The sequence below is a fragment of the Flavobacterium sp. GW823-FHT04A11 genome, from assembly GCF_058796535.1.
Genome location: NZ_CM179503.1, coordinates 2,249,187 through 2,306,857, shown reverse-complemented (window position 1 = coordinate 2,306,857; position 57,671 = coordinate 2,249,187). Strand labels below are relative to the sequence as shown.

41 protein-coding genes (1 of these 41 only partly in view) are annotated in these 57,671 nt (G+C 34.3%); 29 read left to right on the top strand and 12 right to left on the bottom strand.

What is annotated here, in order from left to right:
- Positions 1–976: the 5' portion of a polysaccharide deacetylase family protein gene (locus AC3QL1_RS09945; RefSeq protein WP_492497215.1), read on the bottom strand. It extends 221 nt beyond the left edge of the window; the window shows 976 of its 1,197 coding nt (coding positions 1–976); it begins with the start codon at positions 974–976; its stop codon lies beyond the left edge, outside the window.
- 248 nt (positions 977–1,224) lie between these two features.
- Here AC3QL1_RS09945 and AC3QL1_RS09940 point away from each other — a divergent pair, with 248 nt between their 5' ends.
- The 3 genes from AC3QL1_RS09940 to AC3QL1_RS09930 are packed head-to-tail and all read left to right on the top strand — an operon-like array spanning position 1,225 to position 4,087.
- Positions 1,225–2,238, top strand: coding sequence for an alpha/beta fold hydrolase (locus AC3QL1_RS09940; protein WP_492497213.1), 1,014 nt, complete (start codon positions 1,225–1,227; stop codon positions 2,236–2,238).
- Positions 2,239–2,268: 30 nt separating this feature from the next.
- The gene (locus AC3QL1_RS09935) at positions 2,269–3,282 is read left to right on the top strand and encodes an MBL fold metallo-hydrolase (protein WP_492497211.1); all 1,014 of its coding nucleotides are present in this window, start codon (positions 2,269–2,271) and stop codon (positions 3,280–3,282) included.
- A gap of 19 nt (positions 3,283–3,301) precedes the next feature.
- The gene (locus tag AC3QL1_RS09930) at positions 3,302–4,087 is read left to right on the top strand and encodes an alpha/beta hydrolase (RefSeq protein ID WP_492497209.1); all 786 of its coding nucleotides are present in this window, start codon (positions 3,302–3,304) and stop codon (positions 4,085–4,087) included.
- Between the two features lie 122 nt (positions 4,088–4,209).
- On the opposite strand, the gene AC3QL1_RS09925 is transcribed toward AC3QL1_RS09930, so the two are convergent.
- Positions 4,210–6,192: a sigma 54-interacting transcriptional regulator gene (locus AC3QL1_RS09925; protein WP_492497207.1), complete on the bottom strand. Its 1,983-nt coding sequence runs from the start codon at positions 6,190–6,192 to the stop codon at positions 4,210–4,212.
- A 207-nt stretch (positions 6,193–6,399) separates the two neighbouring features.
- On the opposite strand from AC3QL1_RS09925, the gene AC3QL1_RS09920 reads away from it, so the two are divergent.
- From AC3QL1_RS09920 to AC3QL1_RS09870, 11 genes are all read left to right on the top strand, one after another.
- Positions 6,400–8,841, top strand: coding sequence for a tetratricopeptide repeat-containing sensor histidine kinase (locus AC3QL1_RS09920; protein ID WP_492497205.1), 2,442 nt, complete (start codon positions 6,400–6,402; stop codon positions 8,839–8,841).
- Positions 8,842–8,892: 51 nt separating this feature from the next.
- Positions 8,893–10,236 (top strand): sigma-54-dependent transcriptional regulator, encoded by a 1,344-nt coding sequence (locus tag AC3QL1_RS09915; RefSeq protein WP_492497203.1) that lies wholly within the window; start codon positions 8,893–8,895, stop codon positions 10,234–10,236.
- Between the two features lie 248 nt (positions 10,237–10,484).
- On the top strand, positions 10,485–10,766 hold the full coding sequence (locus AC3QL1_RS09910; protein WP_492497201.1) for a DUF7674 family protein: 282 nt from the start codon (positions 10,485–10,487) through the stop codon (positions 10,764–10,766).
- Positions 10,767–10,925: 159 nt separating this feature from the next.
- On the top strand, positions 10,926–11,003 hold the full coding sequence (gene kdpF / locus AC3QL1_RS09905; protein ID WP_073075461.1) for a K(+)-transporting ATPase subunit F: 78 nt from the start codon (positions 10,926–10,928) through the stop codon (positions 11,001–11,003).
- 74 nt (positions 11,004–11,077) lie between these two features.
- Entirely contained in the window at positions 11,078–12,799 is a 1,722-nt protein-coding gene (gene kdpA, locus AC3QL1_RS09900) for a potassium-transporting ATPase subunit KdpA (RefSeq protein ID WP_492497199.1), read from the top strand.
- Between the two features lie 188 nt (positions 12,800–12,987).
- On the top strand, positions 12,988–15,021 hold the full coding sequence (kdpB, locus tag AC3QL1_RS09895) for a potassium-transporting ATPase subunit KdpB (RefSeq protein WP_492497197.1): 2,034 nt from the start codon (positions 12,988–12,990) through the stop codon (positions 15,019–15,021).
- 123 nt (positions 15,022–15,144) lie between these two features.
- Positions 15,145–15,696, top strand: coding sequence for a K(+)-transporting ATPase subunit C (locus AC3QL1_RS09890; protein ID WP_492497195.1), 552 nt, complete (start codon positions 15,145–15,147; stop codon positions 15,694–15,696).
- Positions 15,697–16,059: 363 nt separating this feature from the next.
- Positions 16,060–17,136 (top strand): porin, encoded by a 1,077-nt coding sequence (locus AC3QL1_RS09885; protein WP_492497193.1) that lies wholly within the window; start codon positions 16,060–16,062, stop codon positions 17,134–17,136.
- A 155-nt stretch (positions 17,137–17,291) separates the two neighbouring features.
- Positions 17,292–18,419 (top strand): universal stress protein, encoded by a 1,128-nt coding sequence (locus AC3QL1_RS09880; protein ID WP_492497191.1) that lies wholly within the window; start codon positions 17,292–17,294, stop codon positions 18,417–18,419.
- 229 nt (positions 18,420–18,648) lie between these two features.
- Complete coding sequence (locus tag AC3QL1_RS09875; protein ID WP_492497189.1) at positions 18,649–20,370, top strand: HAMP domain-containing sensor histidine kinase; 1,722 nt, start codon at positions 18,649–18,651, stop codon at positions 20,368–20,370.
- A 370-nt stretch (positions 20,371–20,740) separates the two neighbouring features.
- Positions 20,741–21,502, top strand: a complete 762-nt coding sequence (locus tag AC3QL1_RS09870; RefSeq protein ID WP_492497187.1) for a phosphatase PAP2 family protein — start codon at positions 20,741–20,743, stop codon at positions 21,500–21,502.
- A gap of 82 nt (positions 21,503–21,584) precedes the next feature.
- Here the strand turns inward: AC3QL1_RS09870 and AC3QL1_RS09865 are convergent, their stop codons facing one another.
- A complete protein-coding gene (locus AC3QL1_RS09865; protein WP_492497185.1) occupies positions 21,585–22,358 on the bottom strand; it encodes an XRE family transcriptional regulator in 774 nt (257 codons plus the stop codon).
- A gap of 85 nt (positions 22,359–22,443) precedes the next feature.
- On the opposite strand from AC3QL1_RS09865, the gene dinB reads away from it, so the two are divergent.
- From dinB to AC3QL1_RS09835, 6 genes are all read left to right on the top strand, one after another.
- Complete coding sequence (gene dinB, locus AC3QL1_RS09860) at positions 22,444–23,625, top strand: DNA polymerase IV (RefSeq protein ID WP_492497183.1); 1,182 nt, start codon at positions 22,444–22,446, stop codon at positions 23,623–23,625.
- A gap of 4 nt (positions 23,626–23,629) precedes the next feature.
- Positions 23,630–26,689: a DNA polymerase III subunit alpha gene (locus AC3QL1_RS09855; protein WP_492497181.1), complete on the top strand. Its 3,060-nt coding sequence runs from the start codon at positions 23,630–23,632 to the stop codon at positions 26,687–26,689.
- 52 nt (positions 26,690–26,741) lie between these two features.
- Positions 26,742–28,118, top strand: a complete 1,377-nt coding sequence (locus AC3QL1_RS09850) for an exonuclease domain-containing protein (protein WP_492497179.1) — start codon at positions 26,742–26,744, stop codon at positions 28,116–28,118.
- Positions 28,119–28,155: 37 nt separating this feature from the next.
- Positions 28,156–28,839, top strand: a complete 684-nt coding sequence (locus AC3QL1_RS09845; protein WP_492497177.1) for an alpha-ketoglutarate-dependent dioxygenase AlkB family protein — start codon at positions 28,156–28,158, stop codon at positions 28,837–28,839.
- An 87-nt stretch (positions 28,840–28,926) separates the two neighbouring features.
- Positions 28,927–29,388 carry a DUF1810 domain-containing protein gene (locus AC3QL1_RS09840; RefSeq protein WP_492497175.1) on the top strand — a complete coding sequence of 154 codons (462 nt, stop codon included), beginning with the start codon at positions 28,927–28,929 and terminating at the stop codon, positions 29,386–29,388.
- 229 nt (positions 29,389–29,617) lie between these two features.
- Complete coding sequence (locus AC3QL1_RS09835; protein ID WP_492497173.1) at positions 29,618–30,022, top strand: MFS transporter; 405 nt, start codon at positions 29,618–29,620, stop codon at positions 30,020–30,022.
- Between the two features lie 112 nt (positions 30,023–30,134).
- Here the strand turns inward: AC3QL1_RS09835 and AC3QL1_RS09830 are convergent, their stop codons facing one another.
- Positions 30,135–31,547, bottom strand: coding sequence for an APC family permease (locus AC3QL1_RS09830; RefSeq protein ID WP_492497171.1), 1,413 nt, complete (start codon positions 31,545–31,547; stop codon positions 30,135–30,137).
- Between the two features lie 274 nt (positions 31,548–31,821).
- On the opposite strand from AC3QL1_RS09830, the gene AC3QL1_RS09825 reads away from it, so the two are divergent.
- The 7 genes from AC3QL1_RS09825 (at position 31,822) to AC3QL1_RS09795 (ending at position 38,524) form a co-directional block, all read left to right on the top strand.
- Entirely contained in the window at positions 31,822–32,274 is a 453-nt protein-coding gene (locus AC3QL1_RS09825; protein WP_492497169.1) for a hypothetical protein, read from the top strand.
- Between the two features lie 21 nt (positions 32,275–32,295).
- Entirely contained in the window at positions 32,296–33,996 is a 1,701-nt protein-coding gene (locus tag AC3QL1_RS09820; protein ID WP_492497167.1) for a hypothetical protein, read from the top strand.
- 19 nt (positions 33,997–34,015) lie between these two features.
- Complete coding sequence (locus AC3QL1_RS09815) at positions 34,016–34,207, top strand: hypothetical protein (RefSeq protein WP_492497165.1); 192 nt, start codon at positions 34,016–34,018, stop codon at positions 34,205–34,207.
- Positions 34,207–34,725 carry a hypothetical protein gene (locus AC3QL1_RS09810; RefSeq protein WP_492497163.1) on the top strand — a complete coding sequence of 173 codons (519 nt, stop codon included), beginning with the start codon at positions 34,207–34,209 and terminating at the stop codon, positions 34,723–34,725. Before AC3QL1_RS09815 ends, AC3QL1_RS09810 begins: the two co-directional genes overlap by 1 nt.
- Position 34,726: 1 nt before the next feature.
- A complete protein-coding gene (locus tag AC3QL1_RS09805; RefSeq protein WP_492497161.1) occupies positions 34,727–36,280 on the top strand; it encodes an ATP-binding protein in 1,554 nt (517 codons plus the stop codon).
- Positions 36,281–36,837: 557 nt separating this feature from the next.
- Positions 36,838–38,145: a sensor histidine kinase gene (locus AC3QL1_RS09800; RefSeq protein WP_492497159.1), complete on the top strand. Its 1,308-nt coding sequence runs from the start codon at positions 36,838–36,840 to the stop codon at positions 38,143–38,145.
- The gene (locus AC3QL1_RS09795; RefSeq protein ID WP_492497157.1) at positions 38,135–38,524 is read left to right on the top strand and encodes a response regulator; all 390 of its coding nucleotides are present in this window, start codon (positions 38,135–38,137) and stop codon (positions 38,522–38,524) included. The genes AC3QL1_RS09800 and AC3QL1_RS09795 overlap by 11 nt, the downstream gene beginning before the upstream one ends.
- A gap of 9 nt (positions 38,525–38,533) precedes the next feature.
- Here AC3QL1_RS09795 and AC3QL1_RS09790 read toward each other — a convergent pair whose 3' ends face one another.
- The 5 genes from AC3QL1_RS09790 to AC3QL1_RS09770 all read right to left on the bottom strand — a co-directional run bounded on the left by AC3QL1_RS09790 (position 38,534) and on the right by AC3QL1_RS09770 (position 48,115).
- A complete protein-coding gene (locus AC3QL1_RS09790; protein WP_492497155.1) occupies positions 38,534–39,670 on the bottom strand; it encodes a C40 family peptidase in 1,137 nt (378 codons plus the stop codon).
- 382 nt (positions 39,671–40,052) lie between these two features.
- Positions 40,053–42,317: an aconitate hydratase gene (locus AC3QL1_RS09785; protein ID WP_492497153.1), complete on the bottom strand. Its 2,265-nt coding sequence runs from the start codon at positions 42,315–42,317 to the stop codon at positions 40,053–40,055.
- 131 nt (positions 42,318–42,448) lie between these two features.
- Positions 42,449–45,220, bottom strand: a complete 2,772-nt coding sequence (locus AC3QL1_RS09780) for a bifunctional aconitate hydratase 2/2-methylisocitrate dehydratase (protein ID WP_492497151.1) — start codon at positions 45,218–45,220, stop codon at positions 42,449–42,451.
- A 432-nt stretch (positions 45,221–45,652) separates the two neighbouring features.
- Positions 45,653–46,606 (bottom strand): AAA family ATPase, encoded by a 954-nt coding sequence (locus AC3QL1_RS09775; protein ID WP_492497149.1) that lies wholly within the window; start codon positions 46,604–46,606, stop codon positions 45,653–45,655.
- 78 nt (positions 46,607–46,684) lie between these two features.
- Complete coding sequence (locus AC3QL1_RS09770; RefSeq protein ID WP_492497147.1) at positions 46,685–48,115, bottom strand: peptidylprolyl isomerase; 1,431 nt, start codon at positions 48,113–48,115, stop codon at positions 46,685–46,687.
- 503 nt (positions 48,116–48,618) lie between these two features.
- On the opposite strand from AC3QL1_RS09770, the gene AC3QL1_RS09765 reads away from it, so the two are divergent.
- Both AC3QL1_RS09765 and AC3QL1_RS09760 read left to right on the top strand, forming a co-directional pair.
- On the top strand, positions 48,619–50,055 hold the full coding sequence (locus tag AC3QL1_RS09765; protein ID WP_492497145.1) for an alpha-amylase: 1,437 nt from the start codon (positions 48,619–48,621) through the stop codon (positions 50,053–50,055).
- A 156-nt stretch (positions 50,056–50,211) separates the two neighbouring features.
- Entirely contained in the window at positions 50,212–51,804 is a 1,593-nt protein-coding gene (locus tag AC3QL1_RS09760; RefSeq protein WP_492497143.1) for a peptide chain release factor 3, read from the top strand.
- Positions 51,805–51,892: 88 nt separating this feature from the next.
- Here the strand turns inward: AC3QL1_RS09760 and AC3QL1_RS09755 are convergent, their stop codons facing one another.
- From AC3QL1_RS09755 to rpoC, 3 genes are all read right to left on the bottom strand, one after another.
- Positions 51,893–52,648 carry a hypothetical protein gene (locus AC3QL1_RS09755; RefSeq protein ID WP_492497141.1) on the bottom strand — a complete coding sequence of 252 codons (756 nt, stop codon included), beginning with the start codon at positions 52,646–52,648 and terminating at the stop codon, positions 51,893–51,895.
- 352 nt (positions 52,649–53,000) lie between these two features.
- Positions 53,001–53,312, bottom strand: coding sequence for a DUF3467 domain-containing protein (locus tag AC3QL1_RS09750; RefSeq protein ID WP_492497139.1), 312 nt, complete (start codon positions 53,310–53,312; stop codon positions 53,001–53,003).
- Positions 53,313–53,323: 11 nt separating this feature from the next.
- Complete coding sequence (gene rpoC, locus AC3QL1_RS09745) at positions 53,324–57,634, bottom strand: DNA-directed RNA polymerase subunit beta' (protein WP_492497137.1); 4,311 nt, start codon at positions 57,632–57,634, stop codon at positions 53,324–53,326.
- Positions 57,635–57,671 lie beyond the last annotated feature (37 nt).

The following is a 57,671-nucleotide window of genomic DNA, read 5'->3' as shown; positions in this document are numbered from 1 at the left end:
TATATTCGTAAACTTCCTGCCACGGCGCCATCCAGATAGAATCATTTCCCTTTGAACCATATTTATTGGCAATCGCTGTCATATAATATTTGAAATCAGGAAAACGCATACTCAAATTCCAAAGATTTCCGTTCCCTACTCCGTGCGTAAATTCGTTATACCAAACTGGATTTGGCAATTTTGCAACTGAATCAATAGTGGTTAAAAACCGATCCATTGTTTTAAAACCTATTGTATCTTTTGAACTTTGGACAAATGTTCTCGCATAAATCATCTTATCGAGATTTACTTTTTCTTTTACATTAATTGCGGGTCCGGAACCAACGTAAGATGCTACCGAAAAAGAGCCATTTGCTAATGCATCTTTTTCGTATTCTAAATGATAACCGGGATCACTCTCTCCACCGGGAACTACAAAATGCGACATTGTAAATCCTATATTTTGTTGTATCGAAGTGGTATTTTCGGTTACTTCTGTCAGGAAATTAGTGCCGTGTTTCGTGGCGTGATGAAAACCATGATTCAAAACATCCCAGCCTGCATTGTACATTTCTTTTACTTCTGCCCATGAAAGATGTCCTCGGTTCGCTGGTAAATTGCCAATTGCTCCGCCATTTATTGCCAAACCAAGTTTAAACGGAATTTTATTTCCTAATCCATCCGAATAAAAAAGACCTTTTGAGATTGTTCCGTCTCCGCCCTGATCATTTTTCCATTCATTAATCATTGGTCCGCTTATATTTCCTCCATTAAATAATGGAAAAGCTGTTAAATAAGCAGATCGGTAGCCGTCATCAACGGTAAAACTGTACGCTAAATGTTTATTGAATTTTAAAGCAGCGGCCTTAATTACTGTTTTATCTGCCGACTTTAATTTTAATTTAAATGAAATAGTTCTGGTTTTTGAAGAATCTGTCTGGAGATTATTTGCAAAACAAACAGAAACCGAATTGACAATAAGAACTATTGTGAGCAAAAATATTTTGATTCGGGATTGTGGCATTTTCATTTGACGTATCTGATTTGAATTTCTAAAGATACATTTCTTTAAAATTAAATCGATTTCAAAAATGATATTTCAATATTGTTAATTGTTTTTTAACGAAATAAGAATAATTACTATTCAAACAAAACCTGTAACTAATTACAAATCAACAATATAAAATAAAGGTCTGTAATTTGGTTAGTAGAAATTGAATTCAATTAACATCTAATATTTAAATTATGAAATCAACTACCCTTCAAAATGTTTGGTCAAAAACAACAAGAATTATTTTTGGCCTGTTAACAATCAGTTTTTTTATGCTTACGAGCTGTAATAAAAAAGAAGACACGGCAACAGTTTCTCCTCAGGAAACTAAAGATACAACTGCTATATTAGAAGTAAAACCGGCAAATCCGCCTGCAAATTTTAAGCATGAAACTGCTTTGGTTAATGGCGTTAAAATTCACTATGTAATTGGCGGAAAAGGAGATCCATTGGTTTTGGTTCATGGTTTTGGACAAAACTGGTATATGTGGAATCGCCTTCTTCCTGAACTTTCAAAACATTTTACTGTCATCGCTCCGGATTTAAGAGGTGTTGGAGAATCTGACAAACCAGAAACAGGTTATGATAAAAAAACAATGGCTACGGATATTCATGAACTGGTAAAAAAACTCGGTTATAACAATATCAATCTTGCCGGACATGATATTGGTCTTATGGTGGCTTACGCTTACGCCGCTCAATATGGCAGTGAGGTTAAAAAAATTGCTTTAATGGATGCGCTTCTTCCTGGTGTTGAACCGGTTTGGTCAAAAGTTTCGGCTTCGGCATGGTGGTTTGGATTTTTTGCATGGCCAGCTTCCGGAGATATTGTAAGAGGAAAAGAAAAAGAGTTTTTAGTGAATTTCTGGCCAATGGTTGGACATGTAAAAGATCCTTTTACGGCTGAAGAAACGGCTGAATTTGTGAGAGCTTATGCTGTAAAAGATGCCGCAAAATCAAGTTTTAAATGGTTTGGAAATTTCCCTCAGGACGGAAAAGACAATCTGATTTTTATGAAAACGAAACTAAAAATGCCTTTATTGGCTATGGGCGGCGAATATTTTGCAGCCGCTTTTCTAAAAGATCACTCAGAATTAGTTGCCGAAAATGTAACGGAGTCAAAAATTGCCGGTTCAGGACATTGGCTGGTTCAGGAAAATACCGCTCAGGTTCAAAAAGATTTACTTGCTTTTTTCCTTGCAAAGTAAAAATCAGTCCAAATTAATCTAAATCAGATCATGAAAATTCAAAAATTAATTTCAGGACTTGCTGTATTATTATGGTGTTTGTTTCACACAAATGCTTATGCACAGTTTCCCATGCCAAGCCACGTTCCTATTTGGGATGCCAATACGGTCACTCTAAAACTGCATAAAATAACAGCAAATGTATATGTGGTTTCTCCGGCAACTGTTGAAAATGAAACTACAAAAGGAATTCCGCAGGCAACTTCGGCAGGTTTTATTGTGGGCGATAAAGGCGTTCTGCTTATTGAAACTATGCTGAGCAAAAGGCTTTATGATCAGCTTTATAAATTGATACGATCCGTAACGGACAAGCCCATTGTATATGCCATAAATACAAGCGATCACGGCGATCATTGTTTTGGAAATTATCTGCTTCCCAAAGAAACTATCATAATACAGAATGAATTTTGCAAAGAGAATCTTTCTAAAAATTATGACAATATCAAACAGTTTATGATTATGCTTTTTGGTAAAGGAAGAGGAATCGAAGAGAGTGTTTATCGTCCTGCTGATATTACCATATCAAAAAATCAAAACCTGAAAATTGATATGGGAAAAGAAAACATTGTTGAATTGATTAATGTTGGCACGGCACAATCTCCGGCAGATCTTTTTGTCTATTTAAAATCTCCTTCGGGAAATGTTCTTTGGGCGGGAAATCCTTTTATTGCGGAGAGTCCGGCGATTCCGTGGTTATTTGATGGTTATTTTTTAGAACCTGTTAATAATCTGAACAAAATTTACAACATGATTTCAGATAAAGATATTGTAGTTCCAGGTCATGGCCGAATAACAAACAAAGCCGGAATAAAATACACGATTGATTATGTAGAAGCTTTGAAAACCAATGTAGAAAATGCAGTGAAAAAAGGTCTCACTTTAGAGGAAACAAAAACTGCTGTTACCATGAAAGAATTTGATAAAGGCTATGAACTTTTTAACTGGCTGCATTTTAATTTCAACATTCCAAATGCCTACAAAGACATTAAGCAAAATGAGAAATAAATAATTTAAATACTGCGCTATGAATCTATCAAATACTAAAACTATTGTGTTTATTACAGGAGCATTTGTTAGCCATTCCTGCTGGGATGAATGGGTTGTTTTTTTTGAAAATAAAGGATATAAAACCGTTGCACCGCCTTGGCTGCATAAAAATGAGTCGGCGGAAGTGCTTAGAAGCAGACATCCTGATGAAAAAGTAGCATCAATAAGGTTGCAGAATTTGATTGATTATTATACCGAAATTATCGAAAAATTACCAAATAAGCCAATCCTGATTGGTCATTCTTACGGTGGACTTTTAACACAATTGCTGCTTCAAAAAGATCTGGCTGTTGCAGGAGTTGCTATACATTCTGTCGCGCCGCAAGGATTAATAACTTTTAAATATTCATTTTATAAAGGAACCTGGGGAGCTCTGGGTTTCTTTACTTCTTTGAAAAAAACATTTTTAATGCCTTTTAAACAATGGCAATATGCTTTTACAAACGGAATGTTATTTGAAGAACAAAAAGAAGCGTATGAAAAACTGGTGATTCCGGAATCTAAATCAGCGCTGAGAGACGGTCTGACCAAAACGGCTAAAATTGACTTTAAAAAACCTCATCCTCCGCTTTTGCTGATTGCCGGTTCTGAAGATCATATTGTGCCGTCATCTTTAAATTATTCTAATTTTAAAAAATATAAAAACTTTAATTCCATAACGACTTTCAAAGAATTCAGAGGCCGAAATCATTTTGTTTTAGGACAATCTAACTGGATGGAAGTTGCCAATTTTACCGCAAACTGGTTAGAAAAAATAAGCTGATTAATTTTTAAACACGAATTTCACGAATTTGCACTAATTTCAAAGGTTAATTTAGTTTGATAAATTATTTTACAAACTACTTAATTAGTGGCAAATCGTGAAATTTGTGTTTGCTTTTTATGCTAATTCATTTCTCTTTTTATTTCTAACTTTTTAATTTTTGAATTTAATGTCGATGGATGAATATCGAGAATTTCAGCAGCTCCGCCGATTCCTGATATTTTTCCATTGCATTTTTTCAGAATATATAAAATGTAATCGCGTTCGTTTTCCAGAATTGTTTTGATTGAAAAGGACTCACTTACTTGTTCTCCATGCATTTTTGATGATGGCGAAATGTCTATTTCCTTAATCGTATTTCCGTCAGTCAGCAAAATGGCGCGTTGTATACAATGCTCTAATTCCCTGATATTTCCCGGCCAGTTGTAATTCATTATTTGCTGCAAGGCATGATCTGAAAGAACTGGTGTTTTTCTTCCCATTTTTTCACTGTAAACATTTATAAAGTGATTGGCTAATTGCGGAACATCTTCTTTTCGCTTTTTTAAAGAAGGAACCATAATCGGGAAAACATGCAGTCGATAATACAAATCCATTCTGAATCTTCCGGCTGCCACTTCTTCTTCTAAATTTTTATTGGTGGCTGCGATAATTCGAACATCTACTTTTAAAGGAGATTTTCCGCCTATGCGTTCAATTTCTCTTTCCTGCAAAACACGTAATAATTTTACCTGAAGTTCCAGAGGCATCTCTCCTATTTCATCCAGAAAAATTGTTCCTCCATCGGCGAGTTCAAATTTACCAATTCGTTTATCGAGTGCGCCGGTAAAGGCTCCTTTTTCGTGTCCAAAAAGCAATGATTCCGCCAGATTTTCAGGAATAGCACCACAATTTATAATCACCAAAGGCTTGTCTTTTCGAGGCGATAAAGCGTGAATACTTTGTGCGATTTTTTCTTTTCCTGTTCCGCTTTCTCCCAAAACTAAAACAGAAGTATCTGATGGAGCCACTTTTCTGATATAATCAAAAACAGTCATCATTTGCGAACTGTTTCCAACAATACCTTCAAAACCAATACTCTCTTTTTCTGGTTTTGTCTTTTTAATTATAGCTTCTTTATAATCTGTTTTATCTGATTTTAAATCTTCTAATGCATATATTTTATTGATGAACCGAATAAGATTTACTTCTAAATTCGATAATAATTTTAGATGATCATCTGAATATACTTTGAAACTGCGGCTGTAAAATGTAAAGTGAAATTTTTGAATTATGGCTACAGAAAGAGGAAAAACCAAATAGGATTTAATTCCAAAATTATGAGAAATCAAACTTTTAATTGGTGCCACCTGAAAATTATCAATCAGAGATTCTTCACTATATATAATAGGTTTTTGATCAATTTTTGATTTTTTATACGTTTGATCTAATTCTGCCAAATCAATATCTGTTATTTTAGAAAGTTTCTCGGGAGTTATAATTTGATAGTTATCGATATTTTTTCTGATTATACCTAAATTATCATAATGTGTCGTATTTACAAAACCAATTTCTAAATAATCAAATGAGATAAAAGTCTGCATCATTCTACTGAATTCAATCAAAATATCTTCTTTCTTCAAATGTGAATTTATAATTGCTTCAAAATCATTTTTTAGTTGTAATTGTTGCCTTAATTGCGACTCTAAACTATATTCCTGACGGTAAAAAGCAATTTCGAGCGTCGTTAAAACATCTTGTTCTCTAAAAGGTTTTACAATAAATCCGTAAGGCTGGGTTGTTTTTGCCTGATCTAAAATGCTTTTGCTTGAATTTGCCGAAATGTAGATAAAACCAATATGTCTTTCTTTTAAAATTTTCGCCAGATCAATTCCGTTTTGACTTCCTTTTAATATAATATCTACAAAAACTAAGTCCGGTTTTTCTGTTTGAATCTGATCCAAAGCCTGATCAACAGAACGTGCAATTCCTATTACATCATAATTTGCTTTTTCGAGTATTAATTGCAAATCATGGGCTTCAATAAATTGATCTTCAACAATTAAAATTCGTTTTTTAAAAGTAGTTTCAGCCAAATTATTTGCATCATAAGAAGCAGTTTTCATATTGTGGTATTTTTAGTGTTATAGAATGGGTAATATACTGGTATAAAATTACTTAATTATTATAATTAAAATAACAATTTAGCCAAATATAAACCAATAAAAATAACTTTAATGTGAATTTTCTTTATCTTTTTTCAAAAAAACAGCGCGGTTTATATTTACATTTGTATACCTCAAAACATCTTAAATCCTAATTATAAACCTTTTATGAAACAAGCTTATTTTCTCTATTATTTTTTACTTTTTATTGTTTTTCAATCCATTGCTCAGGCACCTTCTGTACAAAAATATGATCTAAAGAAAAAAAGACTTTTAATTCAGGCTTGTTCGATATATTTATACAATTCTAATCAAGGTTCAATAGATGCAGACAGTTCTGTAGTTTTGGCCTGCAAAGCATATAAATTGCCTGTTTCATTAGCTTATGATGAAGGTTTTAATGATGGTTCGTATCTTATAGGAAATGAATTAATCGAAAAAGAAAATATAAATTCAGCCAAAAAACTGCTGACAAAATCAAAAAATGAAGATCAGGTTAAATTATTGCTTCAGTTAGGGAATTTTTATCTTTTTAAACCCGGCACAAAACCCCAGGATCTTCAAAATGCTTATTTCTATATAAAGAAAGCAGTTGATGTTAGCCATCAGCTCAAAATAAAAAAATGGCAACATCAGAGTTTGCTGTTACTAGGTAAATATTATGCTCAGGCCAATAATCCATCTGAAAGTAAAAATTGTTTTGAAAAAGTTATAAGCGAGTGTCGTAAACAAAATGACAAACGCGGTCTTGCCGATGCTCTTGACGCTCAGGGAACTTTTTTATCTAATTTAGATCCCGAAAAAGAAAAAATTCTCACAGAAGCCGTTTCTCTTTACGCTTCATTAGACTTGGAAGAAAAAAGAATGGAACCTTACATGAAGATTACATCCATTTATTTTTGGACGGGAAGAGTCAATGAAGCCAAAAAAAGACTGTACCAAAATATGGCTGATCTGCGTAAAATTGGTTTTAAGCACGAACAATTTGATGAAACCACCATTTCTTATATAGAACTTGCTCAGTATAATATAAAAAGTGCTTTGTATTATGCCTTAAAAAGTGTAAAACGAATGGAAACAGAAAAAGATTATACACTGGCTGATGTTTTTTACATTCGCTTGGGCGACGTTTACAATCTTATTGGGCATAATGAAGCGGCATTGGATTTTTATAAAAAAAGTATTGAGTTTGGACAAAAGGGTGTAAACAGCGGCCATTGGTATAGAAGTTTTTTAAGTGCTGTTTCTGCTTTATCTCTGGCAGGCAAAAACAAAGAAGCCATTAATTATATTAATTCGATGACGATCAATTATCCGCCAACGAATATTCTTGACAAAATGATGCTTGCCTATAACAAGGCCAATTGCTACGCTGTCCTAAAAAATTATGATTTAGCCGAGAAAAACTTTAGTGAAATCGATCAATATACTGAGCAATTAACGGTTCCGGAAACTGTTCGGGAAGTTATCGTTTGTTATACCTCTGCAGCTTTGTTTTATGCCTCAATACATCAGGCTAAAAAAGCCAAGTCCTATGCAGACAAAGCAATGGCATTATCAAAAAAGTACAAAACACATAGTAATAAAGACAATCTTCAGGCAGCTTTATTTTTAATTGATTCTCTTAATGGTAATTACCGTTCTTCTTTAGCACATTTTCAGATCTTTAAAAAAATAAAGGACTCGATTAACAGCAGTGACAAAAACAAGCAAATTGAAGAACTCAAAATTGAATATGAAACTAAGAATAAAGAACAGAAAATTAAACTCTTAAATAATCAATCCAGGTTACAGCAAAGTGAATTGCAAAAATCAAAACTGCTAAACAATTTATCGATTGGTTTTTTAATATTGCTTCTTATCACGATTGGTTTACTCTATAATCGTTATCGTTTAAAGCAGCGAAATCATGCCAAACTTGAGCTTAAAGAAAAAGAAATCAACCAGAAAAATATTAATCTGAGGCATTTATTAGACGAAAAGGAATGGCTATTGAAAGAAATTCATCATCGTGTAAAAAACAATCTTCAAACGGTTATTAGTCTGCTGAATTCCCAATCAGCTTATCTGGATAATGATATGGCGCTTTCTGCCATAAAAAATAGTCAGCACAGAATTCATTCGATGTCCCTAATTCATCAAAAATTATATGGTTCAGAGAATATTTCGACGATTAATATGCCCAATTACATCAAAGAATTAGTCGAATATTTGAAAGAATCTTTTAATCTGGGGCAAAGAATCAGGTTTGAATTAAAAATAGATTCACTTGAATTAGATGTTGCGCAGGCGGTTCCGCTAGGACTTATTTTGAATGAAACGATCACTAATTCAATCAAATATGCCTTTCCGGATGACAGAACCGGAATCATTTCTGTAATGCTTGAAGCAACGACTGAAAACCATTATTTATTGACGATTGCCGATAATGGAATTGGAATTGATACCGATTTTAGCACCAAGAAACAGAACTCATTTGGGATGAGTCTGATAAAAGGTTTGAGTGATGATTTAGAAGCAAAATTTACAATGGAAAATAAAAACGGAACTTTATTAAAAATTGAATTTTCGCAAGAATTTACAATGAATCAAAAAAGAGAAGTAATTTAAAACCTAAATTTGTCTTTCAAAAATACAGTACGTTTTTAGCCCTTTCCTCAAATGACACACAAAATTTTAATTATAGACGACGAAGAAAAACTGAGAAGTCTGTTGGCACGCATTATAAAATCAGAAGGATTTGAAGTTTTTGAAGCCAAAGATTTAAAATCAGGTTTCAAAAAATTAGAACAAACTGAAATTGATGTTGTTTTATGTGATGTGAAATTACCTGACGGAAATGGAGTTGATTTTCTTCAAAATATAAAAGGAAGTTTTCCTTTGATCGAAGTTATTTTATTAACTGCTTTCGGGAATATTCCGGATGGCGTTCAGGCGATGAAAAATGGTGCTTTTGATTATATTGTAAAAGGCGATGATAACGACAAAATTATTCCGCTTTTATACAAAGCCGTTGAAAAAGCACATTTGCAAAAAAAAGTACAACAGCTGGAAAAACGTATTGGCGATAAATATTCTTTTAATACCATTATAGGAAAATCAAAAGGAATTGAACAAGTTATTGATCTTGCCAAAAAAGTCGCCAAAACTGATTCGACGGTCTTGCTTACCGGCGAAACCGGAACCGGAAAAGAAGTTTTTGCGCAGGCGATTCATGAAAACAGCAATCGCGTTGGTAAGTCTTTTGTGGCTTTAAACTGCAGTACTTTCAGTAAAGAAATTCTCGAAAGTGAATTATTCGGACATAAACAAGGCGCTTTTACCGGAGCTTTAAAAGATAAAAAAGGTTTTATTGAAGAAGCGAATGGCGGAACTCTGTTTCTGGATGAAATTGGTGAAATGCCAATTGAATTGCAAGCCAAATTATTACGCGTTTTAGAAACCAGCGAATATATTCCGATCGGAGACACAACTCCCAAAAAATCAAATTTCAGGCTAATTGCGGCAACCAACAGAGATTTAAAAACAGAAAGCGATGAACACCGTTTTCGTTCTGATTTGTATTTTCGTTTGAATATTTTCGAAATAAAACTGCCGCCTTTAAGAGAAAGAATTAAAGATATTGCGCCAATTACGCAATTTTTTGTCAAACAATTTTCTGAGAAAACAAATAAAAAAACATTAGATATTGCTGATGATTTTCTTCAGAAACTAGAAAGTTATTCGTGGCCGGGAAATATTCGGGAACTTAAAAATGTTATAGAACGTTCTGTTATTTTAAGCAACGGAACTATTTTAACTGCAGATGTTTTGCCTTATGAAATGCAACATCAACCTGAAAAAGCTACCAAATCAATGTCGGCCTTTTCGATGCAAAGTATTGAGAAATTGCATATCCAGAAGGTTTTAAATTATACCAAAGGCAATAAGGCTGAAACCGCAAGATTGTTAGAAATTGGGATTGCGACTTTATATCGAAAACTGGAAGAGTATAGTATTCAGTAATAAAAATAAAATTCAATTTAAAAATTCCAAATTCCAATAGCAGTGGCTGGAATTTTTAATTTTTAATTCCTGATTTTTAATTAAACAAACCTATCATTTCAATAAAAGCTTATCATTTTGATAGGCTTTTTTTATGCCTGAATTTTGGCACGCAAGGGCAATCTCTTTATTGACAACACCTTAGCTATTACTCCGCTTTTTCGGTCTAAATTTTGGCATAAGTGGGAAGAACATAAAAATTCATTCTCATGAAAAATCAAGTCACTTCAATCTACAAACAAGCGGAACGTTTTGCAGAGATTACCAAAAAATCTATTATTTCAGGTAATATCGTTCGTGCAAAAAAATGTCTGGCGCTTGCTGAACGTCTATTCATAAACGGAAGTTTTGAAACTAAAAATGCCATTTCCAATGTCTACATTTTCTCGGTTTCTTCTTTTATGGAAATGCGTCACTGCAATATTTCACATCTTTTTCCGCAAACCCTTAGAGCGGAATATATCAAACAAGTAAATACTTCGGGCGTGTAAAAATGTTTAATCGGTTAACTGTTTAATGTTTAATCGTCCTTAAAAATCTGAACTCTAAAATCTAAAATAATTATGATCACTTTTCTTTTACTCGCATTGGCCGTTTTGCTTTTTGCCATTTGTTTTAAATCAGTTGAATTTTTTGAAAAAATCTAAATCATGACTGCACTATTTATTGTTTCCATCGCCGTTTTTGGGTATTTGGTTTATGTATTAATTAAACCCGAAAAATTTTAAAAAAAAGAATTTTAGAATTTAAGATCGTCTCAAAGAAATCTAAAATCTAAAATCAACAATCTAAAATTAAATATATGAACACAGAATTACTAGGCGTCATCAGTATCTTTATCGTTTCGATAGTTTTAGCCATTCCGTTAGGAAAATATATTGCTAAAGTTTATTTGGGAGATAAAACATTGCTTGACCCGATTTTCAATCCAATTGAAAAATTAATATTTAAAATCAGCGGTATCAATTCCTCTGAAGAAATGAACTGGAAACAACACTTAAAAGCACTTTTAAGTATTAACATGGTTTGGTTCTTTCTTTGTTTTTTCGTTTTATTGTTTCAGGGATCACTGTTTTTAAATCCCGATAATAACCCAAACATGACGCCTGATTTGGCCTTTAACACCGCCATTTCTTTTATTGTAAATTGTAATTTACAGCATTATTCAGGTGAAAGTGGGGTTTCTTACCTGTCACAAATGTTCCTGATGTTCCTGCAATTTGTTTCTGCCGGTGTTGGTATGGCTTCTGCAGCAATCATTTTTAATGCAATGAAAGAAAGAACAACTGAGAAACTGGGTAATTTTTACGATTATTTCATCAAAAGCTGTACTCGTATTTTATTACCACTTTCGGTTATTGTAGCTACTATTTTAGCATTCAGCGGAACTCCAATGGATTTTGACAGTAAAGATTCTATTACCACTTTACAAGGCGATCACGTTGATGTTTCACGCGGGCCTGCTGCTGCATTTATCGCTATCAAACATTTAGGTACAAACGGTGGTGGATTTTTTGGAGCCAACTCAGCGCATCCTTTAGAAAATCCAACTTATTTTACCAATGCCGTTGAACTTTGGTCACAATTAATTGTTCCGTTTGCCATGATTTTTGCTTTAGGTTTTTATCTAAAGAAAAAGAAATTATCCTACGTAATCTTCGGAGTGATGACAATTGGGTTCTTATTACTCGTTATCCCAACAATGATAACAGAAATGAACGGAAATCCAGCCATCGAAAAAATGGGAATTGCCCAAGCAACTGGTGCAATGGAAGGAAAAGAAGTTCGGTTAGGACCAGCTGTTTCAGGTTTTTGGAGCATTGCCACAACCGTAATTTCTACAGGTTCTGTAAATAGTATGCACGATAGTTCAATGCCCGTTTCAGGTGCTATGGAATTGCTTGCCATGATGGTTAATGCGTTTTATGGAGGTTGCGGTGTTGGTATTCTGAACTTCTACATTTTCATTATTCTGGCGGTATTTATTTCCGGATTAATGGTAGGTCGAACACCTGAATTTTTAGGAAAGAAAATCGAAGCGCGGGAAGTTAAAATTGCTGCTTTTATCGCCATTCTACACCCTTTATTAATACTAGCCGGAACAGCTTTAGCATCTTATTTTGCTGCAAATGATACCGCAATGGGTTACTGGTTTAGCGGAAACGCAACAGGCTGGTTAAACAATCCCGGACATCACGGATTCTCTGAAATGTTATACGAATATACTTCGAGTGCTGCCAACAACGGTTCTGGTTTTGAAGGCTTAGGAGATAACAATCCGTTCTGGAATATCACTACAGGAATTGTGTTGTTATTAAGCCGTTTCATTCCTATCGTTGGACCATTGGCAATTGCAGGATTATTAGCGAATAAAAAATACATCCCGGAAAGTGCCGGAACTTTAAAAACTGATACTTCTATTTTTGGAATTATGGTTTTTGCTGTAATCGCAATTATTGCTGCTTTATCATTCTTCCCAGCGTTGGCACTTGGACCTTTAGCAGAGTACTTTACACTAAAATAAAAATGCTGAATATTTTAAACACATAGAAACATAGAATTGATTATCTATAAAAAAGAATATTAAGAAAACTAGTTTTCACACATAGCTATGCGTTTGTATGCAAGTGAAAAGCCTTACTCTCAATGCGAAAAACTATGTCTCTATGTGTTTAAATAAATATTCCGCTAAACAAAATAACATCAAGAAAAATGACAACTAATAAATCCACATCATTGTTTGAAAGTAAGCAAGTAAAAGAAGCCTTGGTGCAGTCTTTTGTGAAGCTGAATCCAAAAATGATGATCAAAAATCCGGTAATGTTTACCGTAGAAATAGGAACCGCCATTATGTTCGCCGTTTGTATTTCCATTTTAATGGGAGCAACAGATCAGGGTAGTTTCACTTATAACGTAATTGTGTTCTTAATTTTATTAGCAACACTTTTGTTTGCCAATTTTGCCGAGGCTATTGCCGAAGCCAGAGGAAAAGCACAAGCCGACAGTTTAAGAAAAACACGTGAAGAAACTCCTGCCAGACAAATTTTGCCTAACGGAGATATCAAAAAAATCAGTTCATCTGAATTGAAAAAAGGTGATGTTTTCGTTTGCGAAGCCGGAGATTTAATTGCAACCGATGGTGAAATTATCGAAGGTTTAGCGACGATCGACGAAAGTGCGATTACGGGAGAAAGTGCTCCTGTAATTCGGGAAGCCGGAGGTGATAAATCATCTGTAACCGGAGGAACAAAAGTATTGTCTGATAAAATTAAAGTAATTGTAACTTCTGAACCTGGCGAAAGCTTTCTGGACAAAATGATTGCTTTGGTTGAAGGTGCAAGCCGCCAGAAAACACCAAACGAAATTGCTTTGACTATTTTATTAGCCGCATTTACTTTAATCTTCGTGATTGTGTGCGTTACGCTAAAACCGTTTGCCGACTATGCAAATGCACCCATCACGATTGCGGCTTTTATTGCATTATTCGTTTGTTTGATTCCAACTACAATTGGAGGTTTACTTTCTGCGATTGGAATTGCGGGAATGGACAGAGCGTTGCGTGCCAACGTGATTACAAAATCAGGAAAAGCGGTTGAAACTGCCGGAGATATTGACGTATTGCTTTTAGATAAAACCGGAACTATCACGATTGGAAACAGAAAAGCAACGAATTTTTATCCTGCAAAAGGCGTTTCTCAGGAAGATTTTATAAAATCTGCTGTATTAAGTTCATTAGCAGATGACACTCCGGAAGGGAAAAGTATCGTGGAACTGGCAGGTGCCGAAACTGCCAATAAATTATCTATTGAAGGTGCTACTTTAATCAAATTTACCGCTGAAACCAGAACTTCCGGAGTTGTTTTAAAAGACGGAACCAATATCAGAAAAGGGGCTCAGGATGCTGCAAAAAACATTGCGCTTCAGGCCGGAAATACTTTTCCTGAAGATACGGCTCAAAAAGTGATTGACATTTCTACAAACGGAGGAACTCCATTAGTGGTCATTAAAAACAATCAGGTTCAGGGTGTTATCGAATTGCAGGATATCATTAAAACCGGAATGAAAGAACGTTTTGACCGTTTGAGAAAAATGGGTGTAAAAACGGTGATGGTTACCGGAGATAATCCGCTTACGGCGAAATTTATTGCCGAAGCTGCCGGAGTTGATGATTTTATTGCCGAAGCGAAACCTGAGGATAAAATGAACTACATCAAAAATGAGCAAAATCTGGGTAAACTAGTTGCGATGATGGGTGACGGAACCAACGATGCTCCTGCCCTTGCACAAGCGAATGTGGGTGTTGCCATGAACAGCGGAACTCAGGCTGCAAAAGAAGCCGGAAACATGGTCGATCTTGATAATGACCCAACCAAACTTATTGAGATTATCGAAATTGGGAAACAGCTTTTAATGACTCGCGGAACTTTAACTACTTTTTCTATTGCAAATGACGTTGCGAAATATTTTGCTATTGTTCCTGCTCTTTTTATTACTGCGATTCCTGCGCTTGAAGGCTTAAACATCATGCGTTTGCACAGTCCGGAAAGTGCGATTTTATCAGCGGTAATTTTTAATGCGATCATCATTCCGATATTGATTCCATTAGCGTTGAGAGGTGTTGATTATAAACCAATTGGTGCAAGTGCCATCTTAAAAAGAAACCTGTTGATTTATGGTCTTGGCGGATTGATTGTCCCTTTTATCGGAATTAAATTAATTGATTTACTGGTAGCTCTATTTATGTAAGCTGCTAAGGCGCTAAGTTGCTAAGGTCCTGAGTTTTTTCTCTCAGTGTCTTAGAAACTTACCGCTCATAATCTTCAAAATCTTAGAAACTTAGAGACTTAGTCCCTTAGAAACTTTAAAAAAATGAAAACAATATTTTCACTATTAAAATTGACACTGCTTACCGTAATTCTGTTTGCAGTTATTTATCCCCTTGCGATTTACGGAATTGCACAATTTGCCCCAAATCAGGGAAAGGGAGAAACTATTTCGGTTAACGGAAAAGTGGTTGGATACCAAAAAATAGGTCAGAAATTCGATAAGTCGAATTATTTCTGGGGAAGACCTTCGGCTGTTGATTATAACGCTGCCGGAAGTGCCGGAAGTAATAAAGGACCAAGCAATGCTGAATATTTGGCTTTGGTTCAAAAAAGAATCGATACACTTTTACTTGTTCACCCGTACTTGAAGAAATCGGAGATTCCATCAGATATGGTGACAGCTTCGGGAAGTGGTTTAGATCCCAATATTTCTCCACAAGGTGCTTTGATTCAGGTGAAACGGGTTGCCAAAGAAAGAAAATTAGATGAAGATAAAGTAAAATCTTTGGTGGAATCTAAAATTAATACCGCTGTTGTTGGTCCTGAAACTGTAAATGTTTTAGAATTGAATGTTGCACTTGATCAATTGAAATAAACCGTCTATAAACCCGACAGGTTTTGAAAACCTGTCGGGTTTGACAAAGTAATTCCGTCATTTTTGTCATCCCGAGGAACGAGGGATCTCCGCGAGTAACTCGACAAAGATTGACGATTCACTGGATGGAGTTTCTAGTGTGATTTCTTCTTCGTCGAAATGACAAACTAAACTTTAAAAAACTAATACCTAACAGATTTTAAAAACCTGTTAGGATAATAAAAGCCCTTTTTACCCTAAAAGCCCTAGCCCCGATAGTAGTGGAAATCCTTTTACTTTTTTCTTTAAAAAGTAAAAGATTGAAACGGATAGCGGGAAACAGCTCCTAAAAAATCTACTAATAAATAATTGAATACCACAAAAATGAAAAAAATAATACTTACCGCTTTAATCGCTTTTGGTTATAGCAATTTGCATGCACAAGAAGAAACAAAAAGTCCGTTTACATTTTCAGGATATGTAGAGACTTATTATAGTTATGATTTTGCAAAACCGGAGAATCATACGCGTCCGGGCTTTTTTTACAATTACAATAAAAGCAATGAAGTAAACGTGAATCTGGGTTTGGCAAAAGTGAATTATTCGAAAGATAATATTCGTGGAAATTTTGCTTTAATGGCCGGAACTTATGCTGAATATAATATGTCGGCAGAACAAGATTTATTGAAAAATATATACGAAGCCAATGTGGGAGTGAAGATTTCGCAAAGCCATAATTTATGGATTGATGCGGGAATTATGCCGGCACACATTGGTTTTGAAAGCGCGATTGGAAAGGATTGCCAGACTTTAACGAGAAGTATTCTGGCGGAGAATTCTCCGTATTATGAAGCGGGAGTTAAAATTGGCTACACATCTGAATCAGGAAAATGGTATTTGGCCGGAATGTATTTGAATGGCTGGCAACGTATTGAGAAAGTGGAAGGCAATCAAACGCCTGCTTTTGGAACGCAAATTACTTATAAACCAACAGATAAAGTGGTTTTGAACTGGAGTACTTATGTTGGAAATGAACAACCGGATATTGACAAAAAATGGCGCTATTTTAATAACTTTTACGGACAATTCAAGGTAACAGATAAAACAAATATTACGGCTGGTTTTGATGTTGGATCGCAACAAGCGGCTAAAAACAGCAACAAATATGATACTTGGTTTTCGCCCGTTTTGATTTTGCAATACAAACCAACTGACAAGATTCAGCTTGCAGCTCGCGGTGAATATTATAGTGATGAAAAAGGAGTTATTATCGCGACTGAAACTCCAAACGGATTTAAAACTTACGGATTTTCGGCTAACTTTGATTACTTAGTTACTGATAATGTAATGTTTAGAATCGAAGCAAGAAATCTTTCGAGTAAAGATGAAATATTTACAAAAGACAATCTTCCAACGGATACGAATACTTTTGTAACGACTTCATTGGCGATTTCTTTTTAAACATTAAAAATTAGTTTTTACCATTAAGATATTAAGAAAGTTAAGTTTTGCCTTAATGATCTAATATTGAGAAATTAAGCTTTGCCTTTATTAACTTAATATCTTAATGGTAAAATAAAAAAACTTTGTGACTTAGCGCCTTAGCGGCAAAAAACATGAAAGAAGAAAACGAAAATAACGCACAGCACTTTCTCGATTTAATTCAGAAATCACGAAAAGGGAAGTTTAAAATCTACATTGGGATGAGCGCCGGTGTGGGTAAAACGTATCGTATGCTGCAAGAAGCGCATTCGTTGTTGAAAAACGGAATTGACGTGAAAATTGGTTACATCGAAACGCATATGCGAAAGGAAACGCATGAACTTTTATCTGGTTTGCCTGTGATTCCGCGGCGAACCATTTTCTATAAAGGGAAAGAGCTCGAAGAACTTGATGTACAAGCGATTATCAATCTGAGACCTGAAGTGGTTATTGTTGACGAATTGGCGCACACAAATGTTGAAGGAAGCAAAAATGAAAAACGCTGGCAGGATGTTCTGGAAATTCTGGAAGCGGGAATCAATGTAATTTCGGCAGTGAATATTCAGCATATTGAGAGTTTAAATGAAGATGTAAAACGGATTACAAACGTTGATGTTCAGGAAAGAATTCCGGATAATGTTTTGCGATTGGCTGATGAAGTCGTAAATATCGATTTGACGGCTGAAGATTTGATTGCGCGTTTGAAAGAAGGCAAAATTTATACGGCTGATAAAATTCAAACGGCTTTGACAAACTTTTTCAAGTCGGATCAGATTTTGCAATTGCGTGAATTGGCTTTGAAAGAAGTAGCAAGTCAGGTGGTTCGAAAAGTCGAAAGCGAAGTACCTCAACTACATGCTTTACGTCATGAAAAACTTTTGGCGTGTATTAGCAGTAACGATAAAACGGCTAAAATTGTGATTAGAAAAGCGGCGCGTCTGGCGAGTTATTATAACGGATCATGGTATGTTTTATACGTCGAAACTCCGAAAGAAAGCAGCACTAAAATTGCGTTAGACAAACAAAGACATTTGATTAATAATTTTAAACTGGCGGTGCAATTGGGCGCAGAAGTCATTAAATTAGAACATAAAAATATTGCAGACGCGATTTTGATCGCTGCGGAAGAAAAACAAATTACAACTGTCTGCATCGGGAAACCGCATTTGAATTTATTTAAAGTAATTTTGTCAACAACGATTTTCAGACGCTTGCTAAACAGGCTGTCTTTATCGAATGTTGATCTTGTTATTCTGTCGTAAAAAAAATCTAACCATATAAGTTATATAAGTTCATTTAAATTGGATGCGTGAAAAATTTAACCGCAAAGAACGCAAGGTTTTACGCAAAGTTCGCTGAGTTTTTTTGCTCGCAAAGTCGCAAAGACACAAAGTTAAGTTTTTCCTGCCTTTCTTAATTATGCAGCTTCTTATATTTTCTTATATTACTTACATGGTTTAAAAAAAATAAAATGTTTTTAAAACAAACATCATGAGAATTAAAACTAAATTGAATTTGGGTGTTGGGTTATTATTTTTATTAATAATTATACTCACTTTGGTAAGTGCTTTTTATATTTTTTCGATAAAAAAAGATACGGAGAATATCCTGAAAGCAAATTATAATACGCTTGAATATTCCAGAAATATGCTTTTGTCTTTGGATGAAATTACTACCAATAAAGAAAATGCGATAATTACTTTTAAAGAAAACCTTCAGAAACAAACAAAAAACGTTACGGAAGAAGGCGAGAAAAAAGGCACGGATAATCTGGAGAAAAATTTTGCACTTTTAGAAAAAAACAGTTCTGATGAATCTCTAAAAATGCAGATCAGACAGGACATTTTTGAGATTATGAAACTCAATATGAATGCCATAAAACAGAAAAGCGACATCGCCAAACATACCGCCGAAACTGCCAATTTATGGATTGCTATTGTGGGAACTTTATGCTTTTTGATTGCTTTTAATTTACTGATTAATTTACCTCATAACATTGCCAATCCAATTAAGGAATTAACCCTGAGTATTAAGGAAATTGCAAATAAAAATTATTCGGAACGAGTTCATTTTACCAATCATAACGAATATGGAGATTTGGCAAAATCATTTAATACGATGGCGCAAAAACTTCAGGAATATAACAATAGTAATTTGTACAAATTATTCTTCGAGAAAAAACGACTGGAAACTTTAATCAATAACATGCACGATCCGATTATTGGTTTGGATAATGAAGGAATTATTTTGTTTGCGAATGATGAAGCTTTAAAAATTATTGGTCTGAAACTGGAAGACGTTATTGGAAAATCGGCTTCTGCACTTGCTTTATCAAATGATTTAATGCGTTCTTTGATTTTGAAAGAAACAGCATCTGACTCTCAGAAAAAGAAAACACTGAAAATTTTTGCTAACGGAAAAGAAAGTTATTTTGATAAAGAAATTCTGAATATTACTATAACTCCAACCGGCGAAGAAAAAGAAATTAATATTGGTGATGTTATTATTCTGCGAAACATTACTCTTTTTAAAGAACTCGATTTTGCTAAAACTAACTTTATTGCCACGGTTTCACATGAATTAAAAACACCAATTGCGTCTATAAAACTGAGTTTACAATTGCTTCAAAATGCTAATACAGGAGACATGAACGACGACCAGAAACAATTGGTTGAAAGTATTAAGGATGACAGCCAAAGGTTACTAAAAATTACTGGTGAACTGCTGAATTTATCGCAATTAGAAACTGGAAATATTCAGCTGAATATCGAAAAAAGCAACCCGTATGCCATTGCCAATTATGCTGTTGAAGCTGTAAAAGTTCAGGCAGATCAAAAACAAATAAAACTTATTATTGATGCCGATGAAAACCTTCAGGATGTAAAAGCCGACAGCGAAAAAACAGGCTGGGTTTTGATTAATTATCTTTCGAATGCCATTACTTATTCGTCTGAAAAAAGTACAATTGTCATTCGATTAAAAAATGAAAATGATCAGATTGTTTTTCAGGTTATTGATACCGGAAAAGGAATCGATTCCAGATATAAAGACAAGGTTTTCGATAAATATTTTCAAGTTCCCGGCAGTCAAAAGTCAGGAACCGGATTGGGATTAGCAATTAGCAAAGAATTTATTGAAGCTCAAAATGGAATAATTGGCGTAGAAAGTAATTTAGGTTTGGGAAGTACTTTTTGGTTTTCGCTGAAGGTTTAGTTTTTTAGGTAAAACTTTTCAAGGTGTAGTCCCTACGGGACACTTTTTACTTATTCTTGTTGTTTTTTCTACCAATATTCTACCAATATTTAACTCCTAAGAGTATATCTCGGAGAGATTAAATGTTGGTAGAAAAGAATTCACATACGATATATTTTGTCCTGTAGTGACTACATAAATATTTTTTTCTTTTTCATTTAATATTGAAATTGTCATTGGTATTGAAGTTTTTATCTTCGAATATTTAGCCAATCTTAATCAAACTATCTTATTTAAAACCAACAAATTAATATTAACTTAAGGTTGTATTAAGCACCAAATACTTAGATCATACATTCGTTATTATTGCAACTCATAACGATAACGAAAGATGTTTTATAAAGCGATTTCTCTGGTATTTTTATTCGGTTTTTTGAGTGCAAATGCACAACAAAACGACTCCATAACAAAAATTGACAGCACATCAAATCATTTAAAATTCAATTACAAACAATTGATTATTCCGAGTGTATTGATTGGATATGGTGTAATTGGAATAGGAAATGACCAGCTATTAAGTTTTAATCATCAAATCAAAAATGAAGTTACTGAAGATATTGATGAAAAAATTACCATTGATGACTTCTCACAGTATGCACCTGCGGCATCAGTTTATGCTTTGAATGCTTTTGGTGTAAAAGGCAAAAATACTATGCGGGATCGTTCGGTGATTTTTGTGACTTCGTATGTTATAATGGCTTCGACAGTTTTAGGTTTAAAATCTCTGGTAAAGGAAGAACGCCCGGACGGAAGTTCTAATAATTCGTTCCCTTCCGGACATACCGCGACTGCTTTTGCCGGCGCCGAATTTTTATGGCAGGAATACAAAGACAAATCAATTTGGTACGGAATTGCAGGTTATACCGTAGCAACCGGAACCGGATTATTTAGAATTTACAACAATCGACATTGGCTAACGGATGTTGCTGCCGGAGCCGGAATTGGGATTCTGAGCACTAAATTGGCATATTGGATGAATCCGTATATCACCAAAAAATTATTTAAATCATCTTCTGAAACTAATTCAACTTCTATGATAATGCCTTTTTATAATGGGCAGCAATATGGGTTGGGTTTTGTGAAGGTTTTTTAGATTTTTCCGCCACGAATTCACGAATTTTGATTTAATAATTCGTGAATTCGTGGCGGAAAAAAAATAATCTGTTTAGCTGAAATTACGTATTCGATGTATTATTCTTAATCTCCATCACTTCTCGTTTTACCTCCAAAAGCAAATCTTTCATACTTTGAGATTCTGTTTGTTCATGACGTTTATCGCTTCTTCCGATGTTGCATTCGTATTCCCAGATTTCTAAAATATCTGAAGCTTTCACTTCATAATTCGGATAAAAACGATTGTCTGATTCCAAAACCAAAGCATTCTTTTTGTTTTTGTTGAGACGTTTATATACCATTCCCTCATTTTTGGTAATCAGAATATAGGTTTTTCCATCCATTACCTCTCCCAGCCTTTCTACATAACGGCCAATAATGATTGAACCGTCTTCATGTGGCGGCATCGAATCTCCTTCAACAGGAAATCCGCGGTGTTTTCCAGGACCTAAAAACGGAAGGGAAACTTGCTGCAGACTTTCAATATATTCCGGATCGGCATAACCGTTTAGATATCCTGCTTTTGCCTTTTGGGATACAATTTCGATATAATTCTCCCCAAAACTATCTACTTGTATAGGCAAAATAAGTCGGTTTCCTTCGAGTTTTATTAAATTTTCTATATTGATTTTACGTATGTCAACAGACAAGAGTAAGTCAATGCTCATATGAAAATATAAAGCAATCTGCTTTAAAATATCATACGGTGCTTCGGAAGTTCCATCTTCGTATTTAACGTATCTTCCTCTGGTAATTCTAAGGTTTTCAGCTAATTTCTCTTGTGATATTTTATGCTTAACCCTCAATGCTCTGATATTATCTGAAAATAAGGACATAATTAATTTGTTATAATTTGGAACAACAAATATACAAAAAAATGTTATCATCTGTACTAATTTTGTTTAATACAAAAACAAGGAAATGGCAAGGGCAATTGTACACATGGATTTGGATACCTTTTTTGTATCCTGCGAGAGACTAACCAACTCAGAGTTAAGTGGTATTCCGCTTATTATTGGTGGTGGCGATCGCGGTGTTGTGGCCTCTTGCTCGTATGAAGCAAGAAAATTTGGAGTACGCTCAGCCATGCCTATTCAGATGGCAATGAAACTTTGTCCTGATGCAAAAATAATTAAAGGTGATATGGAATTGTATTCTAGATTATCGCACGATGTTACTCAGGTTATTCAGGAAAAAGCACCGATAATGGAGAAAGCCAGTATTGATGAATTCTATCTTGATATTACCGGAATGGATAAATTTCATGGCAGTTATAAATGGACAGATGAACTCGCGCAATCGGTTATTAGAGAAACCGGATTACCTATTAGCTTTTCATTATCTGTTAATAAAACGGTTTCTAAAATTGCTACTGGTGAAGGCAAACCAACTGGAAATTTAGAAATTCCTGAAGGGAATGTACAAAACTTTCTGAATCCATTATCGATCCAAAAAATACCTATGGTGGGTAATGTTACTTTTCAGCTTTTATCCCGAATTGGCGTTCGTAAAATTCAGACTTTATCTGAAATGCCGCCCGAAGTTTTACAGCAAATGATTGGTAAAAGCGGTCTTGATATCTGGAAAAAAGCTAACGGAATCGACCATACGCCTGTTGAACCTTATACGGAAAGAAAATCTATTTCGACCGAACATACATTTTCTCAGGATACTATAGATATTATTATGCTAAAATCGATATTGATTGGCATGGTCGAAAAACTGGCTTTTCAACTTCGATCAGAACAATGGTTAACCTCAACAGTCACAGTAAAAATACGTTACGCCAATTTTGATACCGAAACCAAACAATGCAAAATTGCTTATACCTCAGCAGATCATATTCTGACAAAAAACGTAATGGAATTGTTTGATAAAGTTTACCAACGAAGAATGAGGCTGCGTTTGGTTGGTGTTCGCTTTAGCGGATTAGTTCGGGGCACTTATCAAATTAACCTATTTGAAGATACCGAGGAAATGTTAGCACTATATGCGGCGATGGACAGAATGAAAAGCCGTTATGGTTTTGATGCCGTAATGCGCTGTGCCGGAGCTTCTTTTAAACCAAATAACAAAGACGAAATTTTAAAACGTATCAAATAAAATCATGTATCTCAATTGTCATTCATATCATTCGCTACGCTACGGCACGATTCCTCTCGACAAACTCGTTGAGGAGGCTGTTTCTTGCGGCATAAAAGCAATGGCACTTACCGATATTAATACCGTGACAGGAATTTATGATTTTATACGTGCCTGTGATAAAGTAGAAATCAAACCTCTTGTGGGAATGGAATTTCGCTGTAATCATCAATTTCGATATATTGGTCTGGCTAAAAATGCCAATGGACTTGGAGAAATGAATCGGTTTTTAACGAATCATAATTTCAGCGGAGAACCTTTGCCTTTAATTGCTCCTGAATTTGATTCGGTTTTTGTGATTTATACTTTAGAAAATGCTCCGAAAAAGCTTCGCGAAAATGAATTTATCGGAGTTCGTCCCGAAGAAGTTTTAAGGCTTCTTACTTCGGAACATAAAAATAAAATGGCAAAAATGGTTGTGCTTCAATCGTTAACTTTTAGAAATAAAAAAGAATTTAACCTGCATAAAATTCTTCGCGCGATCGACACCAATATTATTTTATCAAAATTAACAGAGGCCGATTATTGCAAGACCTCTGAAAAAATAGTGCCTTTAGAATCTCTTTTACCTTATTATGAAAGTTATCCTGAAATTATAGCCAATACCCAAAAAATAATCGATTCGTGTCATTTTAAATATGATTTTACAACCCAAAAAAACAAAAAGTTTTTTACCAAAAGCCGCGAAAGTGATCTGGAAAAACTGACCGATTTGGCAATGAAGGGATTAGAATGGCGATACGGAAAAGAACATGAACTTGCCAAAAAACGTATTGAAAAAGAACTAAAAGTTGTTGACAAATTAGAATTTAGCGGTTATTTCTTAATTACTTGGGATATTGTGCGCTATAGCAATAGTCTGGGATTTATGCACATTGGCCGAGGCAGCGGTGCCAATAGTATTATCGCATATTGTTTGGGGATTACCGATATATGTCCGCTGGAATTGGATTTGTATTTTGAACGTTTTCTGAATTTAAATCGAAAAAGTCCGCCTGATTTTGATATCGACTGGAGCTGGAAAGAACGCAACACAATTCTGGAATATATTTTTGATAAATATGGCCGTGATCATGTTGCTTTTTGCGGTACAAATGTAGAATTTAAACACCGGTCTATTTTTAGGGAAGTCGGAAAAGTGTTCGGTCTCCCAAAAGAAGAACTGGATATGCTGGCCAAAAATCCGATGGCATTACACGAAACTAATTCTATCGTAAAACTGGTTCAGGATTACAGTCTAATGATGAATAAATATCCAAATCAGCGTAGTATGCACGCTTGCGGAATTATTATTTCTGAAGAACCTATTACGAATTATACGCCATTGGAAATGCCTCCAAAAGGTTTTCCAATTGTACTTTTTGATATGCATATTGCAGAAGAAATTGGTTTTGAAAAATTTGATATTTTAAGTCAGCGTGGTATTGGTCATATTGATGACAGCGTAAAACTCATTGAAAAAAACAGAGGTATTAAACTTAATATCCGGGATACTTCAATTTCTAAAAATGAAAGAATATGTAATCTTCATTTGGCACAAGGCAAAACCATTGGCTGCTTTTATATCGAAAGTCCTGCCATGCGTGGATTATTACGTCGTTTAAAATGTGATAATTATAAAATTCTGGTAGCGGCTTCTTCTATTATTCGCCCTGGCGTAGCACAATCCGGAATGATGAAAGAATATATTTTTCGTCATAACAATCCAGATCAATTTGAATATTTTCATGACGTTTTTAAAGAACATCTTGGTGAAACTTACGGTATTATGGTGTATCAGGAAGATGTTATTAAAATCGCCCAGCATTATGGCGGGCTTCACGCTGCCGATGGTGATATTCTGCGCCGTGCCATGTCAGGAAAAGGGCGTTCGATGGAGGCTTTACAGAAAGTAAAAGATAATTTCTTTGCTTCCTGTGCTAAAAAAGGACATCCTGAAATGCTTAGTCAGGAAATTTATCGTCAGATCGAATCTTTTGCCGGATTTTCATTTTGTAAAGCCCATTCGGCTTCTTATGCTGTAGAAAGTTATCAGAGTTTGTATCTCAAGATTAATTACCCTGTTGAATTTATGACCGCGGTAATTAATAATCAGGGAGGGTTTTACAGAACCGAAGTTTATGTACATGAAGCGCGTATGTCTGGCGCAACAATTCTTAATCCGTGTGTAAATAAAAGCGAATATCAAACTACTGTATATGGCACTGCTATTTATTTAGGATTTATGCATCTTCAGGGTTTAGAATCAAAAACGGGTCATTTAATTGAATCGGATCGGGAGAAAAATGGCGAATTTCTTTCTTTAGAAGATTTTATCAATCGTATACCAATTGGTATTGAAAGTATTAAAATCCTGATTTTTATTGACGCTTTTCGCTTTACAGGAAAAACAAAAAATCAGCTTTTGGTGATTGCGACTTTGCTTTTAAATAATTTCAAACCAGAAAACAGAAGTTTGATGTTATTGCAGGAACCGGTAAAAGAATATAAACTTCCCACCTTGGAACGTTCTGTTTTTGAAGATGCTTTTGATGAAATTGAACTTTTAAGTTTTCCCGTTTCATGCACTGTTTTTGATCTTTTGCAAACTAAATATCGGGGTGATATAATGGCAAAAGATTTAATAGTTCATCATAAAAAACAAGTTCGGATGCTGGCTTATTTGGTTTCCAGAAAACAAGTTCCAACCAAAAAAGGGAATATGTATTTTGGAACGTGGATTGATTATGAAGGTACTTATTTTGATACGGCACATTTTCCTGATTGTCTGGCGCAGTATCCTTTTCAGGGCGGCGGTTGTTATCTTCTTCTGGGAAATGTAGAAGTTGATTATCATTTTCCAACAATCACTATTACAAAAATGGCAAAGATGCCTTTTATGCCGGATCCGCGTTATATGGATGCGAAAGATCAGTTTAAAACACAGCGTCAAATTAAGGAAGATGTAAGTCCCACGCATCGGCAACCATATCCGCAAGGGCATGAAATTAATTTACCCAGACACCGAATGAAGTTTTCAAAATAATTAGAATTAAAGATTTTTACAAGATTAAAAATAGGTTTTACGTTATATAGAGATGAAAAAGCTGGAATATGCCATAGTAGATATCGAAACCACGGGTGGTAACGCCAGTGGCAGCCGCATTACAGAAATCGCCATTATTATTCATGACGGAACTAATGTAATCGACCGATTTGAAACGCTCGTAAATCCTGAAAAAGAAATACCTATATCTATTTTTGGGTTAACCGGTATTAATAACGAAATGGTAGCTCACGCTCCTATATTTGATGATATTGCAGAGAAAGTACTGGAAATGCTTACTGATCGTGTTTTTGTTGCGCATAATGTCAACTTTGATTATTCATTCGTACGTCACCAACTTGAACAAGCGGGGTTTAAGTGGACAGCGAGAAAATTATGTACCGTTCGCGCATCAAGAAAAATCAGACCCGGATTTGGGTCCTACAGCTTAGGAAATCTCTGCAATTCATTAAATATTCCTTTAGAGCACAGACATCGTGCCGGTGGCGATGCAGATGCTACAGCTATATTATTTTCCCGATTATTAGAATGGGATGAGGAAGGGTATATCACAAAAATGATAAAAAACACGTCGCAAGATCAGCGTTTACCGCCAAATCTTCCGCCTGATCATTTTAATAAGTTACCGGAAAAACCAGGCGTTTATTATTTCTATAATCAGTTAAGAAAGGTGATTTATGTTGGAAAAGCGATTAATATAAAAAAACGTGTGGCTTCTCATTTTAGCGGTCACAACGTTAATCCGCAAAGACAAAATTTTTTACGGGACATTTATAGTATTTCCTTTGAAATTTGTGCTACCGAATTAATGGCACTGCTTTTAGAATGTACTGAAATTAAACAGCTTTGGCCAACCTATAACAGAGCCTTAAAACGTTTTGAACCAAAATACGGACTTTATCAATACGAAGCCCGCAACGGATACAAATATCTGGCTGTTGGAAAACTTAGTAAGTTTCAGTCTTGTATTGAACATTTCAATAGTTCATACGATGGAATAAATTTATTGCAAAGTCTGGCTCAGCAATTTGAACTTGATCATCGATTTTGTAAATACTGTACATCGGCAGAAGAAATTTTTCAAAAAAATGATCTCACAGATTTACCCGATATCACGCTTCACAACGAGCAGATCGAAAATGCTATTGAATTTTTATTAAGCAACAGACCCAGTTTTGCTATTATTGACAAAGGCAGATCGGCAGATGAAAAAAGTTGTATCTGGGTTGAAAACGGACACTTTTACGGCATGGGTTATATTCCGTCAGATGTTGTAATTACTGATCCATCAGAGCTCAAGGATTATGTTACACATTACAAAAGCAACCAATATATAACGCATTTAATCTACAGTTATGCCGAGAAATATCCGAGGAAAGTTTTTTTTAACAAGCACTTCCTAAAATGAATTTTAAAATAGAGCTATAACTTTAAAATACTGACTTATGACACTATTTAACGATACTGAATTATTTACTACCGGAAACCGCGGTAAAGTTATATATGACCTGCCTGATACTGAACTCATTTTGATTGATAATTTTTTCACTAAAGAAGAATCTGATCGCTTTTATGAAAAACTGCTGCATCATACGAAATGGAGAGAATATGAAATGGAAATTTTTGATAAAACTGTTACTGCTCCCAGAATGATCGCGTGGTATGAAGACAAAGAAAATCCAGGAGCAGATCCCAACGGTCCTGACTGGACCTATGAATTGCTGACGATTAGAAGCCGGGTTGAAAAAGAAACTCAGCTTGATTTTAATGCTTTACTGCTGAATTTATACCGAAATGGTAAAGATGGCGTGGCGTGGCACAGTGATAAAGAGCACAATACGGGGCAAAATCCTATTATAGCCTCGGTTACTTTTGGAGAAACGAGAATGTTCAGATTGCGTCATAAATTTAGAAAAGATATTCCGCAAATTGAGATTCCTTTACATCATGGCTCTTTTCTTTTGATGGCAGGAACAACCAATAGCTTTTGGCAGCATCAGGTTCCTAAAACGGCCAAAAATGTATTGCCAAGAATCAATTTGACCTTTAGGAGAATTCATCGAAAGGAGGATAATATCAAACATTTTCACACCAGAAATAGTGTACAAAAATTCCTCACCAAAAGTTAAAACCCTCACAGTATGAACCTTTTATTAGGCAGACCTTAAATTTTTTAGTACTTTCGCACCCTTTTTTTTCATATATATAATACCAAAATGGCTTACTCAAACAATGATTTAATGCGTTTTTTAGATGCACAAAATAAACTTTACCTTACTGCTTTTTCTGAAATTAAAAAAGGAAAAAAAGAAACACACTGGATGTGGTTTATCTTTCCTCAGTTAAAAGGGTTAGGTAAAAGTGATACCGCAAATTATTATGCGATTGCCGATTTAAAAGAAGCAACGGAGTTTTTAGAACATCCTATTTTAGGAAAATATCTTATTGAAATTTCTCAATTGCTTTTGACTTTTAAAAGAAAGTCAGCAGATGGTATTTTTGGAGATTTAGATGCTCGAAAACTACGCTCTTCTATGACTCTTTTTTCTTTGGTTGAAAACACAAATCCAATATTTAAAGAAATTCTGGATGCTTTTTTCTCCGGAGAAGCAGATCCTCTTACCTTGTCTATTATTAATTCAACTATAAAATCTTCTATTGAACCTGAAATAGTTTAATTTTTAACCGCAGAATTAGCAAGGTTTGCTAAGGTTAATATTGATTTTTTCTCGCAAAGACACAAGATCGCAAAGAAAAAAAAACTTAGCGCTTCTGTGATTTTGCGGGATTTTTTATGCCTGGGTTTAAGCGCATTTCTTTGTTATTGGCATTTTGATAATTGAATATTTTGCACTGTATTTAATTATATATTAGTAGCACTCAATCAACCTCTTAAATAAATCAAAAATGAACGAAAAAATCAAAAATCTTCAAATAATACATTTTGCACTTTGTGCAGGATTGATAGTTGCATATTTTGTAATAGGAGAAATTTCGGTTGAAAAACTAAAAAAAATCCCTACTATTGATTGCTCTTCAATTGTGTATGCTATTATACCTCTTTTAGCTTTTATTTTAAGCAGTTTACTCTTTAAATCACAATTAAAGCAAATTGATCCAAAATTAAAACTCGAAGATAAGATGCCTGTTTATCAGACTGCTTCAATTATGCGCTGGGCAATTTTAGAAGGCGCTGCTTTTGCTGTCCTGATTTTAAAACCTGATTTTTTAATATTCGGAATACTAATTATCATTTATCTTATTTTTTTAAGACCTACGGAAGAAAGGATTACTAGCGATTTTTCTGAATAGTTTTTATAAAAGAAAGCGCCTTGTAAAAAACAAGGCGCTTTTTATTTATTTCATAAAGTTTGTTGAGTCAAAAAGTTCGTTAATTTGAAACTTTAAACTCTCAAACAAACTTTTAGTTCTCTTTAGGTTTTGTTAAGTAATATACCGGAATTCCAATTAACATGATTAAAATTCCCCAACCGCAAGTTGAGAATTTTGTAATTAACAATGAAATACAAATTGCTGTTGCAATTACGATATACAACATTGGTAAAAACGGATATCCAAAAGCTTTGTAAGGTCTTTCTACATCTGGCATTTTTTTACGTAAAATGAAAATTCCGTAGATAGTAAGAATATAAAAAATTAAAACGATGATGATAACGAAGTCTAATAAATCGCCATATTTTCCTGTCAGACACAAAGCCGAAGCCCAAACACATTGCGCCCATAATGCCCATGCAGGAACGCTTGCATTATTAAGAATAGCCGCTTTTTTAAAAAATAAACCATCATTTGCCATTGTATAATATACTCTCGCACCGGCCATAATTAATCCGTTGTTGCAGGCAAAAGTTGAAATCATAATCATAATAGCAATGATTAATGTTCCGATATTTCCAAAGATATATTGCGAAGCGACTACTGCTACTCTATCTGATTTTGCAGTTGCAATTTCGTCCAGCGGAATTACTGCCAAATACATCAAATTGGTTAATACATATATAATCGTTACGATGAAAGTTCCCAGAAATAAACTGAAACCAACATTGCGTTTTGGATTTTTAATTTCTCCGGCAATAAACGTTACTCCATTCCAGGCATCACTTGAAAATAATGATCCTACCATAGCAGCAGAAATTCCGGTAATTAAAGCTGTTCCGCTAATTGGCAGCCATGAACCACTTTCGGCATTATAAGAACTTGTTGTCCAGGCGTCTGCCCAATTCGCATCCCATATTGAAGCTTTTGCAGCAAGGGTTAATCCAAAAACGATTAAACCTAATAATGATAAAATTTTAATGATTGTAAGAACGGTTTGCAAAATTTTTCCGTTTTTTACACCACGACTATTAATATAAGTCAGCAGAACAATCGTAAAAATAGATACAATTTGTGCTGCATTCAATTTAAAAGCACCTAACTCAAACAAGATATTTTCGTCACTTAAAGGCTCATAGATATAAGCGGCAAACTTCGAAAAAGCCACACCAACAGCGGCAATCGTTCCGGTTTGAATAACAGCAAAAAAGCTCCAGCCGTATAAAAAGGCTATTAATTTATTGTACGCTTCTTTCAGGTACACATATTGTCCGCCCGCTTTTGGAAACATCGCACTTAATTCGCCATAACTTACGGCAGCAATAATTGTAATTAAGCCCGAGATTAGCCAAATTAAAGTCAGCCATCCTGCAGATCCTACTTGTCTGGCGATATCGGCACTCACGATAAAAATCCCGGAACCAATCATGGAGCCTACAACAAGCATAGTTCCGTCTAGTAATCCGAGTTCTCTTTTAAAATTTTCCTGGTTGTCTTCTTGCATTATTTTTTGGTTTTTGGGTTGGTTAAAGATATACTTTTTTTGGAAATTTTAGAATTTAGATTTTACATTATGCTAAATCTTAATTTCAATCCTATTCTCTAGTGTCAAACTGAGCGAAGTCGTAGTCCTTTTCACATCACAAAAGACTCTATCCTCACGCAAATTTGGTTTTATTAGAAATTTAATTTAAAATCTCATTTACGGTTTTCCATAAAATTTAACTTTTCGTACTAGTTACATTTGAAAAACAAAAAATTACGATAATTCAAAAGATATGGCAAGGATTATTCTACAAAACGACAATATAAATCTTGATGTAAATCAAAAAGAAAATTTAACAACTGGTTTTATTAGTGACAGAGATATTCTAAAAAAACGTTCAAAAAAATATCTTGATCTTATTTCCGGACTTGATGCCAAAACATTGGCAAATACTAACGGAATGAGCGAGCTCATAAAAGCAATTCAGGAAGAATTTGGTACTGCTGAACTTGTTAGTTTACCACTAGGAATTGTTTCGAAATGTTTTTTAGGACATCCTTATGAAGTTCATACTCTTGATTTGAGTGGGAGTCAAATCATCAAACATTATAAAGCAACAGAAACAATGGAAGCTGAATTTGAAAAAGCCCGAACAGTTGCCAAACACAATGCTTATGCTATGGTGGAAATTTATAAAGATAAAATCATTTTAATTCGGGAAGATGGAACTGCAACAAAATTATAACACCAATAAACTAATATAATTATGTCACAACAAGTAATCTCTTATGCTGATCTTAGCTTTATAAATAATGCATTAAGATCAATAAAGTCAGATATGTCTGGAGTACATTCTGAACTAGGAACATTAAATTTCAAACAAGATCACCTAGAAAGTGAACTTGTAAAATTTGCTGACTTTTTTGCAGATTTTGTAGAATCAGATATAAAACACAAAGCACTACAACTTGCAGAAACCAGACAAGGTAATTTAAAACAAGATTTACAAATTAAATTTGGCTATTATTCAGATGTTCGAAGAATGGCAACTGGCATTCTGCAAGGAGTAGATACAGGAGTAATAAGTGATGAAACTTTAAAATTTACTACAGAAGAAATAATGATAAAGGCACCGGGTTACTGGTTGGCACCTGCTTTGGTTTCTTTAGCTGCCTGGGTTAGAAATGACAAAAATACAACTGAAAAAGCATTGACTGAAGCTTTGAAAAGGGATGATTATAAAACCACTCTTTTCTTTATGATGGTAATGAGAAGATTAACGCGAAACGATGCAAGCTTAAAATGGCTTGAGCGCTATTTTATGCATCAAAATCCTCATAACCTTGACAGAGAATTTATAATTATACTGGAAGCTGTAACTACTGGTGTATTTCCTCCCGCAGCAAGGCAATTAATGATGATGAATGTGAAAAACTGGCTGGATCAACTTACACAGGGAGACACTTTTGTAGATGAACAAAAATCACAATGGGTTAATTTTTTTGAAGCACTAGGACCCTTGTCTGATGATAAGTATCCATTACTCGAAAAATTTTCTAGTAACTGGAATTCTCTTGAAAATTCTTTAAAAGAAGCTAAAACGCATGAAATTTTAGATAGTCATTTTAAAAGTATAATATCATCCTCTGCAGATTTTTCTAAAAGCGTTAAAATTCAATTAGATGAAATTTTATCTTTATTGGTTACCAATTTTGATGATGAAGAATTACCATTACAGGAACAAGTAAGGTTTAATCAGCTTATTATTCAAATGGATGGAGATAAAGCTGCCGCACAAGGAATTATGGATGCTGAAAAACATATATTTGAAGAACAAGTTGATTTTCTTCAACTGCTTACAAATGCCTCATTCAATCCAGAATTATCCGGGGCAACAAAGGTCACTCAGGCACTTGCCGTTTCAATAAGTCAACCTTGGATATTGGAAGCACATGATACTTTTACAGCACAATGCAGAAATAAAATACCTGAATATGTTGACCTTTCAATTGATGATTTTAAAACTTCCACCAGAGATGGAAGTGAGGAAAATGAACTTCTAAAAAAACAAGAAGATTTCTATAGTCATATATTAGAAAAGGAGCTCACAAAACTTTCATATCCTTATGCAGGTATTATCATTGGGATATTAATCGGTATACTGGGCTTGTGGGCTTTTAGTCTTCATATAATCGTGGGTATTATCGGAACGGGAATAGGTAGTGTCGTAGTTTGGAATTCTATCAACAATCATAAAAAAGCCAAAAATATAATTATTGAGAATGTCGAAGAGAGAAAACAAAAAGCAAAAGAAGTTTTAAGAGGTTGTCTGGCAGAAACTGTAGACTACAGGAAAGAACATTCTGATGAGGATAATAAAGCAGAACAAGTGAGACAATTATTAGCCTCAATTACTCCCGAAGATTTTTCAAGTGTATCGAAAGAAACAGTAAGAAATATTATTTAATTAATTAAAATCAAAAAAAATGGCCAAAATAATTTTAGGTAATCATTCGGAAGAATCTGAAAATACCACACAAGAAATAAAGAAAGAAATCAATATAAAGCCAAATTTATTTCAAGGCAGAACAGAAGCCGAATTGAGTAATGCAAAATTTCCTGATTGGGACATCAATCCACCAAATCAATTTATAAATCCAAGAATAAAATCAGAATAATGACTATACCTACAACATATTCAGAATGGACAAAGTTACTTGACAAGTTCGGCGATGGAGATGATTCTGTTATAGAAGAATTGAATAAAGGCAGTTTTATAATTGATGCAGGAACAGCAGTACGCTTTTATATCAAAGTTGAAGAAGTCTATAAAAAACGTAAGCAAAAATGGCTTGATAAATTTCAAAGATCTTTTCAGTTGCAAGACCTTAAAACAGAAGAAGATTTTGAAATTGCTTTACGAAATGGCAAACAAAATCTTCTTACATTAAATAAATATATTAATGTAAATGGGTTTCCAGACGATTTAAAAAAAACATTGCAAAAAGATTTGGAAGATTTCGTTACTGAAATTAAATCTTCATTAAATAGCAATAATTCTAAAATTTCAAAAGGAAGAGATAAAATTTTAATCTTATTAAAGTCTTTTGAACTTAGTCCCATTTCTGAGGAAATTAAATTTATTCCTGAAAATAATGAACTAATTGCTCCAACGGGGAGAAAAATTATATTTTAAAATGGCAAATAAAGCAGAATTTAAAACTTCGCTTTTGCGAATGTTCAGAGCAAGAATACCTTTTATATCTATTAGAAGCATTGAACGGGCAAGGGTATTAGAAGTAATCCAACAATTAGCTGAAGAAATTAATATTCCAATTTACTTTCATAGCTTATCACATGGTACTATTGATATCAAATCAAAAAAAAGCGTAAATGACGATCGCTCAGTTGCTGGTGGTTTAGATTATGCTGTTCAAAATATTTCACAAAGACAAAATTTAACTTTTGTTTTTACCGAAGTTAGCGACATTGAAGATGATAACTTAGTCTCAAGACATCTTTATGATTGTGTTATTCAGGCTATTGAAAGAGGTGGTAGCATTTGCTTAATCACCACTAAAACAATTTGGCCACAATTGCAGCGCTTAGGAATGACTATCACGCTCGATGCACCAAATGAAGAAGAGATGTTAGAAGTTGTCAGAGATTGCGTTACACCTTATAAAGGCTCAATTCCGCTTGAATGGGATGAAAACGATTATAAAATGGCTGCAACAATTTTAGCAAATATGACTAAAATTGAAGCAGAGAATGTTTTAGCTACTCAAATGGCAAAAGGATCTTTAACCAAAGAAGATATCAAAGAATTAAGCAATGCCAAGGATAGATTATTTAGTGATATTTCCGGATTAGAAAAAGTAAAGCTAGATAATTCTACTTTATCCGTTGCAGGTTTAGCAGGTTTACAGCAATGGCTTGATAATCAGAAACAACTTTTAACTGCAGATCTAAAAGCAAGAAAAATGAGACCTCCAAGAGGTGTTTTATTAGTAGGAGTTCCAGGTTGCGGTAAATCGTTATCTGCCAAATTTATTGCTGCAAACTGGAATTTACCTCTTTATCGACTTGATCTTGCAGCTATACAAGGGCAATATCTAGGTCAATCTGAGAATAGACTTAAAGAAGCTTTAGCATCTGCAGACAATGCAGCACCTTGCGTCTTATGGATTGATGAAATTGAAAAAGGACTATCTGGAGCAACAGGTTCTAATGATGGAGGAACATCTACCAGAATGGTTGGGCAATTTTTGTTTTGGCTTCAAGAAAGTACAGCTAAAGTTTTTGTTGTTTCTACTGCAAATGATGTTAGTAAATTACCTCCTGAACTTTTACGCAGAGGACGTTTTGACGAATTGTTTTTCGTTGATTTACCCGGAACAATTGAGAGAAAAGACATTATCAACTTATACATAAAACGTAATTTATTATTCCAGCCTTCTGCACATACATTAGAGCAACTTGTTGAGATTTCTGAAGGTTTTGCCGGCTCCGATATAGAAGGCGCTGTTAGAGATGTTGCGATTCAGGCAGTTATTCATGGAGACAATATTGTAGATGATAATCTTTTTGAAAAATGTTTTAAAAATATTGTACCCTTAAGCAAAACGGCTCCGGAAAAAATTGAATCAATAAGAATGTGGGGACGAGAAAGAGCCGTACCAGCTTCAGGTACTTCTTGGGAAACTTCATCAAATGATAAATTAATTGGCAAGCGTTCTATTATTATATAAGAAACTTATCTCTCGTAACAATACCATAATAAAAACTGCAAGATTACCTTGCAGTTTTTTATTTTTAAACTACTCATATCGTTAAACAAAAAACAGAATATACATTAAATCCTCTATGCTACATTAAATTGAAAAAATAATACATTATTTTTAAAAATCAATAAAAATAATTATTAAATTAATAATAATCAGTTATTTAAATTAAAATTAATACTTAGAAATAATTTAACAAGAAAAAACAAACCATTTGTAAAACCGTAATATTTTTTTACTAAATTTGAGATAATCGTTAGATTGACCTTAAAATTCAAACATTTCATTAACACTTGTTTAATTTTACTTATAATAATCAGACCCTTAAGGTTATTATAAAAAAGTGTTTTTCTGCCAAAATTGACTATAAACCGGAATAAAATTACTAACCTACAAATTCGGAAGCTATGTCTAAATTTCAAGTTTTTAAGAAGTTACGTTTCGCAAATGTTTTCTTTCTTCTTTTAATTGTCTTTGCTTGCTGTGCATTATTAATTTGCATTAACTTTTTTACCATTAAAACTTTGTCAGCAACAAGGGCGTATGTTAACGGAGAATCGCACTATTCAAAAGGACAAAAAGATGCTTCGCGACATTTGATTACTTATTTGTATACTAAAGATAAAAATCAATGGAAATTATATCTCGAAGAACTCAAAGTTCCCCAAGGTGACGGTACAGCGAGAGTAACATTATTAAAAGCCGGAGATAATGCAATTGCCCGAAAAGCATTGCTTGTAGGCAGAAATCATCAGGAAGATATTGATGATCTCATTTGGTTGTTTGTCAATTTTAGACAGATTTCTTTTTTAGCAAAAGCGATTCACGAATGGGAACAAGGCGATAAATTAATCTTTAAACTGTTTATTATCGGGCAGGAAATTAATGCCAAAATAAAACACGATATTTTAACTGTTGCCGATCAGCAAAAATTTCTTCAGGATATTAGTATCATCAGTGATAAACTCACTATTAATGAGCGCAACTTTTCGAACACATTAGGAGAAGGAACCCGAAAAATAAAAGGCCTGCTTATTTTTACTAACGTGTTTTTTATCCTGATTATAGTTTGCAGTGTTAGTCTTTATTATTCGATAATGGTAAAGCGCCTGATTGTTTCTAAAAAAGAAATTGAAGTTAAAAATGAAAATCTGATATTGGTTAATCATGAACTTGATCGTTTTGTATACAGCGCATCCCATGATTTAAGATCTCCCATAACTTCTTTAAAAGGTTTAATTGAAATTACTCAGGCCGAAGACAATGTGAGCCAGATTAGGGAATATTTGACTTTAATGCATACAAGCCTTGCCAGACAGGATCAGTTTATCAGCGATATTATTGATTATTCTAAAAATAAACGAAAACAAATCATAATGGAGCCTGTTAGTTTGCGTGAAATCTTTGATGAAGCTATCGCACAACTAATGCATTTTGAAAATGCCAGCCAAATTGCCATTACAAAAGAATTGTTGGTAGACGAGATTGAGAGTGATAGTTTACGCTTGAAAATTATTGTTTCTAATTTACTTTCAAACGCAATTAAATATGCTGATTGTACTAAACAACAAATGTTTATCTCTATTAAAACTTACCTCGCAGATGGCGTTAATAAAATTGAAATATCTGATAACGGGATTGGAATTAAAGACGAATTTAAAGATCATATTTTTGAAATGTATTTTGGAACAAACAAAAATAAAGGATCAGGACTTGGACTATATATTGTAAAGGAAGCAGTTGAAAATATAAGAGGAAATATTTATGTATCCTCGGAAAATAATATTGGAAGTAAATTTATTGTAACAATACCAAACTCTCATGGGATCTAAACCTGTATTTTTATTAATTGACGATAACCTGATTGATCAGATCGTCATCAAACAGCTTATAAAAAAATCTCTTGATAGTGAGGTAAACATTACCAATAATGGCAGGGAAGCCTTGCAGTGGTTATACAATCATCAGGATTTAAAACAGTCTTTGATTATTTTACTGGATATTCAAATGCCAATAATGAATGGTTTTGATTTTTTGAATGAGTATGACAAATTAAATGAAGATTTTAAAAAAGAAATTCAGATTTATGTGCTTTCCTCGACGTTGGATCCTGATGAAATCAAACGAATTAAAGAAAATCATTATGTAACTGAATTTTTAAATAAACCCTTGCCAATTGAGGATTTCAAAAAGAAAATACATTTCAATTAACTCTTTCTGCTATTGCAAAATTCTGTTTACTTGCGAAAAACTTCTTTGGTAATAAGGCTCTTTTGTTGACGAAATCATTACACCGCCGTGAGTGGACGAATGAACAAATTTAATTTCTCCTTCAGCGACTTCTACTACCATTCCAACATGATTAATTTGTCTTCTTCCATTTGTTTTAAAGAAAATCAAATCGCCTTTTTGCGCCGCATCACTGGTCACTTTCATTCCTATTCTGGATTGCTCTATTGAACTTCTCGGTAATTTTATATCAAAAGTACTAAAGGTTGAAATCATTAAACCTGAGCAATCAAAACCTGCTTTTGTAGTTCCGCCCGATCGGTATCTTGTTCCAATATTTTCAGTCGCGTTTACAATTAATTGATCCACTAACTCAGCATAATTATTAACTTTTATAATCGTATTTGAATCATTTTGTATTACTGAATTTTCTGCAATCTGGGTTTCGGTTGAAGGTAATGCATCTTTTATTTCAGGAGAAGTATTAGGAGAAGCTATACTTGCTGCAGCTGCATCGGCTTTTGCTTTTGAAGTTCTGATTTTAAGAACGTAACCAACTGGTAATTGACCTTTAATAAACGGATTTTGCTTTTCTAATTCTGCCACTGTTATTCCGTATCTTTTTGCAATTGCATATTTTGTTTCTTTTGGCTGAACTTCTACAATAACCTCAACATCTGTAACGATTTTAAGGTCGTCAATTGGTTTTTCTGAAACCGCAACTGAATTAGAAGGTATTACAATTTGCTGTCCGATTTTTAAACCTTCCGTTTCCAGTAGCGGATTGGCTTTCTTTAAATCTTCTACTGAAACATTGTATTTTTTTGAGATTCCCCAGAGTGTTTCTTTCGCTAAAACTTCATGGCTCCCAGAAGTATTATTACCTGAAGCAACTTCATTGGATGTTGCAATCGTTTGGTTTGCATTTGGAATTAATAAAACTGAGTTTAGTTTTAAAATTTTAGGCGCATTAGGATTTGCATCTAAAATAGCTTTCGGTTTTACACCGTATTTTTTTGCGATTGATGTGATATTATCACCTTTAGAAATAATATGTTTACTATATTTCTCTTGTGAAAAAGCACTACAACTCAAAAAGAACAGGACAACAAATAATCTTAAAATCATAATTTGGGGGAATTACTTTTTTATTTTTCAAATTTGAATTTTACAACTCAAATGCATTTCAACTAATAAGATGAATTTAATATTTTCAAGCAAAAAAAATCGGTTTTCTAAACGAGTTCATGCTAAACTAATAAATTAAATATACACCTTAAAAAGTTGCAATTTATACGAAAAATAGTGTTTTTAAAAGCAAACACCCCTTTTTAACATTATAATATTTTAGAAAAAATACTAATTCCGTTATTTTCAGCAGTATGGCACTGCAAACAATTGCTATTAAAATACTAACTAAAAAAGTTCGGTCCGGTTATTTTGCGTAAATCCCTAAATAAAAAATGCCCTGTTTTCACAGAGCATTTTTAGTATAGTTGAATCTTAAAGATTAAGCTTTTCCGGCAGCAATTAAGTTTAATGCTGAACCTGCAACGAACCAGCCAATCTGACCTGCGTTGTAAGTATGGTTTGCAAGGATAATATCTTTAGAACCATCTGTATGAAGGAATTCTAACGTTAATGGTTTTCCCGGAGCAAACTCGGTTAAATCAGTAAAGTTGATTGTATCATTTTCCTGAATTTTATCATAATCAGCTTCGTTAGCAAATGTCAATCCTAAAAGACCTTGTTTTTTAAGGTTTGTTTCGTGGATACGGGCAAAAGATTTTACCAATACTGCTTTTACTCCCAAGAAACGTGGCTCCATTGCAGCATGTTCACGAGATGAACCTTCACCATAGTTATGGTCTCCCACAACGATAGACGGCACTCCTGCAGCTTTATAAGCACGGGCAACAGCAGGAACTGCATCGTATTCTCCTGTCAGTTGATTTTTAACTGAATTTGTTTTTTGGTTAAATGCATTTACAGCACCAATCAACATATTGTTAGAAATATTATCTAAATGTCCGCGGAAACGCAACCATGGTCCAGCCATAGAAATGTGGTCGGTTGTACATTTACCAAATGCTTTGATTAACAATTTAGCACCTGTAATGTTTTTACCATCCCAGGCATCAAATGGAGCTAATAATTGCAAACGCTCAGATGCCGGATTTACAACTACCTCAACTCCAGAACCATCTTCAGCCGGAGCCTGGAATCCCGGATCTTCTGCATCAAAACCTTTTGGAGGCAATTCGTCTCCTGTTGGTGCTTCAAGTCTCACTTCTTCTCCATCTTCGTTAATTAAAGTATCTGTCAATGGATTAAAACCAAGATCTCCTGCAATAGCCATAGCGGTTACCAATTCTGGAGAACCTACGAAAGCTAACGTATTTGGATTACCGTCTGCACGTTTTGAGAAGTTACGGTTAAAAGAGTGAACGATAGTATTTCTTTCTTCTTTTTCTGCTCCATCTCTGTCCCACATACCAATACATGGTCCGCAGGCATTGGCAAAAACGGTAGCACCAATTTTTTCGAAAGTATCAATAAATCCGTCTCTTTCAATTGTATAACGAACAACCTCTGAACCCGGAGTAATCGTAAATTGAGATTTAGTTTTTAAGTTTTTAGCACTTACTTGTCTCGCTAAAGAAGCTGCACGCGCAATATCTTCATAAGAAGAGTTTGTACATGAACCAATTAAACCAACCTGAATTTGTAATGGCCAGTTATTTTTGATTGCTTCTTCTTTCATTTTAGAAATTGGAGTCGCTAAATCCGGTGTGAAAGGACCGTTTAAATGTGGCTCTAATTCAGATAAATTGATTTCGATAATCTGATCAAAATATTTTTCAGGGTCAGCGTAAACTTCCGGATCTCCTGTTAAGTATGAAGCCACTTTATCTGCAGCATCTGCAACATCAGCTCTGCCTGTAGATCGAAGGTAGCGACTCATTGAATCATCGTAACCAAAAGTTGAAGTTGTAGCTCCAATTTCAGCACCCATGTTACAAATAGTACCTTTTCCTGTACAAGACATAGAAGTTGCACCTTCACCAAAATATTCAACGATAGCACCAGTACCACCTTTTACAGTCAGGATACCGGCAACTTTAAGGATAACATCTTTTGGAGCAGTCCATCCTGATAATTTACCAGTTAATTTTACTCCAATTAATTTAGGGAATTTTAATTCCCAAGCCATACCGGACATAACGTCAACGGCATCCGCTCCACCAACTCCAATAGCAACCATTCCTAAACCACCTGCATTTACAGTGTGAGAATCGGTACCAATCATCATTCCACCTGGGAAAGCATAATTTTCAAGTACTACCTGGTGAATAATTCCAGCTCCTGGCTTCCAGAAACCAATTCCGTATTTATTTGAAACTGACGATAAGAAATCGAAAACTTCGTTACTTTGTGTTTTTGCTCTGGCCAAATCGGTTGCAGCATCTACTTTTGCCTGGATCAGGTGATCGCAGTGAACCGTTGTTGGAACTGCCACTTTAGATTTTCCGGCGTGCATAAATTGTAATAATGCCATTTGAGCTGTTGCATCCTGACATGCAACACGATCCGGAGCAAAGTCAACATAATCTACTCCTCTTCCAAACGCCTGAGTTGGAGCTCCATCCCAAAGGTGATTGTACAAAATTTTCTCAGTTAAAGTAAGTGGACGACCAACAATCTCGCGTGCTTTATCAACACGATCCGGCATGTTCTCATACACTTTTTTTATCATTTCAATATCAAAAGCCATAAGTTATAATTGTTTTTGTTTTTTATATTTTCAACACGACAAGGTACAAATAATTGAGGAGCTATAAAAGAAAAAGCCCGAGTTTATCGCTCGGGCTTTTTATATATAATGATTATAACTAATCGTATGTATTACATCACTAACTGTTTGTTTGAAGGCGCAAATTTAGTCAAACTAATACCTTCTACAGCAGCTACATATTCATCCATTGTAGGAGTTCTTCCAAGAACTGTAGACAGCACTACTACAGGTGTTGAAGAAAGTAAGGATTCTCCTTTTTTACCTTCAGTATCTTCTACAACTCTTCCCTGGAAAAGACGTGTAGAAGTTGCCATTACAGTATCTCCTTTTGCCGCTTTTTCCTGATTCCCCATACAAAGGTTACATCCCGGACGCTCTAAATACAACATGTTTTGGTATTCTGTACGTGCAGCGCCTTTAGGAGCATTATCGTCAAATTCGAAACCAGAATATCTCTGTAAAACTTCCCAGTCACCTTCTGCTTTAAGCTCATCTACGATGTTATAAGTTGGCGGCGCCACTACAAGCGGTGCTTTAAACTCAACTTTACCATGTATATCTTCTATATTTTTAAGCATTTGAGCCAGGATTTTCATATCTCCTTTGTGAACCATGCAAGAACCGATAAATCCAAGATCTACTTTTTTCTCTCCTCCATAAAAAGAAAGAGGTCTGATGGTATCGTGAGTATATCTTTTTGAAACATCAACATTATTAACGTCCGGATCTGCGATCATTGGTTCAACAATTTGATCAAGATCTACAACAACTTCAGCATAATATTTCGCATTTGCATCTGGAGTTAAAGCTGGTTTCTCTGCTGATTTAATCTCAGAAATTCTCTTATCTGCTTTATTAATCAATCCCTGAAGAACTTGTCTGTGATTGTCCATTCCTTTGTCGATCATGATCTGGATTCTGCCTTTTGCAATCTCTAATGATTCAATCAAAGTATCATCTTCAGAAATACAAATAGAAGCTTTTGCTTTCATTTCTGCAGTCCAGTCTGTAAATGTAAATGCCTGGTCAGCAGTAAGAGTTCCAAGATGAACTTCAATAATTCTTCCCTGGAATACATTTTCTCCTCCAAATTTCTTAAGCATCTGAGATTGTGTTGCATGAACTATATCACGGAAGTCCATATAACCTTTCATTTCTCCAATAAATGTTACTTTTACTGATTCCGGAATTGGCATTGAAGCTTCACCGGTAGCAAGTGCAAGAGCAACCGTTCCTGAGTCAGCACCAAACGCAACACCTTTTGACATTCTTGTATGAGAGTCACCCCCAATAATGATAGCCCATTCGTCTATCGTAATATCGTTAAGTACTTTGTGAATTACGTCTGTCATAGAATGATAAAGGGCTTTTGGGTCACGAGCCGTGATTAGACCGAAATCATTCATAAACTTCATCAATTTTGGAATATTTGCCTGCGCTTTTTTATCCCATACAGATGCTGTGTGACAACCAGACTGATATGCACCATCAACGATTGGCGAAATTACTGTAGCCGCCATAGATTCTAATTCCTGAGCCGTCATAAGACCAGTTGTATCTTGCGAACCTACAATGTTAACTTCTACACGAACATCTGAACCTGCGTGTAATACTTTACCAGGAGTTATACCAACAGCGTTTCTGTTGAAGATTTTTTCTACTGCTGTAAGTCCCTGTCCTTCAATAGAAATTTCTTTTGACGGAGCAAATACAAGAGGAGCTTCAATATCTAAAATTTTTGCTGCTAATGTCTGAAGCTTTTTACCAAATACAATTGCGTATGATCCTCCGGCTTTTATAAATTCCATTTTCTGAGGCGTAAATGCCTTAGAAATATCAATTAATTCTTTATCTCCGTTATAAAGCTTCTTAGTTTTTGTGTTTATAGTAAGTACAGTACCTGTAGCTACAGAATAAGCTTCTTCCAGGATTGGTTCATTATTCTCATTACGAAGAACATTCCCATTTGCATCCAGCTTTTTTACCCAGTTTTTAAGATCTAGTCCGATACCACCTGTAACGTCAACAGTTGTTAGAAAAATTGGAGAAATACCGTTTGTACCCGCAACGATTGGAGCAATATTAATGAACGGAACATAAGGACTTGCTTGTTTACCTGTCCAAAGAGCCACATTATTTACTCCTGACATTCTGGAAGATCCTACACCCATAGTACCTTTTTCTGCAATCAACATCACACTTGCATCAGGATATTGAGTTTGCAACATCTTAATTTCGTCTTGTGCCTGAGGAGTAATCATGCATTTACCATGAAGCTCACGATCAGAACGTGAGTGAGCCTGATTACCCGGAGATAATAAGTCAGTCGAAATATCACCCTCACCAGCGATATAAGTAACTACTTTAATTTCTTCTACTACTTCTGGCAATGAAGTAAAAAACTCTGCCTTTGCATAACTTTCAAGAATTTCTCTTGCGATTACATTATCATTTTTAAAAGCTTCTTTCAAACGGTCTGTGTCTGCCTCATAAAGGTAAACTTGCGTTTTAAGAACATTTGCAGCATCTTTAGCAATAACAAAATCATCACCAAGAGCAAGATCCAACAATACTTCGATAGAAGGTCCGCCTTTCATATGTGACAATAATTCAAAAGCAAAAGCTGGTGTGATTTCTTTAACTTCAAATTCACCAAGAATGATTTCTTTTAAAAATTTAGCTTTAAGACCTGCAGCGCTAGTCGTTCCCGGTACAACATTGTAAATAAAGAACTTTAGAGAATCCTCTCTGTACTCGTTATTTACATCCTTAATTTGTTCAATGATATCGCTTAATAATTCAGCACCATCAATTGGTTTTGGGTGTAGTCCCTGATCTTTACGATCTGCAATCTCTTTAATGTAATCCTGATAAATATTCATATTAAAAGTCTTTTGTAGGTATTTTTATTTTTTTGTTCGCAAATTTAGTTATTAAAGCCGAGAATTAAAAAAAATATAATGGAACTCCCCTTTTCAAAAATTATTATTGTTAAAAAACGATTTTCACTGCTTGTTTTTGCCGAAATATCAATTTTGTATTAAAAAAATGAATTTTTAACATTTTAAGATCGTTTCTTTAACAAAGTCGGAATTTGTTGTTAAAAATAAACCGCATTTTAAACATGATTTCAGCAAAGAACCTTTCTAAATTATCATTTACATCGATATAGTTATCATCAAAATCACTTTTTTTCTGTTTTTGAAATAAAATTTATGAAGCTTTTATTAATGATAATTTTACACTCAAATATTACTATAAACAACAAAGCCTAACAATTGAATGTTAGGCTTTGTTTGAAAACTTCTTACTTTTTATAATAATTTCTGAATAATAATTTCTTCCGTTATTCCTTCAGCATCTGCTTTATAGTTTTTGATAATTCTGTGACGTAAAATTCCGGTTGCAACTGCTTTTACATCTTCAATATCCGGCGAGAATTTACCATTAAAAGCTGCATGCGCTTTTGCTGCCAGGATTAAGTTTTGAGATGCTCTTGGCCCTGCTCCCCAATCCAAATAATTTCTAACAAAATCATTTGTCAGCTTATTATCCGGACGAGTTTTACTTACCAGAGTTACGGCATATTCGATAACATTGTCGGCTACAGGAATTCTGCGAATCAAATGCTGAAAATCGATAATTTCCTGTCCTGAAAATAAAGGATTAATTGTTGTCTTTGCATCAGAGGTTGTACGTTTTACGACTTGCACCTCTTCTTCAAAGCTAGGATATTCTAATTTTATAGCAAACATAAAACGGTCTAATTGTGCTTCCGGTAACGGATAAGTTCCCTCTTGCTCAATTGGGTTTTGTGTTGCCAATACAAAATAAGGCAAATCTAATTTATGATTTTCACCCGCAATTGTAACAGAGCGTTCCTGCATCGCTTCAAGTAAAGCTGCCTGCGTTTTAGGCGGCGTTCTGTTAATCTCATCTGCCAGAATAATATTAGAAAAAACTGGTCCTTTTATAAATTTGAATCTTCTGTTTTCATCTAAAATTTCACTTCCTAAAATATCAGACGGCATTAAATCCGGCGTAAATTGTATTCTTTTAAAATCTAATCCTAATGCCTGAGAAAGCGTATTAATCAATAATGTTTTTGCCAATCCCGGTACGCCTATTAAAAGAGCATGTCCTCCGGAAAATATACAAAGTAAAATTTGATCTACAACGGCGTCTTGCCCTACAATGATTTTTGCTATTTCGGTTTTTAATTCGTTGCGTTTTTGAACTAAATTGTGAATTGCTGTTACGTCAGACATTTATGAATATATTTAAAATTAAAAAGAGCTAGTGCTATGAAATCATAAAACTAACTCTTTTTATTTATTTAATAAAAATTATTTTTTCAACCAATTATTTGTAAAGGCACAATCTCTGTACTCTCCGATGATTTTGATATAAGTATCTTTAATTTTTTCATCAAACCATTTTGCAATGGCGTTGATTTGTTTTTCTTTTAATGCTAATTCTTTAATTTTAGTATAATCTTTAGCATAATCAGCTGTATGTTCTTCAATTCTATTGGTAACAGTAATTAGTTTATACGTTTTTTTACCTTTATCATCCGTATTTAAAAGTGGCTGAGAAATCTCTGTATCTTTTAAATTTGAAACCTGGCTATATAATGTTGGATCCATTTTTGTCAATTCAAAACGCGTATCCTGCGTATTTGGATTTACCAAAGTTCCACCATTTGCTCTTGTTTCTTTTTCGTCAGATTCTGTTCTGGCTGCGTCAGCAAAAGAAATTTCTTTACTTTCAATCTTTTTTCTAATGTTTGTGATCCTTTCTTTGGCATCTTTCAATGCATCTTCAGAAACAGTTGGTGCGATCAGGATATGACGTAATTCTACTTCTTGTCCTTTAATTTTGTCTACCATTATAATATGATAACCGAAATTAGTTTTAAACGGTTCTGAAATCTCTCCTTCTGCTAAACTAAAGGCTACATCTTTAAATTCTTTTACAAAAGGCGTTCTTCTTGTCATTTTATAAAATCCACCATTTGGCGAAGATCCCGGATCCTGAGAATACAAAACTGCTTTTGTAGCAAAACTGGATCCTTCTAAAACATCTTTTCTAATAGCGTTTAATCTGTCAATTACTTTTTGCTCATCTTCTTTAGAAACCTTAGGTTCAACTACAATTTGAGCAACTTCCATTTCAGCTCCAAAAGTTGGCAATGCATCTTTTGGTATTTTTTTAAAGAAATTACGAACTTCTTCAGGCGTAATTTCAACACCGTCAACAATCTTCTTTTGCATTTCAGAAGCTAACTTTTGCTCTTTTAAGATATCAGCAAAGTAAGTTTTGAATTCTTCTACAGAGTTTTTTTTGTAATAGGCAACAACTTTATTAATGTCTCCAACTTGTTGTAACATATAATTCAGACGCTCTTCCATCATACTTCTTACTTCAGCATCACTTACAATAATACTATCCTGGATAGCCTGATGTGCATATAATTTATCTTCTAAAAGCTTACCAAGCATTTGGCATCTTGTAATGTCTTTTATAGAACCACCCTGACTGGTAATTTCTAAATATCCTTTATCAATATCAGAATCCAAAACAATATAATCTCCAACAGTGGCAATAATACCGTCAATTTTTTGTCTTTGTCCGGAATGAACCTCTGCCGGTTTTTCTGCTACAACATCAGGAATAATTTCTTGTGCCGAAATAAATGAGTTGAAAAAAAGTAAAAAACATATTGTTAACCCAAATTTGTAATCAATTGTTTTTAGCTGTAATTTTTTTAATAACATTATTTTAAATTTAATTTGAATGCCTGACTTTGTTTAAACTACTATTCCTTTATTCCGGTTTCAAAAATTATTCTGAAAACATTAAATAATTAACTTCTAGTTTCTTCTAACTTATAACGAACAAAAATAACAATTCAATTACATAATACAACTATCAGCAATACTATTAACAAAAAATTATGGGATAGCTTCAAAATCGTATTAATAAGAAGTTGTGTATCAGTAGGAATACTTCAAAATACAACTTCAAAAGAATGAAGTCATTATCAAATAAAAAAGATCTCATTTAACAACTCCTATAAAGATCAGATTAAAAAGTTTTCAACACTACAACGTTTTCGTAATATAAATATTTTCCTATAATTCACAACATAATAAAATTTACATACTTTAGATGCGTAATTAACAATTTAAAAGTGCTAAAAATAAGAATAATTCATGTTTAGCCATGATAAATCATTTAATTACTACTTTATTTATCTAACCTTAACCACATTTTTATTATGAAAAAACCTTTTCTAAAACTTTGTTACGTTGCGGGAATTACGGCACTTTTATTTTCTTGTTCCGATAATGAAGCAACTGAAAACGACACAAAAGCTGAAAGTCAGCAATTTAAAATCATCAACGTGACAAACGACGGAAAGCCATTTAGTACGGGAGAAACAAAATCTCTTACGGCTAAATATGTAGATAATCCGGGCGGTGGCGTAATGATGCAGGCTTTTTATTGGGATGTTCCCGCTGGCGGAACCTGGTGGAATACTGTTAGCAGTAAAGTAGCCGCCTGGGGTAATGCCGGAATTGGATCAATATGGCTTCCACCAGCTTCTAAAGCTCAAAATGGGGCTTTCTCGATGGGATACGATCCAACAGATTATTTTGATTTTGGAGATTACAATCAAAATGGTTCTACAGAAACCCGATTTGGATCTAAAACTGAATTGGTAAGCTTAATTACAAATGCACATGCCGAAAACTTAAAAGTGTATGCGGATATTGTAATTAATCACAATAGTGGCGGCCAATCAGAAGCCAATCCGTTTACGGGAACTAGTACGTGGACAAATTTTACAGGAATTGCTTCTGGAAAATTCAAACGTACTTATAATGACTTCTACAAAAATAGCTACGGTAATAATGACGAAGGCGCTTTTGGAGGCTTTCCTGATTTGTGCCATGCTGCGCCAAACGTGCAAGATTGGTTGTGGCTAAGAGCTGACGGAGTTGGTAAATATTATAAAAACACCATGAAATTTGATGGCTGGAGATTTGATTATGTAAAAGGTTTTGGTCCATGGGTTGTTAATTCATGGAATGCAAATGTTGGTGGATTTTCTGTTGGAGAATATTGGGATGCAAACGTAAATACTTTAGAATGGTGGGCAAATAATGCCAATAGTTCTGTTTTTGATTTTGCTTGCTATTATAAAATGAATGATGCTTTTGATGGAAATAATCTTGCGTTATTAAACGACGACATGATGTGGAAAAGAAATCCATACAAAGCCGTAACTTTTGTTACGAATCACGATACAGATGAAATTTCAAAAAAATTATTGGCGTATTCTTATATTCTGACTCACGAAGGATATCCAACAATATTTTATAGAGATTATGAAGAATGGCTGGATAAAACCAAACTTAACAATTTAATCTGGATTCATAATAATAAAGCAACTGGTACTACATCTATTTTATATTCTGATAATGATGAATATGTTGCCAGAAGAAATGGTTACAATGGAAATCCGGGATTAGTAGTTTACATTAACAACTCGGCTTCATGGCAGGAAAGATGGATTCAGACGAATTGGGCTAATACTCAAATCAAAGATTTTACAGGAAATTCAACCTGGTATCCTACTACACAGGCAGATAAATGGGTGAAAATTCAATGTCCGCCAAACGGATATTCAGTTTGGTCTATCAACCAATAATATATACAAATTAATATTCTAAGGCTGTTTTTATAAATCAGCCTTATTTTTTTGGTTAAATGTTTAATTTCTACAAATAAAGTCTTCTAAATTAAGAAGTGAATATTTTTATTAAGCCGTAATTAATAGTACTTTTGCAACCTATTTATACGAAATATGAGCTTTTTAAAAGAAATACAACGCAGAAGAACATTTGGAATTATATCGCATCCCGATGCCGGTAAAACAACATTAACGGAGAAATTACTGTTATTTGGAGGTGCAATTCAGGAAGCAGGTGCTGTAAAAAACAACAAAATAAAAAAAGGAGCAACGAGTGATTTCATGGAAATCGAACGCCAAAGAGGTATTTCGGTTTCGACTTCTGTTCTTGCTTTTAATTATAAAGACAAAAAAATCAACATTCTTGATACTCCGGGACACAAGGATTTTGCCGAAGATACTTTTAGAACTTTAACTGCTGTTGATAGTGTTATCGTTGTAATTGACGTTGCAAAAGGGGTTGAGGAACAAACTGAAAAATTAGTTGCAGTTTGTAGAATGAGAAACATTCCGATGATTGTTTTCATTAATAAATTAGACCGTGAAGGAAAAGATGCTTTTGACTTAATGGATGAAGTGGAACAAAAATTGGGTTTAAAAGTTACTCCTTTAAGTTTCCCAATTGGAATGGGTTATGATTTTCAGGGAATTTATAATTTATGGGAAGAAAATATCAACCTTTTTAGCGGTGACAGCCGAAAAAACATTGAGGAAACGATCGCTTTCTCTGATGTTCAAAACAATCCTGAATTAGATAAAATTGTTGGTCAAAAAGCGGCTAATAAACTTCGTGAAGAATTAGAATTGATTGATGAAGTGTATCCAAAATTTGAACGTCAGGATTACTTGGACGGAAAAATCCAGCCTGTGTTTTTTGGTTCGGCTTTAAATAATTTTGGAGTTCGCGAATTGTTAGATTGTTTTGTTACAATTGCTCCTTCGCCAAGACCAAAAGATTCTGAAACTCGTTTAGTTGATCCTAAAGAAGAGAAAATGACTGGTTTTGTATTTAAAATACACGCCAACATGGATCCTAAACACAGGGATCGTTTAGCATTTATCAAAATTGTTTCGGGAACTTTTGAAAGAAACAAACCTTATTATCACGTACGTCAGAAAAAAAACCTGAAATTCTCTAGTCCGAATGCCTTTTTTGCAGAGAAAAAAGAAATTGTAGACATTTCATATCCAGGAGATATTGTTGGTTTACATGATACAGGAAATTTTAAAATTGGAGATACTTTAACTGAAGGAGAAATAATGAGTTTCAAAGGAATTCCAAGTTTCTCTCCAGAACACTTTAGATACATTAATAATGCTGATCCAATGAAAGCAAAACAATTGGACAAAGGTGTTGACCAATTAATGGATGAAGGTGTTGCGCAGTTATTTACGCTTGAAATGAATAACCGTAAAGTGATCGGAACTGTTGGTGCGCTTCAATATGAGGTAATTCAATATCGTTTGGAGCATGAGTATGGTGCAAAATGTACGTATGAAAATTTCCCGGTTCATAAAGCGTGTTGGGTAAAACCTGATGATGCTAAAAATGATGAATTCAAAGAATTTAAGCGTATCAAGCAGAAATTTTTAGCTCATGATAAATACGGTCAACTAGTATTCTTAGCTGATTCTGACTTTACCATTCAAATGACACAAAGCAAATATCCAACTGTAAAATTATTTTTTACTTCTGAATTTGATTAAATATCTTTTTAAAAAGAAACATAAAAAAGCCTTCTAAAAATAATTTTAGAAGGTCTTTTTTTATCTCCACAAATTCCCCAAAATTTGCTTAGATTCGTTTAGTTTCATTTTCACGGGAATAATTAATTCCCATTCCTCCCATAATTTTCACATTGACTCTGGGAAGTTCTGCTTCGTCAATAATTATATTTTGAATTAGTATATTATTCTTAACTGATTTTATATCAAAATCTATTGTTTTAGAGAGATAATAATCATCCGCCGTAATAGTAATAACCAGAATCTTGCTATCATTCGAAACTACTACTGGAATAGAAAATACTCCCGTTTTTGGATTCATTTTACTTTGTGAACCGTTTATTGCAATAGTCAGATTTGGATATATTGTACTATTAAATGGTTTATTAGTTTTTGCCTCCAATAATTTTCCTTTTACAATTATTGATACCTCTTTTTCTATAGATTGATTATACGCGACTTTGCCAACTATAGTAGGATCAGGCTTTTTACAGCCAATTTCAGTTTTAATTGGCAATTTTTCTTGTCCAACCACATTTGAAGTAAGCAAAATTGATGCCGCAACTGCTGCATATTTCAAATTATTAATTTTGGAAGTTTCATTGTACTCAAATTCTTCCTGTAATTGAGCCACATTTAATCTCGCACAAATGTTTTTATCTTTGATTTCTGCTATAAATTTGGCCACTTCAGATTTCGTTTTACCACTCAAATCAATTACATTTTTGGCACAGGAATTACAAAATGAACCACTTGCATTAGGAATCATTTCATCAAAATTTTCAGAACAAGGACTTACTATTTCTAAAGTGAATTTCTTTTTCATACTATACTTTTTAAGTTAAAATCTTTCGCAGATGCTTATACTTATATAGAGTACATTTTTTATAAAAAGGTTGGGAAGGATCTAAAATATTTTAGTTTTTTTTGCAGATTACTTACAGCTAAATTTTTAAACATAAAAAAAGCGCTAATTTTCACTAGCGCTTTTTATTAATTTGAATTAATCAACCTTACTAAGTCATTATATTTTAAAAATTATTCTTTTTTTATTAGGAATTTCGAAATTAAGACAATAAGACTTACAAAAGAAATATACTCGATGAAAGTGAATTAAATCGGGTAAACTGCATTTAAATCTATGAAATAAAAAAGCCCCATACTGGGGCTTTTAAGTTTTATGCTTGTCCTGCCGGACCAAAATTAAGCGGAATTGGTGCTTGTTCAGTGTCTTTTATTTCGCCATGGGCGGTTTCAAAACGATGAATATTTTCTCCAATTGCTTTCAATAATCTTTTAGCATGTTGTGGTGTCAGGACAATTCTTGACTTTACCTTGGCTTTAGGAATACCCGGCATAATGCTCACAAAATCTAAAACAAACTCTGATGATGAGTGATTGATAATCGCAAGATTAGAATAAATTCCTTCTGCGACAGTTTCGTCTAACTCGATATTAATTTGCTCTTGTTGTTGTTTCGGATTACTCATAGTTTCCTAAATTAATAAATATATTCTTCTTTATTAGCCATCATTTCATTGTAATCGTCTTTAGATCCTACGATAGTGTTATCGTATTCTCTCATACCAGTTCCTGCAGGAATTCTGTGTCCAACAATTACATTTTCTTTTAATCCTTCTAAATCATCTACTTTACCAGCTACAGCAGCTTCGTTAAGTACTTTTGTTGTTTCCTGGAAAGAAGCAGCAGAAATGAATGATTTAGTTTGTAGAGAAGCTCTTGTAATACCTTGTAAAACTGGCGTTGCAGTTGCAGTAATTACGTCTCTTGCTACAACAAGATTTTTATCAGTTCGTTTCAACAATGAATTTTCATCACGTAATTCACGAGGAGAAATAATCTGACCTGGTTTCAATACAGCAGAATCTCCAGCATCTTCAACTACTTTCATACCATATAATTTATCATTTTGAACGATAAAGTCTTTAGTGTGAATTAATTGATCTTCAAGGAATAATGTATCTCCTGGATCCTGAACTCTTACTTTACGCATCATTTGACGAATAACTACCTCAAAGTGCTTGTCATTAATTTTTACCCCTTGTAAACGGTATACCTCTTGAATTTCATTTACCAAGTACTGTTGAACAGCAGCCGGACCTTGAATTCTTAAGATATCATCTGGTGTAATTGCACCGTCAGACAATGGTACTCCCGCTCTTACGAAGTCATTTTCCTGAACTAGGATTTGGCTTGAAAGTTTAACTAAATACTTTTTAATCTCACCAAATTTAGATTCGATAACAATTTCACGGTTACCTCTTTTGATTTTTCCAAAAGAAACAACACCGTCAATTTCAGAAACAACCGCTGGGTTTGAAGGGTTACGAGCCTCAAGCAACTCTGTAATTCTTGGTAAACCTCCTGTAATATCTCCTGCTTTAGAAGAACGACGTGGAATTTTAACCAATACTTTACCTGCTTTAATTTTCTCACCATTCTCAACCATAAGGTGTGCACCTACTGGTAAGTTATACGAACGAATCAATTCACCTTCTTTACCGTAAACCAATAAAGTTGGAATTAATTTTTTATTTCTAGCTTCAGAAATTACTTTTTCCTGGAATCCTGTTTGCTCATCGATTTCAACCATGAACGATTGTCCTTGCTCTAAATCCTCGTAAGCAATCTTACCAGTAAATTCAGAAACAATTACCCCATTATATGGATCCCATTTACAGATCACAGATCCTTTAGTAACAGTTTCTCCATCTTTAACAAAGATACTAGAACCGTAAGGAATATTGTGTGTGTTTAAGACGATTCCAGTTTTCTCGTCAACTAATTTTAATTCCGTTGAACGTGATACTACGATATCAACCGCATTACCTTCACTATCTTCACCTTTAACAGTTTTTAAATCTTCAATCTCAAGTCTACCGTTGAATCTTGTAACAATACTAGATTCTTCAGAAATACCTCCTGCAACCCCTCCAACGTGGAACGTACGAAGTGTTAACTGTGTACCTGGCTCACCAATAGACTGAGCTGCAATAACTCCGACAGCTTCACCTCTTTGTGTCATCTTACCAGTAGCTAAGTTTCTACCGTAACATTTAGCACAAATACCTTTTAAAGCCTCACAAGTTAATGGAGATCTAACCTCTACTCTTTCAATCGGAGAAGCTTCGATAGTTCTCATGATTGCCTCAGTAATTTGTTGACCTGATTCAACCATTACTTCATTAGTAAGTGGATTTATAACATCTTGCAATGCAACACGTCCTAAAATTCTTTCTCCTAATGATTCAACGATTTCCTCATTTTTCTTCAAAGCAGAAACTTCAACACCTCTAAGAGTACCACAATCTTCAATGTTAACAATAACATCTTGAGATACGTCATGAAGCCTTCTTGTTAAGTATCCGGCATCGGCAGTTTTAAGAGCCGTATCCGCAAGTCCTTTACGGGCACCGTGAGTAGAAATGAAGTACTCAAGGATCGAAAGACCTTCCTTAAAGTTAGAAAGAATCGGGTTTTCAATAATCTCACCACCACCGGCAGTAGATTTTTTAGGCTTAGCCATCAAACCACGCATACCAGTTAACTGACGAATCTGTTCCTTAGAACCCCTCGCCCCAGAGTCAAGCATCATATATACAGAGTTGAAACCTTGTTGGTCTTCTCTAATATTTTTCATTGCTAATTCTGTTAACTGAGCATTTGCTGAAGTCCATACGTCAATAACCTGGTTGTAACGCTCGTTATTGGTAATAAGACCCATGTTATAATTCACAGAAATACCTTCAACTTGCTCTCTGGCATCTGCAATTAATTTTGTTTTTTGTTCTGGAATTCTAATATCACCTAAAGAGAATGATAAACCTCCTCTAAATGCAAATTTATAACCCATATCTTTCATATTATCCAAGAAAGCTGCAGTAGTAGGTACATCAGTCACACTTAAAATGTGTCCGATAATATCTCTAAGGTTTTTCTTAGTCAATACATCATTGATATATCCAGCTGCTTCAGGTACTACTTCATTAAATAATACACGTCCTGCAGTTGTTTGAATAATTTTATACACTAATTCTCCAGCGTCATTAAAATCTTTTGCTCTAATTTTCACACGAGCATTCAATTCTAATCTTCCTTCGTTTAATGCAATGTTTACTTCTTCAGCAGAATAGAAAGTTAAGTCTTGACCTAAAATTACATGTTCTGGTGTAGAGATACGCTCTTTGGTCATATAATATAGACCCAAGACCATATCCTGAGAAGGTACAGTAATTGGAGCACCGTTTGCAGGGTTAAGGATATTGTGAGAAGCCAACATTAATAATTGTGCCTCTAAAATAGCCTCTGGTCCTAATGGCAAGTGAACCGCCATCTGATCCCCATCAAAATCGGCGTTGAAAGCCGTACATACTAATGGGTGCAATTGGATCGCTTTTCCTTCAATTAATTTTGGCTGGAAAGCTTGAATACCAAGTCTGTGTAACGTAGGAGCACGGTTAAGTAATACCGGGTGACCTTTAATTACGTTTTCAAGGATATCCCAAACTACAGGCTCTTTTTTGTCTATAATTTTCTTAGCAGATTTTACTGTTTTAACAATACCTCTTTCAATCAATTTACGGATTACGAAAGGTTTGTATAATTCAGATGCCATATCTTTTGGCAATCCACATTCGAATAATTTTAATTCAGGACCAACAACAATTACCGAACGGGCAGAATAATCCACACGTTTTCCAAGTAAGTTTTGACGGAAACGCCCTTGCTTACCTTTTAAGGAATCAGATAATGATTTTAATGGTCTGTTAGATTCTGTTTTAACAGCAGAAGCTTTACGAGTGTTATCAAATAATGAATCTACAGATTCCTGCAACATACGTTTCTCGTTTCTTAAGATAACTTCAGGAGCTTTAATCTCCATTAATCTTTTCAAACGGTTGTTACGGATGATTACACGACGGTATAAATCATTTAAATCTGAAGTTGCAAAACGACCTCCGTCAAGTGGCACAAGCGGACGTAATTCTGGTGGAATAACAGGAACCACTTTCATAATCATCCACTCAGGACGATTTTCGCGGTTTAAGTTAGACTCACGGAAAGACTCAACAACTTGTAATCTTTTTAAAGCTTCCGTTTTACGTTGTTTAGAAGTCTCGTTGTTAGCGCTGTGTCTTAATTCATAAGATAAAGCATCTAAGTCAATACGAGCCAATAAATCCATAATACATTCTGCTCCCATTTTGGCAACAAATTTATTAGGATCTAAATCATCTAAATATTGGTTTTCCTGTGGAAGAGTATCTAAAATATTCAAATATTCTTCTTCAGTTAAAAAGTCTAATCTTTGTAATGATTCTCCATCTGCATTTTTAGCAATACCAGCCTGGATTACTACGTATCTTTCATAGTAAATGATCATATCTAATTTCTTAGATGGAAGACCAAGGATATAACCAATTTTGTTTGGAAGAGAACGGAAATACCAGATGTGAGCAATAGGCACAACAAGGTTGATGTGTCCTACTCTGTCACGACGTACTTTTTTCTCAGTAACTTCAACACCACAACGGTCACAGATGATCCCTTTGTAACGAATTCTTTTATATTTACCACAAGCACATTCAAAATCCTTAACAGGTCCGAAGATTCTTTCGCAGAAAAGTCCGTCACGCTCTGGTTTGTGAGTTCTGTAGTTGATAGTTTCTGGTTTCAAAACCTCTCCTCTTGATTCTTTCAAGATAGATTCCGGTGAAGCCAATCCAATTGAGATTTTATTGAATCTTTTAACTGGATTTTTATCTTTATTATTATTTCTATTATTCATCATAGTTTTTACTATTGATTTATTTGCAATTAAAAAATTG

Bases quoted from the DNA above. Each gene is read 5' to 3' on its own strand.
- rpoC (WP_492497137.1), bottom strand. From the start codon at position 57,634: ATGATGAATAATAGAAATAATAATAAAGATAAAAATCCAGTTAAAAGA.
- AC3QL1_RS09840 (WP_492497175.1), top strand. From the start codon at position 28,927: ATGGCTTACTCAAACAATGATTTAATGCGTTTTTTAGATGCACAAAAT.
- AC3QL1_RS09765 (WP_492497145.1), top strand. From the start codon at position 48,619: ATGAAAAAACCTTTTCTAAAACTTTGTTACGTTGCGGGAATTACGGCA.
- AC3QL1_RS09755 (WP_492497141.1), bottom strand. From the start codon at position 52,648: ATGAAAAAGAAATTCACTTTAGAAATAGTAAGTCCTTGTTCTGAAAAT.
- AC3QL1_RS09875 (WP_492497189.1), top strand. From the start codon at position 18,649: ATGAGAATTAAAACTAAATTGAATTTGGGTGTTGGGTTATTATTTTTA.
- AC3QL1_RS09920 (WP_492497205.1), top strand. From the start codon at position 6,400: ATGAAACAAGCTTATTTTCTCTATTATTTTTTACTTTTTATTGTTTTT.
- AC3QL1_RS09940 (WP_492497213.1), top strand. From the start codon at position 1,225: ATGAAATCAACTACCCTTCAAAATGTTTGGTCAAAAACAACAAGAATT.
- kdpF (WP_073075461.1), top strand. From the start codon at position 10,926: ATGACTGCACTATTTATTGTTTCCATCGCCGTTTTTGGGTATTTGGTT.
- AC3QL1_RS09915 (WP_492497203.1), top strand. From the start codon at position 8,893: ATGACACACAAAATTTTAATTATAGACGACGAAGAAAAACTGAGAAGT.
- AC3QL1_RS09865 (WP_492497185.1), bottom strand. From the start codon at position 22,358: ATGTCCTTATTTTCAGATAATATCAGAGCATTGAGGGTTAAGCATAAA.
- AC3QL1_RS09785 (WP_492497153.1), bottom strand. From the start codon at position 42,317: ATGGCTTTTGATATTGAAATGATAAAAAAAGTGTATGAGAACATGCCG.
- AC3QL1_RS09780 (WP_492497151.1), bottom strand. From the start codon at position 45,220: ATGAATATTTATCAGGATTACATTAAAGAGATTGCAGATCGTAAAGAT.
- AC3QL1_RS09750 (WP_492497139.1), bottom strand. From the start codon at position 53,312: ATGAGTAATCCGAAACAACAACAAGAGCAAATTAATATCGAGTTAGAC.
- AC3QL1_RS09870 (WP_492497187.1), top strand. From the start codon at position 20,741: ATGTTTTATAAAGCGATTTCTCTGGTATTTTTATTCGGTTTTTTGAGT.
- AC3QL1_RS09855 (WP_492497181.1), top strand. From the start codon at position 23,630: ATGTATCTCAATTGTCATTCATATCATTCGCTACGCTACGGCACGATT.
- AC3QL1_RS09775 (WP_492497149.1), bottom strand. From the start codon at position 46,606: ATGTCTGACGTAACAGCAATTCACAATTTAGTTCAAAAACGCAACGAA.
- AC3QL1_RS09835 (WP_492497173.1), top strand. From the start codon at position 29,618: ATGAACGAAAAAATCAAAAATCTTCAAATAATACATTTTGCACTTTGT.
- kdpA (WP_492497199.1), top strand. From the start codon at position 11,078: ATGAACACAGAATTACTAGGCGTCATCAGTATCTTTATCGTTTCGATA.
- AC3QL1_RS09820 (WP_492497167.1), top strand. From the start codon at position 32,296: ATGTCACAACAAGTAATCTCTTATGCTGATCTTAGCTTTATAAATAAT.
- AC3QL1_RS09845 (WP_492497177.1), top strand. From the start codon at position 28,156: ATGACACTATTTAACGATACTGAATTATTTACTACCGGAAACCGCGGT.
- AC3QL1_RS09770 (WP_492497147.1), bottom strand. From the start codon at position 48,115: ATGTTATTAAAAAAATTACAGCTAAAAACAATTGATTACAAATTTGGG.
- AC3QL1_RS09880 (WP_492497191.1), top strand. From the start codon at position 17,292: ATGAAAGAAGAAAACGAAAATAACGCACAGCACTTTCTCGATTTAATT.
- AC3QL1_RS09935 (WP_492497211.1), top strand. From the start codon at position 2,269: ATGAAAATTCAAAAATTAATTTCAGGACTTGCTGTATTATTATGGTGT.
- AC3QL1_RS09830 (WP_492497171.1), bottom strand. From the start codon at position 31,547: ATGCAAGAAGACAACCAGGAAAATTTTAAAAGAGAACTCGGATTACTA.
- AC3QL1_RS09925 (WP_492497207.1), bottom strand. From the start codon at position 6,192: ATGAAAACTGCTTCTTATGATGCAAATAATTTGGCTGAAACTACTTTT.
- AC3QL1_RS09885 (WP_492497193.1), top strand. From the start codon at position 16,060: ATGAAAAAAATAATACTTACCGCTTTAATCGCTTTTGGTTATAGCAAT.
- AC3QL1_RS09795 (WP_492497157.1), top strand. From the start codon at position 38,135: ATGGGATCTAAACCTGTATTTTTATTAATTGACGATAACCTGATTGAT.
- kdpB (WP_492497197.1), top strand. From the start codon at position 12,988: ATGACAACTAATAAATCCACATCATTGTTTGAAAGTAAGCAAGTAAAA.
- AC3QL1_RS09825 (WP_492497169.1), top strand. From the start codon at position 31,822: ATGGCAAGGATTATTCTACAAAACGACAATATAAATCTTGATGTAAAT.
- AC3QL1_RS09815 (WP_492497165.1), top strand. From the start codon at position 34,016: ATGGCCAAAATAATTTTAGGTAATCATTCGGAAGAATCTGAAAATACC.
- AC3QL1_RS09810 (WP_492497163.1), top strand. From the start codon at position 34,207: ATGACTATACCTACAACATATTCAGAATGGACAAAGTTACTTGACAAG.
- AC3QL1_RS09930 (WP_492497209.1), top strand. From the start codon at position 3,302: ATGAATCTATCAAATACTAAAACTATTGTGTTTATTACAGGAGCATTT.
- AC3QL1_RS09910 (WP_492497201.1), top strand. From the start codon at position 10,485: ATGAAAAATCAAGTCACTTCAATCTACAAACAAGCGGAACGTTTTGCA.
- AC3QL1_RS09760 (WP_492497143.1), top strand. From the start codon at position 50,212: ATGAGCTTTTTAAAAGAAATACAACGCAGAAGAACATTTGGAATTATA.
- AC3QL1_RS09890 (WP_492497195.1), top strand. From the start codon at position 15,145: ATGAAAACAATATTTTCACTATTAAAATTGACACTGCTTACCGTAATT.
- AC3QL1_RS09850 (WP_492497179.1), top strand. From the start codon at position 26,742: ATGAAAAAGCTGGAATATGCCATAGTAGATATCGAAACCACGGGTGGT.
- AC3QL1_RS09790 (WP_492497155.1), bottom strand. From the start codon at position 39,670: ATGATTTTAAGATTATTTGTTGTCCTGTTCTTTTTGAGTTGTAGTGCT.
- dinB (WP_492497183.1), top strand. From the start codon at position 22,444: ATGGCAAGGGCAATTGTACACATGGATTTGGATACCTTTTTTGTATCC.
- AC3QL1_RS09805 (WP_492497161.1), top strand. From the start codon at position 34,727: ATGGCAAATAAAGCAGAATTTAAAACTTCGCTTTTGCGAATGTTCAGA.